This window comes from Rhizobium sp. SG2393, assembly GCF_042610495.1.
Taxonomy (GTDB): domain Bacteria; phylum Pseudomonadota; class Alphaproteobacteria; order Rhizobiales; family Rhizobiaceae; genus RU20A.
The window spans coordinates 1-56,059 of the sequence record NZ_JBHGAP010000005.1 but is presented as its reverse complement, the minus strand read 5'-3'; the positions used below and the strand labels follow the sequence as shown (position 1 = coordinate 56,059).

General features: G+C 65.9%; 52 protein-coding genes, 1 tRNA gene and 1 CRISPR repeat array (1 of these 54 cut by a window edge). Of the genes, 26 read left to right on the top strand and 27 right to left on the bottom strand.

The window, feature by feature from the left end:
- From ACED18_RS12960 to rnhA, 7 genes are all read left to right on the top strand, one after another.
- A protein-coding gene (locus tag ACED18_RS12960) for an SURF1 family protein (protein WP_377292811.1) crosses the window boundary here: on the top strand, positions 1 to 782 show its 3' portion. It extends 10 nt beyond the left edge of the window; the window shows 782 of its 792 coding nt (coding positions 11-792); the start codon falls outside the window, past its left edge; it ends in the stop codon at positions 780 to 782.
- 304 nt (positions 783 to 1,086) lie between these two features.
- Positions 1,087 to 1,452, top strand: a complete 366-nt coding sequence (locus ACED18_RS12955; RefSeq protein ID WP_377292809.1) for a DUF1304 domain-containing protein — start codon at positions 1,087 to 1,089, stop codon at positions 1,450 to 1,452.
- Between the two features lie 20 nt (positions 1,453 to 1,472).
- Entirely contained in the window at positions 1,473 to 2,486 is a 1,014-nt protein-coding gene (gene ispH / locus ACED18_RS12950; RefSeq protein ID WP_377293099.1) for a 4-hydroxy-3-methylbut-2-enyl diphosphate reductase, read from the top strand.
- A gap of 45 nt (positions 2,487 to 2,531) precedes the next feature.
- Positions 2,532 to 2,720 carry a type II toxin-antitoxin system HicA family toxin gene (locus ACED18_RS12945; RefSeq protein WP_377292807.1) on the top strand — a complete coding sequence of 63 codons (189 nt, stop codon included), beginning with the start codon at positions 2,532 to 2,534 and terminating at the stop codon, positions 2,718 to 2,720.
- 3 nt (positions 2,721 to 2,723) lie between these two features.
- Positions 2,724 to 3,134: a type II toxin-antitoxin system HicB family antitoxin gene (locus ACED18_RS12940; RefSeq protein WP_377292805.1), complete on the top strand. Its 411-nt coding sequence runs from the start codon at positions 2,724 to 2,726 to the stop codon at positions 3,132 to 3,134.
- 108 nt (positions 3,135 to 3,242) lie between these two features.
- Positions 3,243 to 4,211, top strand: coding sequence for a homoserine kinase (locus ACED18_RS12935; protein ID WP_377292803.1), 969 nt, complete (start codon positions 3,243 to 3,245; stop codon positions 4,209 to 4,211).
- Between the two features lie 14 nt (positions 4,212 to 4,225).
- The gene (gene rnhA, locus ACED18_RS12930) at positions 4,226 to 4,666 is read left to right on the top strand and encodes a ribonuclease HI (protein WP_377292801.1); all 441 of its coding nucleotides are present in this window, start codon (positions 4,226 to 4,228) and stop codon (positions 4,664 to 4,666) included.
- 229 nt (positions 4,667 to 4,895) lie between these two features.
- Here rnhA and ACED18_RS12925 read toward each other — a convergent pair whose 3' ends face one another.
- The 3 genes from ACED18_RS12925 to ACED18_RS12915 form a co-directional block, all read right to left on the bottom strand.
- Positions 4,896 to 5,474: a hypothetical protein gene (locus ACED18_RS12925; protein ID WP_377292799.1), complete on the bottom strand. Its 579-nt coding sequence runs from the start codon at positions 5,472 to 5,474 to the stop codon at positions 4,896 to 4,898.
- Between the two features lie 157 nt (positions 5,475 to 5,631).
- Positions 5,632 to 6,117, bottom strand: a complete 486-nt coding sequence (locus ACED18_RS12920) for a peroxiredoxin (protein ID WP_377292797.1) — start codon at positions 6,115 to 6,117, stop codon at positions 5,632 to 5,634.
- Between the two features lie 182 nt (positions 6,118 to 6,299).
- A complete protein-coding gene (locus ACED18_RS12915) occupies positions 6,300 to 7,100 on the bottom strand; it encodes a protein-disulfide reductase DsbD domain-containing protein (protein ID WP_377292795.1) in 801 nt (266 codons plus the stop codon).
- 305 nt (positions 7,101 to 7,405) lie between these two features.
- Between ACED18_RS12915 and ACED18_RS12910 the strand changes: the two genes are divergently transcribed.
- From ACED18_RS12910 to ACED18_RS12900, 3 genes are all read left to right on the top strand, one after another.
- Positions 7,406 to 8,011: a YqgE/AlgH family protein gene (locus tag ACED18_RS12910; RefSeq protein ID WP_377292793.1), complete on the top strand. Its 606-nt coding sequence runs from the start codon at positions 7,406 to 7,408 to the stop codon at positions 8,009 to 8,011.
- Positions 8,012 to 8,151: 140 nt separating this feature from the next.
- The gene (locus tag ACED18_RS12905) at positions 8,152 to 8,343 is read left to right on the top strand and encodes a CsbD family protein (protein ID WP_377292791.1); all 192 of its coding nucleotides are present in this window, start codon (positions 8,152 to 8,154) and stop codon (positions 8,341 to 8,343) included.
- Between the two features lie 364 nt (positions 8,344 to 8,707).
- Positions 8,708 to 9,799, top strand: a complete 1,092-nt coding sequence (locus ACED18_RS12900; RefSeq protein WP_377292789.1) for a putative zinc-binding metallopeptidase — start codon at positions 8,708 to 8,710, stop codon at positions 9,797 to 9,799.
- Positions 9,800 to 9,974: 175 nt separating this feature from the next.
- Here ACED18_RS12900 and ACED18_RS12895 read toward each other — a convergent pair whose 3' ends face one another.
- Together ACED18_RS12895 and ACED18_RS12890 are read right to left on the bottom strand one after the other, a co-directional pair.
- A complete protein-coding gene (locus ACED18_RS12895; RefSeq protein ID WP_377292787.1) occupies positions 9,975 to 11,039 on the bottom strand; it encodes a GH25 family lysozyme in 1,065 nt (354 codons plus the stop codon).
- A 181-nt stretch (positions 11,040 to 11,220) separates the two neighbouring features.
- Positions 11,221 to 12,435, bottom strand: a complete 1,215-nt coding sequence (locus ACED18_RS12890) for a polyhydroxyalkanoate depolymerase (protein ID WP_377293097.1) — start codon at positions 12,433 to 12,435, stop codon at positions 11,221 to 11,223.
- Between the two features lie 251 nt (positions 12,436 to 12,686).
- Between ACED18_RS12890 and ACED18_RS12885 the strand changes: the two genes are divergently transcribed.
- Positions 12,687 to 13,472 (top strand): glutathione S-transferase, encoded by a 786-nt coding sequence (locus tag ACED18_RS12885; protein WP_377292785.1) that lies wholly within the window; start codon positions 12,687 to 12,689, stop codon positions 13,470 to 13,472.
- Between the two features lie 106 nt (positions 13,473 to 13,578).
- On the opposite strand, the gene ACED18_RS12880 is transcribed toward ACED18_RS12885, so the two are convergent.
- From ACED18_RS12880 to ACED18_RS12860, 5 genes are all read right to left on the bottom strand, one after another.
- A complete protein-coding gene (locus ACED18_RS12880; RefSeq protein WP_377292783.1) occupies positions 13,579 to 14,328 on the bottom strand; it encodes a pyridoxine 5'-phosphate synthase in 750 nt (249 codons plus the stop codon).
- Between the two features lie 525 nt (positions 14,329 to 14,853).
- Positions 14,854 to 15,600, bottom strand: a complete 747-nt coding sequence (locus ACED18_RS12875) for an ATP-binding cassette domain-containing protein (protein ID WP_377292781.1) — start codon at positions 15,598 to 15,600, stop codon at positions 14,854 to 14,856.
- Positions 15,593 to 16,648 (bottom strand): ribose ABC transporter, encoded by a 1,056-nt coding sequence (locus ACED18_RS12870; RefSeq protein WP_377292779.1) that lies wholly within the window; start codon positions 16,646 to 16,648, stop codon positions 15,593 to 15,595. Before ACED18_RS12870 ends, ACED18_RS12875 begins: the two co-directional genes overlap by 8 nt.
- 272 nt (positions 16,649 to 16,920) lie before the next feature.
- A complete protein-coding gene (locus tag ACED18_RS12865) occupies positions 16,921 to 17,871 on the bottom strand; it encodes an ABC transporter substrate-binding protein (RefSeq protein ID WP_377293095.1) in 951 nt (316 codons plus the stop codon).
- Positions 17,872 to 18,046: 175 nt separating this feature from the next.
- Positions 18,047 to 18,970 (bottom strand): sugar-binding transcriptional regulator, encoded by a 924-nt coding sequence (locus ACED18_RS12860; protein WP_377292777.1) that lies wholly within the window; start codon positions 18,968 to 18,970, stop codon positions 18,047 to 18,049.
- A gap of 303 nt (positions 18,971 to 19,273) precedes the next feature.
- Between ACED18_RS12860 and ACED18_RS12855 the strand changes: the two genes are divergently transcribed.
- Both ACED18_RS12855 and ACED18_RS12850 read left to right on the top strand, forming a co-directional pair.
- Entirely contained in the window at positions 19,274 to 20,188 is a 915-nt protein-coding gene (locus tag ACED18_RS12855; protein ID WP_377293093.1) for a tagatose-bisphosphate aldolase, read from the top strand.
- Between the two features lie 14 nt (positions 20,189 to 20,202).
- A complete protein-coding gene (locus ACED18_RS12850; protein ID WP_377292775.1) occupies positions 20,203 to 21,651 on the top strand; it encodes an ROK family protein in 1,449 nt (482 codons plus the stop codon).
- Positions 21,652 to 21,806: 155 nt separating this feature from the next.
- Here ACED18_RS12850 and ACED18_RS12845 read toward each other — a convergent pair whose 3' ends face one another.
- The 4 genes from ACED18_RS12845 to thrC all read right to left on the bottom strand — a co-directional run bounded on the left by ACED18_RS12845 (position 21,807) and on the right by thrC (position 28,212).
- The gene (locus ACED18_RS12845; RefSeq protein WP_377293091.1) at positions 21,807 to 24,710 is read right to left on the bottom strand and encodes an EAL domain-containing protein; all 2,904 of its coding nucleotides are present in this window, start codon (positions 24,708 to 24,710) and stop codon (positions 21,807 to 21,809) included.
- A gap of 14 nt (positions 24,711 to 24,724) precedes the next feature.
- Entirely contained in the window at positions 24,725 to 25,327 is a 603-nt protein-coding gene (locus tag ACED18_RS12840; protein WP_377292773.1) for a GNAT family N-acetyltransferase, read from the bottom strand.
- A gap of 173 nt (positions 25,328 to 25,500) precedes the next feature.
- Positions 25,501 to 26,796, bottom strand: coding sequence for a M16 family metallopeptidase (locus tag ACED18_RS12835; protein ID WP_377292771.1), 1,296 nt, complete (start codon positions 26,794 to 26,796; stop codon positions 25,501 to 25,503).
- Between the two features lie 15 nt (positions 26,797 to 26,811).
- Positions 26,812 to 28,212, bottom strand: a complete 1,401-nt coding sequence (gene thrC, locus ACED18_RS12830) for a threonine synthase (protein ID WP_377292769.1) — start codon at positions 28,210 to 28,212, stop codon at positions 26,812 to 26,814.
- A 471-nt stretch (positions 28,213 to 28,683) separates the two neighbouring features.
- Here thrC and ACED18_RS12825 point away from each other — a divergent pair, with 471 nt between their 5' ends.
- Entirely contained in the window at positions 28,684 to 29,286 is a 603-nt protein-coding gene (locus ACED18_RS12825) for a hypothetical protein (RefSeq protein ID WP_377292767.1), read from the top strand.
- A gap of 12 nt (positions 29,287 to 29,298) precedes the next feature.
- Here ACED18_RS12825 and ACED18_RS12820 read toward each other — a convergent pair whose 3' ends face one another.
- Together ACED18_RS12820 and ACED18_RS12815 are read right to left on the bottom strand one after the other, a co-directional pair.
- Positions 29,299 to 29,493, bottom strand: a complete 195-nt coding sequence (locus ACED18_RS12820; protein ID WP_377292765.1) for a hypothetical protein — start codon at positions 29,491 to 29,493, stop codon at positions 29,299 to 29,301.
- 153 nt (positions 29,494 to 29,646) lie between these two features.
- Positions 29,647 to 30,342 carry an HAD family hydrolase gene (locus ACED18_RS12815; RefSeq protein WP_377292763.1) on the bottom strand — a complete coding sequence of 232 codons (696 nt, stop codon included), beginning with the start codon at positions 30,340 to 30,342 and terminating at the stop codon, positions 29,647 to 29,649.
- 149 nt (positions 30,343 to 30,491) lie between these two features.
- Between ACED18_RS12815 and ACED18_RS12810 the strand changes: the two genes are divergently transcribed.
- From ACED18_RS12810 to ACED18_RS12800, 3 genes are all read left to right on the top strand, one after another.
- Positions 30,492 to 30,854, top strand: a complete 363-nt coding sequence (locus tag ACED18_RS12810; RefSeq protein ID WP_377292761.1) for an MmcQ/YjbR family DNA-binding protein — start codon at positions 30,492 to 30,494, stop codon at positions 30,852 to 30,854.
- A gap of 71 nt (positions 30,855 to 30,925) precedes the next feature.
- Entirely contained in the window at positions 30,926 to 31,405 is a 480-nt protein-coding gene (locus tag ACED18_RS12805; protein WP_377292759.1) for a DUF1284 domain-containing protein, read from the top strand.
- 166 nt (positions 31,406 to 31,571) lie between these two features.
- Positions 31,572 to 32,702: a site-specific DNA-methyltransferase gene (locus ACED18_RS12800; protein ID WP_377292757.1), complete on the top strand. Its 1,131-nt coding sequence runs from the start codon at positions 31,572 to 31,574 to the stop codon at positions 32,700 to 32,702.
- Between the two features lie 587 nt (positions 32,703 to 33,289).
- On the opposite strand, the gene ACED18_RS12795 is transcribed toward ACED18_RS12800, so the two are convergent.
- The 3 genes from ACED18_RS12795 to mutY form a co-directional block, all read right to left on the bottom strand.
- Positions 33,290 to 33,664 carry a nuclear transport factor 2 family protein gene (locus ACED18_RS12795; protein ID WP_377292755.1) on the bottom strand — a complete coding sequence of 125 codons (375 nt, stop codon included), beginning with the start codon at positions 33,662 to 33,664 and terminating at the stop codon, positions 33,290 to 33,292.
- Positions 33,661 to 34,299: an HAD family hydrolase gene (locus ACED18_RS12790; protein ID WP_377292753.1), complete on the bottom strand. Its 639-nt coding sequence runs from the start codon at positions 34,297 to 34,299 to the stop codon at positions 33,661 to 33,663. Before ACED18_RS12790 ends, ACED18_RS12795 begins: the two co-directional genes overlap by 4 nt.
- 111 nt (positions 34,300 to 34,410) lie before the next feature.
- Positions 34,411 to 35,532 (bottom strand): A/G-specific adenine glycosylase, encoded by a 1,122-nt coding sequence (gene mutY, locus ACED18_RS12785; RefSeq protein ID WP_377292751.1) that lies wholly within the window; start codon positions 35,530 to 35,532, stop codon positions 34,411 to 34,413.
- 312 nt (positions 35,533 to 35,844) lie between these two features.
- Between mutY and ACED18_RS12780 the strand changes: the two genes are divergently transcribed.
- The 7 genes from ACED18_RS12780 to ACED18_RS12750 all read left to right on the top strand — a co-directional run bounded on the left by ACED18_RS12780 (position 35,845) and on the right by ACED18_RS12750 (position 40,675).
- Positions 35,845 to 36,366 (top strand): DUF721 domain-containing protein, encoded by a 522-nt coding sequence (locus ACED18_RS12780; RefSeq protein WP_377292749.1) that lies wholly within the window; start codon positions 35,845 to 35,847, stop codon positions 36,364 to 36,366.
- A gap of 78 nt (positions 36,367 to 36,444) precedes the next feature.
- Positions 36,445 to 36,696: a type II toxin-antitoxin system Phd/YefM family antitoxin gene (locus tag ACED18_RS12775; protein WP_377292747.1), complete on the top strand. Its 252-nt coding sequence runs from the start codon at positions 36,445 to 36,447 to the stop codon at positions 36,694 to 36,696.
- Entirely contained in the window at positions 36,693 to 37,163 is a 471-nt protein-coding gene (locus ACED18_RS12770; RefSeq protein ID WP_377292745.1) for a type II toxin-antitoxin system VapC family toxin, read from the top strand. The genes ACED18_RS12775 and ACED18_RS12770 overlap by 4 nt, the downstream gene beginning before the upstream one ends.
- A gap of 121 nt (positions 37,164 to 37,284) precedes the next feature.
- Entirely contained in the window at positions 37,285 to 38,025 is a 741-nt protein-coding gene (locus tag ACED18_RS12765) for a DsbA family protein (protein ID WP_377292743.1), read from the top strand.
- Between the two features lie 233 nt (positions 38,026 to 38,258).
- Positions 38,259 to 38,555 (top strand): cupin, encoded by a 297-nt coding sequence (locus tag ACED18_RS12760; protein WP_377292741.1) that lies wholly within the window; start codon positions 38,259 to 38,261, stop codon positions 38,553 to 38,555.
- Positions 38,552 to 39,478, top strand: a complete 927-nt coding sequence (locus tag ACED18_RS12755; protein ID WP_377292739.1) for an MBL fold metallo-hydrolase — start codon at positions 38,552 to 38,554, stop codon at positions 39,476 to 39,478. Before ACED18_RS12760 ends, ACED18_RS12755 begins: the two co-directional genes overlap by 4 nt.
- A gap of 300 nt (positions 39,479 to 39,778) precedes the next feature.
- Positions 39,779 to 40,675, top strand: a complete 897-nt coding sequence (locus ACED18_RS12750) for a LysR substrate-binding domain-containing protein (RefSeq protein ID WP_377292737.1) — start codon at positions 39,779 to 39,781, stop codon at positions 40,673 to 40,675.
- Positions 40,676 to 40,737: 62 nt separating this feature from the next.
- Here the strand turns inward: ACED18_RS12750 and ACED18_RS12745 are convergent, their stop codons facing one another.
- The gene (locus ACED18_RS12745) at positions 40,738 to 41,670 is read right to left on the bottom strand and encodes a DUF1499 domain-containing protein (RefSeq protein ID WP_377292735.1); all 933 of its coding nucleotides are present in this window, start codon (positions 41,668 to 41,670) and stop codon (positions 40,738 to 40,740) included.
- 439 nt (positions 41,671 to 42,109) lie between these two features.
- Between ACED18_RS12745 and ACED18_RS12740 the strand changes: the two genes are divergently transcribed.
- The gene (locus ACED18_RS12740) at positions 42,110 to 42,556 is read left to right on the top strand and encodes a hypothetical protein (RefSeq protein ID WP_377292733.1); all 447 of its coding nucleotides are present in this window, start codon (positions 42,110 to 42,112) and stop codon (positions 42,554 to 42,556) included.
- Positions 42,557 to 42,619: 63 nt separating this feature from the next.
- On the opposite strand, the gene ppdK is transcribed toward ACED18_RS12740, so the two are convergent.
- From ppdK to ACED18_RS12720, 4 genes are all read right to left on the bottom strand, one after another.
- The gene (gene ppdK, locus ACED18_RS12735) at positions 42,620 to 45,298 is read right to left on the bottom strand and encodes a pyruvate, phosphate dikinase (protein WP_377292731.1); all 2,679 of its coding nucleotides are present in this window, start codon (positions 45,296 to 45,298) and stop codon (positions 42,620 to 42,622) included.
- A 261-nt stretch (positions 45,299 to 45,559) separates the two neighbouring features.
- Complete coding sequence (locus ACED18_RS12730; protein ID WP_377292729.1) at positions 45,560 to 45,706, bottom strand: hypothetical protein; 147 nt, start codon at positions 45,704 to 45,706, stop codon at positions 45,560 to 45,562.
- A 146-nt stretch (positions 45,707 to 45,852) separates the two neighbouring features.
- The gene (locus ACED18_RS12725; RefSeq protein ID WP_377292727.1) at positions 45,853 to 49,317 is read right to left on the bottom strand and encodes a chromosome segregation SMC family protein; all 3,465 of its coding nucleotides are present in this window, start codon (positions 49,315 to 49,317) and stop codon (positions 45,853 to 45,855) included.
- A gap of 199 nt (positions 49,318 to 49,516) precedes the next feature.
- Positions 49,517 to 50,077 (bottom strand): type 1 glutamine amidotransferase domain-containing protein, encoded by a 561-nt coding sequence (locus ACED18_RS12720; protein ID WP_377292725.1) that lies wholly within the window; start codon positions 50,075 to 50,077, stop codon positions 49,517 to 49,519.
- 275 nt (positions 50,078 to 50,352) lie between these two features.
- On the opposite strand from ACED18_RS12720, the gene ACED18_RS12715 reads away from it, so the two are divergent.
- Positions 50,353 to 50,427 (top strand) — tRNA-Gln (locus tag ACED18_RS12715).
- Positions 50,428 to 50,640: 213 nt separating this feature from the next.
- Here ACED18_RS12715 and ACED18_RS12710 read toward each other — a convergent pair.
- The 3 genes from ACED18_RS12710 to cas1 form a co-directional block, all read right to left on the bottom strand.
- Entirely contained in the window at positions 50,641 to 51,579 is a 939-nt protein-coding gene (locus ACED18_RS12710) for a hypothetical protein (RefSeq protein ID WP_377292723.1), read from the bottom strand.
- A gap of 1,527 nt (positions 51,580 to 53,106) precedes the next feature.
- Complete coding sequence (gene cas2 / locus ACED18_RS12705; protein WP_377292721.1) at positions 53,107 to 53,394, bottom strand: CRISPR-associated endonuclease Cas2; 288 nt, start codon at positions 53,392 to 53,394, stop codon at positions 53,107 to 53,109.
- Between the two features lie 57 nt (positions 53,395 to 53,451).
- A complete protein-coding gene (cas1, locus tag ACED18_RS12700) occupies positions 53,452 to 55,521 on the bottom strand; it encodes a CRISPR-associated endonuclease Cas1 (protein ID WP_377292719.1) in 2,070 nt (689 codons plus the stop codon).
- A gap of 157 nt (positions 55,522 to 55,678) precedes the next feature.
- A CRISPR array of direct repeats spans positions 55,679 to 56,059; the repeat unit is 29 nt; unit sequence CTGCATGCAGACCCCAGCCACTGGCTGGG.

Below are 56,059 nucleotides of genomic sequence, written 5' to 3'. Positions count from 1 at the left end.
CACGCCCCGCCGAAGGGCAGGCCGCCACGGCCGGGGCGTCCACCGCCCGGCCGCGCCGCCGCCTGCCGCTCGCCGTCACCGTCGCCCTGCTTCTCGCCGCCTTCGCCATCCTGCTGTCGCTCGGCACCTGGCAGGTGGAGCGGCTGCACTGGAAGGAAGCACTGATCGCCACCATCGCCGAGCGCCGCGCGGCGCCGCCCGTTCCGCTGGCCGAAATCGAGGCGGCGCAGTCGCGCGGCGAGGACATCGACTACCGCACCGTCACCGTCGATGGTACCTTCGATCACGCCCGCGAACGGCATTTCCTGGCGACCTATGATGGCGAAAGCGGCTTCTACGTCTTCACGCCGCTGATGCTTCCGGATGGCCGCAGCCTCTTCGTCAACCGTGGCTTCGTGCCCTATGACCGCAAGGACGCCGCCAAACGGCCGGAAGGCCAGATCGCAGGGCAGGTGACCATCACCGGCCTCGCCCGCCCGCCGCTCGCCGCCAAGCCCTCCATGCTCGTGCCGGACAATGACACGGCCAAGAACGTCTTCTACTGGAAAGACCTGGCCGCCATGACCACCTCGGCCGGCCTCGACCCGGCCCGCGTCCTGCCGCTCTTCGTGGATGCCGATGCGACTGCAAACCCCGGCGGCCTCCCCATCGGCGGCGTCACCCAGGTGGATCTTCCCAACAACCACCTGCAATATGCCGTCACCTGGTACGGCCTCGCGCTGGCGCTCGCAGGCGTCGTTCTCGCCGCATGGCTGCGGCGGCGGTCCGCGCCGCCGACGTGAGGGGCGGATGGCGGGGAAGCAGGAACGGTTGGGCGCCAGCCCCCTCCCTGTCCTGCCGGGCATCTTCCTCAAAAGGGGGCGATCAGCAGAAGGCGGGCTGACAGGGCCCTTTGACGTCCCGGTTGAGGACACGTGTCTGTAAGCGGGAAGCCGGCCCGCCCAGCCGATCGCCCCCCTTGTGGGCGAGATGCGCGGCAACGCAGAGGCGGGGGTGATAGCCCCACAGCCTCTCCCCCATCCCACGATGGCGCCCGCCGCCAAAACATGCCAAGCATGCGGCCAGAACCACCCCCGGAGAAACCCGATGCAGACAGCCGCCAGCCTACTCACCGCCCTGACGGCGCTCCTCCATGTCGGCTTCCTCGTCCTCGAAATGTTTCTCTGGACGAAGCCGGTGGGCCGCAAGGTCTTCCGCAATTCCCCGGAAAAGGCGGAAATCACCCGCGTGCTCGCCGCCAATCAGGGCCTCTACAACGGCTTCCTCGCCGCCGGCCTCTGCTGGTCGCTCGTCCACCCCGACCCCGCCTTTGCGCTTCAGTTGAAGGTCTTCTTCCTTGTGTGCGTGGTGGCGGCGGCTATATATGGCGCATGGACGGTCAGCCCGCGCATTCTTTTGGTGCAGGGTGGCCCGGCGCTTCTGGCGCTCCTCTTCGTCTTCCTCGGCATGTGAGACCGGCACCCTTGCTCGATATGGCTTCCTCCGCTTCCACCGCCCCGCGCACTGCACTGACCATCCGCCTGTGCGGCCCGCGCGGCTTCTGTGCCGGCGTCGACCGCGCCATCCAGATCGTCGTGCTCGCGCTGAAGAAATACGGCGCGCCCGTCTATGTCCGCCACGAGATCGTGCACAATCGCTACGTGGTGGAAGGGCTGGAGGCCAAGGGCGCGATCTTCGTCGAGGAACTGGACGAAATCCCCGCCGAACACCGCGACCAGCCCGTGGTCTTCTCAGCCCATGGCGTGCCGAAATCCGTGCCGGCGGATGCGGAGGCGCGCAACCTCTTCTATCTCGATGCCACCTGTCCGCTGGTCTCGAAGGTGCACAAGCAGGCCATGCGCCACCAGCGCATGGGGCGTCACGTGGTGCTCATCGGCCATGCCGGCCACCCGGAGGTCATCGGCACCATGGGGCAGTTGCCTGAGGGCTCCGTTTCGCTTGTCGAGACCGTAGAAGATGCCGCGCACTACCAGCCGGCCGACCCCGACAATCTCGGCTATGTCACGCAGACGACGCTGTCGGTCGATGACACCGCCGGTGTCATCCGCAAGCTGCACGAGCGTTTCCCGAACCTCACGGCCCCTGCCGCCGACTCGATCTGCTACGCCACGACCAACCGCCAAGAAGCCGTGAAGCAGGCCGCCCCCGGCTGCGACCTCTTCCTCATCGTCGGGGCGCCCAATTCCTCCAATTCCAAGCGCCTGGTGGAAGTCGCGCTGCGCGCCGGCGCCCGCCAGTCGCTGCTCGTCCAGCGCGCCAGCGAGATCGACTGGAACACCGTCGGTGACTTGAAGACCGTCGGTCTCTCCGCCGGCGCCTCCGCGCCCGAAGTCATCGTCAACGAGATCATCGAAGCCTTCAAGGCCCGCTACGACACCACCGTCGAACTCGCCGACACGGTGGAGGAAAACGAACACTTCCTCGTCAATCGCGAACTGCGCGAAGTGGAACTCACCCACGCGGACATGGCCTGGGTGAATGGCTGAAGCGGTCATCTTGAGTCGATACACACGCGTGTGTATACTGGCGGCATGCGAAGCGATGCCATTCTGAGCGCATTGAAGGCAGATGGCTGGATCGAGGTGGCCCGGCGTGGCAGCCATGTTCAGTTGAAACATCCCGAAAAACCGGGCCGCGTGACCGTGCCACACCCCAAGCGGGATATTCCGGTGGGAACGTTGAAAAGCATCGAGCGGCAGGCCGGTCTGAAGCTGAGGTGAGCCATGAGCCAGCATTATATCGGCCTGATCCGCAAACAGCCTGACAGCGACTACGGCGTCTCCTTCCCCGATTTTTCCGGCGTCATCACCGCCGGCATCGATCTCGACGATGCGCGCCGCATGGCGCAAGAGGCGCTGGCGCTGCATGTCGAAGGCATGATCGAGGATGGAGACCCGCTTCCGGTGCCCTCGACCCTGGAGTCCGTCATGGCCGATGGCGAAAATGCCGACGCCGTGGCCTTCCTCGTGCCCGTCCCGACGCCATCCCGACGCTCCGTCCGCCTCAACATCACCCTGCCGGAAAACGTGGTGAAGGATATCGACCGCTACGCCGGCAGCCGCGGCATGACCCGCTCCGCCTTTCTGCTCAAGGCGTCGGTGCAGGCGATGGCCGAGGGTGGCGAGACGGTGTGACATTCACTCCGCACCCATTTCCTGTGCCCATGCCGCAAACGGGCTGGCATGGGGCCGATCCGCGCGCTATGGCTCGTCTCACCCTTCAGCCAGCATGGATCCGCGCCCGTGGCCGTCTATACCGACATCACCGAGGATGAACTCGCAGCCTTCCTGTCCGACTATGACGTCGGCACGCTGACGGCCTACAAGGGCATAGCGGAGGGGGTGGAGAATTCCAATTTCCTGCTGCACACCACGGTCGCGCGCTACATCCTGACGCTTTACGAAAAGCGCGTCGATCCCGCCGATCTGCCCTTCTTCCTCGGCCTGATGCAGCACCTGGCCGATCGCGGGCTGTCCTGCCCGCTGCCGATCGCGCGGCGCGATGGGGGGCATCTCGGCGTGTTGTCCGGCCGGCCGGCGGCGCTGATCTCCTTCCTGGAAGGCGTCTGGCTGCGCAAGCCGGAGGCCGAGCATTGCCGGCAGGTGGGCGCCGCGCTCGCGGCCATGCATCTGGCCGGCGAGGGCTTCGCGCTGAAGCGGGCGAACGCGCTCTCGGTTTCCGGCTGGCGGCCGCTCTGGAACAATTCCGCCGCCCGCGCCGACGAGGTGCAGGCGGGCCTGAAGGATGAGATTGCCGCCGAGCTGGACGCGCTGGAAAGGAACTGGCCGGTCGGCCTGCCGGAAGGCGTGTGCCATGCCGATCTCTTCCCCGACAATGTCTTCTTCCTCGGGGATACCCTGTCCGGCCTCATCGACTTCTATTTCGCCTGCAACGACATTCTGGCCTATGACGTCTCCGTCTGCCTGAACGCCTGGTGCTTCGAAAAGGACGGCGCCTTCAACCTGACCAAGGGCCGGGCGCTTCTCGCCGGCTACACGGCGGTGCGGCCGCTCTCGGCCGGGGAGGCGCAAGCCTTGCCGCTGCTCGCCCGCGGCTCTGCCCTGCGCTTCTTCCTCACGCGCCTCTACGACTGGCTGATGACGCCGGCCGGCGCTCTCGTGGTCAAGAAGGATCCTCTCGAATATCTGCGCAAGCTGCGCTTCCACCGGGCCGTCAGCAATGCCGCCGAATACGGCCTGGAAACCGCCTGAAAGAGATGCCCAGCATGAAACACGTCGATATCTACACGGACGGCGCCTGCTCCGGAAATCCCGGTCCGGGTGGCTGGGGTGCGGTGCTGCGCTATGGCGAGGTCGAGAAGGAACTGTGCGGCGGCGAAGCCGACACTACCAACAACCGCATGGAACTGACGGCGGCCGTGACCGCGCTGACAGCCCTCAAGGCCGCCTGCGACATCGACCTCTACACCGACTCGAAATACGTCATGGACGGCATCGAGAAGTGGATCCACGGCTGGAAGAAGAACGGCTGGAAGACCGCCGACAAGAAGCCGGTGAAGAACGGCGAGCTGTGGCAGGCGCTGGATGCCGCCCGCGGCCGCCACACCGTGCGCTGGCACTGGGTCAAGGGCCATGCCGGCCATCCCGAAAACGAACGCGCCGACGAACTCGCCCGCCGCGGCATGGAGCCCTTCAAGCGTCGCTGAGGGAAAGGGAAGGGGCCAATTGTCCCGATAGCCTTCGCCACCCGCATCGGTAAAGGGCGGTCCCCCGTGCTCAGGGTGACGGACCTGCGGCTCGGCGGCTAGGGACACGGCCAGCCCGCACCTGAATCAGCGCATGAAGGACATGAATCAGTCTGTGAAGACCCTCAAGCGCCGGATTCACACGCGGCTGCAACCACCGGGAATGACTCGCGCTTCGCCGTCTGGCCGCTCAGGCGGCCGCGCGTCCCGTTGCGGCGCTGCGCACCATCACCGCGGTCTCGCCTTCGATCGTCAGGGCAAAGTGTCCGTCCGGCGAGACGATCGCCATGCGCGCCCAGGCAAGCGGCGGACCGCCGGCCTTGAGCGCGGCCACAGCATGGGCGAGGCTCGCGCCGCTGGCGGTGACGACGCCGTAGTGGCAGTCGGCTTCCGAGACCAGATGGCAGGGATGGGCGACCAGCGCATCGAGCCACAGATGCGCCGGCGTTTCGCTGAGAAGCGGGCCGGCGAGTGACAGGAGGGCTGCCGCGACGGCGTCCTGCCCCTCCGCGAGCGGCAGGCGCCTGCTTTCACGCAGGGCGTTGGCGTCGCGGGCGAGGCTGGCAAGATGCGTGGACGGCAGCGTCGCCGCGCCGCCGATCTCGCTGAGGCGCCAGTCCGGGCCATGCTGTTCGATGGCGCAGACGGCCGGATGGAGATCGCGCAGGCGACGTTCGGCGATCAGCGTCAGGGCTGTCTCCCGAAGCCTCTGTTGAAGCGGTGTCAATGCTGCCGCTTCGCCCGCCATACGCCCGATCATTTCCGTCATCTCCCCAGTCGTTTCCTGTTGACTGGGATCAGATACTCTCACGGCGGAAGTATGGCTGTCACCGTGGGAACCGATCACGGCCGGTCACAAAAAAGAAAAGGCCTGCGCGGGCGTTAACCGGCGCAGGCCAGATTTTGCTTGAACCCGTCAGCGCCGCTCAGAGCGCTTCGAGAATGGCGGCAGCGGCCGAAACAGTGGCCTGGCCCGGATTGTCCTCGATGCCGATATGGGTGACGACGCCATTGTCGGCGATCAGCGCATAGCGCTTGGAGCGCACGCCGAGCGTACCGGCGGAAAGGTCGATGTCGAGGCCGAGCGCCTTGGTGAAGGCGGCGTTCCAATCGGCGATGAAGCGAAGCTTGCCTTCGCCGCCCGTGGACTTCGCCCAGGCGCCCATCACATGGTGGTCGTTGACCGAAACGACGAAGATGTCCGAGATGCCCTTGGAGAGGATGGCGTCGCGGTTTTCGATGAAGCCCGGCACGTGATTGATCGAGCAGGTCGGGGTAAAGGCGCCCGGAACGGCAAAGAGAACGACGCGGCGGCCGAGGAACATGGCATCGGTATCGATGTCGGCCGGCCAGTCCGGCGTCCGTTCCTTGAGGGTGAGGCTCGGCAGCTTGTCTCCGACGGCAATGGTCATGGGTTCTGGTCCTTTTTGAAGCGGAACGACGAAACGGATGGCGCAGGCCGGGCCCACGCGCACCCGCACAAACGGGACGCGCCGGGCCACCTGCGGCCATCATCCTTATCGCGCTCCTGTGCCAAGGTCGAGGATGAGATGGGATCTTTCCAGCATCGAGGCAGCCCGCAAACCGGCCGGGCTCAGTTCAGCGGGAGACGGGTCTCAAGCGTTGCATCGCCGTGCCGGATGGCGAGGATCGCCCCTTCGGCAAGCCGTCTCTCGCCGTCCTTGCCGAGCCGGAGCGGCACGGTCACCTGAAAGCGCCCGTCACCCTGCGCCGTCACCACCGGCGGGCCGAAGCCGATGCCGGACGGGCCGGCCAGGAAGACCTCCGGCAATGTCTCCGGCGCTTCACCGCTCGTCAGGGTGAAGCGCAGGCTGTCCCTCGACGGCGCGATCACGGCAGGCGTAACCGACAGCCCCTCGGAGGTTGCCGGCGGCAGCGCGGCGCGGGCCGTGTCGATCAGGGCCGCATCCAGCGGCTCGAAACTGCCGGCCGGCGGCAGGGGCAGCGACAGCCGGCCCGAGACGGGAATGCAGATCTCCTTGCAGATGCCGATGAAGAGATCGGCGTCGAGCTGCGCCGGGGCGGTGCCCCCCTTCAGCGACAGCGTCAGCGGAAACTGGGCCCGCTCCGCATAGCCGGCCATGGAGACATCCCCTTCCAGAAAACGCTGGGGCACGGGAAAGTCGATCGCTTTCAGCTCCACGCCGGGATCGGCGATGGTGAGCGTCGGAGGAATGCCGCCGGCCCCCGGCTCGCGCCAGTAGGTGTGCCAGCCGGGCTGCAGGCGGATATCGAGAAGAGCAGGGATGCGCCCGTCGCTTTCGGGCGCCAGCGCCACCAGCCGCACGCGCCCGCCCTGAACCGTGAGCCAGGGGCTGGAGGCCGCGTGGCCGGCAGACGGGAACGGCAGCGCGGAAATCACGCCGAGCACCACGCCCGCAAGCCAACCCTTCCGCCCGCGGCCCGGCTGCGGGCCGGGAGATTGGACGGCAGACCTTGCCCTGCCGCCCCGCCGGCCCAGATAACGATGAAGTGATGCGATCCTGGCCATGCCTCTCGTGTCCGGAACGTGGGGGCTCTCCTGGCCCGAAACTATCGATGTGCGCCATGTTTCGCCAGTCTGATCAAACCAGTCTGGCCAGCCCGGCTCTCGTCATCTTGAACCCGCTTATTGCGGCAAAATCACCGGCGGCCGATGGAAGGACTTTTCATTTGGCCGCGAATTGATAGGCTGGACCCATGGCAATCACGATGACGCACGGCAAGCGGGAACGGGGTGTGCTGGACGGTCAGTTCCTGATCGCCATGCCGCAGCTTGCCGACACGAATTTTGCCCGGACCGTCGTCTATATCTGCGCCCATTCCGGCGATGGCGCCATGGGCTTCGTGCTGAACAAGCCGCAGACGCTGACCTTCCCGGAAGTGCTGCTGCATCTGGATATCATCCAGCCGGACCAGGCGATCAAGCTGCCGGATTCAGCCCGCAATTTCCGCGTCCAGACGGGCGGCCCGGTCGAAACGGGCCGCGGCTTCGTGCTGCATTCGGATGATTACATGAGCGATTCCAGCATCCCCGTCAGCGATGACATCTGCCTGACGGCAACGCTCGATATCGTGCGCGCCATCTCGCGCGGCCATGGGCCGTCGCGCGCCATGCTCATGCTCGGCTATGCCAGCTGGGCGCCGGGCCAGCTCGAGGGCGAGATTGCCCAGAACAGCTGGCTGAACTGCCCGGCCCGCGACGACCTCATCTTCGACAGCGGCCTTGGCGACAAATATGACCGCGTGTTGCATCACATGGGTGTGACGCCTGCCATGCTCTCCATGGATGCCGGTCACGCCTGAGCGCGGGCTCAGGCGGATGCGCGTTAAAAACCTTTCCCGAAATTAACGATACATGCCGGAACCAAAGCCTGTTTGGCCCGTTTTCTGGTCGCAAGGCGCAACGAAACGTCAAGCGCCGCAACGAACAGAGGAGCCATTCAATGGGTAGTCTTTCCGACAAGGTTTCCGGCACCGCCAATGAAGTTGCCGGCAAGGTAAAGCAGGCCGCTGGCAAGGCCACCGGCAACCGCCAGATGGAAGCCGAAGGCAAGGGCCAGGAAGTCAAGGGCAAGACCCAGAAGGCTGCCGGCAAGGCCAAGGATGCCGTCAAGGGCGTCGTCGATCGCATGTGATCGAACGGGCCCGCGACGCGCCGATCCTTGAAACGGGATCGTGGCCGTGAGGCCAGTGGCGCGCAAGCGGGCAGGGCCTCTCGCTCTCCCTCGGCGGAGGCCCCACCATTCCCGCCGACCCGCTTGCGGGTAGGCAGGGAGGAGCGCTGAGCGCGTCTGGACGGGTTCACCGGACAGCGCTCGCGCCAGGCCCGCCGCGCGCGCAAGCGCCGGCGGGCTTTCCGTCGGAATGGCTGTGGCGCAGGCGGGCCGCGCCGCGTGTCTCGCGCCGCAAGGGCTCGGCAAGGGTCCAGGGCGCAGCTCCGGCATGACGTGAACCCGACCAACCTTCGTGGCCGCCCGGCCACCACTTCAGGGGGCATCGATGCGCATCTTCAACTGTGATACCTGCGGAAATCCCGTATACTTCGACAGCACGCTTTGCGTGTCCTGCGGCTCGCGCCTCGGCTTCGTGCCGAAGGATATGAAGGTCCATGCCGTGACCGAAGGCGACGACGGCTTGTGGACGACGCCCGGCCTTGCCGGCACCGGCCTGCGCTTTTGCGCCAACGCCGTCGATGACGTCTGCAACTGGATGATCGATGCCGGCGAGACGGACGAAACCTTCTGCATCACCTGCCGTCACAACCGCATCGTCCCGGTGACGGACAATCCCGTCGGCCTTGAGCGCTTCCGCAAGATCAGCCAGGCCCAGCGGCACCTCTTCTATTCCATCCTGCGCTGGAACCTGCCACGCCAGACCCGCGAGGAGTTGCCGGATGGCGGGCTCGTCTTCGACTTCCTCGCCGACGAGGTGGACGAGAACGGCAAGATCACGCCAGCCATGACCGGCCATGAGGATGGACTGATCAGCCTGCGTGCGGCGGAAGCCGAGGATGCGACGCGCGAAAGCATCCGCGTCGCCATGAACGAACCCTACCGTACCCTGCTCGGTCACTTCCGCCACGAGATCGGCCATTACTACTGGTCGCGCCTCGTCACGGATCCCGCCGTGCTGGACCGCGCCCGTGCCCTCTTCGGCGACGAGCGGGAGGATTATGCGGCTGCCCTCAAGAAGAACTACGAGGAAGGCCCGCCGGCCGACTGGCAGAACAATTTCATTTCCACCTATGCCAGCTGCCACCCGGCCGAGGACTTCGCCGAATGCTGGGCGCATTATTTCCACATCGTCGATACGCTGGAAACCGCCCGCGCCTTTGGCCTCTCCACCGCCCCGCAGCGCCATGCCGACATGGCGGCAGAAGTGGACTTCAACCCCTATCAGGCGCCGGACGCCAAGACGCTCATCGAAGCCTGGGTGCCGATCTCGGTCGCGCTCAACGCCATGCAGCGCTCCATGGGCCAGCCCGATGCCTACCCCTTCGTGCTGAACGTGCCGGTCATGGAAAAGCTGGAGTTCATCAACGATCTCGTCCAGGGCAAGCCCGTGGCCGTGGAAAGCGCCGTGGCGGCGTGACTGGCCTTTGGCGGGTGAGGGACCCCCTCATCCGCCTGCCGGCACCTTCTCCCCGTCGGGGAGAAGGCCGAATACGGTCAAGTCCGGCTCCCTCTCCCTTCTCCCCTCGGGGAGAAGGTGCCCGAAAGGGCGGATGAGGGGGCTTGCTGAGCACCTCATGTGCGTCAGCCTATGCTCAGCTTCCCCGCTGCCCCGACCATTCGTACCACTCTGCCTCTGACCCGTGCCAGACATTGAGGTCGATCTTGCCGGAGACGCCGTGGGAAAGGCCGGAGCCGGAATACTGCCAGAAATGCCACTTGCGGCCCGGATAGACCTTGGACGGATGCTGGGCGACGGCGCGCAGCCAGAATTTCTCGTTCTTCAGCTCGCCCGACAGATTGTCCTCGTAGAAATCAGGCGCGGTGTAGATGATCGGCCGCTGCCCGTAATGGGCTTCGACCATGTCCATGAACACCCGCATCTTTTCCAGCACCTGCGCGCGGGTCGGCTGGCGGCGGCACTTGGATTCGCCGTTCCATTCCACGTCGATGACTGGCGGCAGCGCTTCCGGGTCGCGCGGCACGTTGCGGATGAACCAGGCGGCCTGTTCGCTTGCCGTCCGGCACCAGTAGAAGAAATGATAGGCGCCGCGCTTCAGGCCGGCCGCATGGGCCTTGCGCCAGTTGGTCTTGAACATCGGGTCCAGATGGTCGCCGCCGTCGGTGGCCTTGATGTAGGCGAAGTTGGCGCCCTGCGAGCGCAGCTTCACCCAGTCGATATCGCCCTGCCAGCGCGAGACATCGACGCCATGCACGGCGTAGTGGCGCGGCTGGCGCTTGCCGAAATTCATCGGCTTGGCATCGCGGAAGCGCTGCGAATAGACGCGCGAGCGCTTGCCCGGCCGCGCTTCGCTCTCGTCGGAGAGTGCCGGTCGCAGCGCGTCACCCGGACGGTTCAGCGGAATGGCCATCGCCATTTCCTGGTTCGCGGCCGCCAGCGCAGCGCTCGGCGCTGGGCCGTTGGAGAAGGCGAGCGCATTGGCATCCTGCGCCGCAGGCTGGGACGGGATCTGCGACACGTCCGCCATGCGCGATTGCACCGAGCTGACGGCCGAAGGCGGGGTCGCCGCCGGCACCACGGAACTCGTCACCTCGCTGGAGGGGATCGGCGCCAGCGCCACCTCGGGCGTGGAACTGGAAGCACAGCCTGCCAGAAGAAGGCAGACGAGCGACATGGCTGGCACGGCCGGAAAACGCATGAAAACCCCTACGCAGTACAGGAACAGGCGGCGCAAACGGGCCGCCGGGTCTCACCCCATTGCAATTTGCTAACGGAAGATTACCGGAAAAGGATGAATGCGAAGTTTACGAGAGACCTGTGGCCGATCCGCATCGCATCACGCTTTCGTCAGGCGGGCGTGACGCCGACCTCATTCCACCTCATTCCATCGACAGGATGAGGTTGCGCACCACGGGATAGATCTCGTTGTCCCAGCGCCGACCGTTGAAGACTCCGTAATGGCCGACATTGGCCTGCAGGTGGTGGCGCCTGAGATGCGGGCGCAGCGTGTGACAGAGGTCATGCGCAGCCGATGTCTGCCCCAGCCCGCAAATGTCGTCGCGCCCGCCTTCCACCGTCAGAAGTGCGGTGTTGCGGATCGCGCTGCAATCGACCTTGCGGCCGTGATGGGTGAAGTCGCCGGTCGCCAGCTCCGCCTTCTGGAACACCCGGTCGATCGTCTCGATGTAGAATTCGCGGGTGAGGTCCAGCACGGCGAAATACTCGTCGTAGAAGGTCTTGATCTTCTCCGCCTCCGCCGTCTCGCCGTTGACGAGGTGCCGGTAGAGCTTGCGGTGCTGCTCCACATGCCGCTCCATGTTCATGGACATGAAGGCGGTCAGCTGCAGGAAGCCGGGATAGACCTGCCGTCCGCCGCCGCGAAAGCGGAATGGAACCGTGCTGATCAGCTGGCTTTCGAACCAGGAGAGCGGCTTGGAAAGTGCAAGCTCATTCACCGCCGTCGGGCTCTCGCGCGGATCGACCGGCCCGGCCATCAGCGTCAGCGTGCGCGGCGTTGCCGGATGGTGATCCTCCGACATCAGCGCCACGGCGGCCAGCGCCTGCACGCAGGGCTGGCACACCGCCAGCAAGTGTCCGCCCGGCCCGATCTCCTCCTGGAAGCGGATGACGTAGTCCACATATTCATCCACGCCGAAGCGTCCGGCATTGAGCGGCACGTCGCGCGCATTCACCCAATCTGTAATGTAGACATCGTGGTCACGCAGAAGCGTGCGCACCGTGCCGGCCAGAAGCGTGGCGAAATGGCCGGAAAGCGGCGCCACGACCAGCACGCGCGGGCGCGGCGTATCGATATCGGCGACGAAATGCAGGAGCTGTCCGAAGGGAAGGTCGAGCACGACTTCGGTCTCGATTGGCACGTCGCGATTGCCGATCGGCACGGTGGTGATGTGAAAATCGGGCCGCGCATGGGTGAATTCGAAGCGCGAAAGCATTTCCAGCCCCGCCTCGGCTTCGCGGGCGAGATCGCCGAGAAGGCCGCCGAACAGCGCCGTCGGCCAGCCCTTCGACCAGCGCGCCCAGTCGCGCCAGGGCGCCACCACGTCGTCCTCGAACTGATAGAGCTGGTAGAGCATTGCCATCACCTCGTTTCGATTCGAAGGGGCATCTTTGCCGCAGTGCAAAAATGCTAGTGCAAAATCTCTTGCGATGCGAGAAGATTGTTCTCATCCTGCTCGCCTGCATGGACCGGACTGCGCATGGCCCATGATCGCCTGGAAACAGGCTGGACGCAGACGGGACACGGACTGGGTAGGACGGGGCATTGCCGGGCGATCGGACGTGAGGAACGTTGCTGGCACTGCCGGGCAGGAAAAGGACGGGTGAGATGGCACGCATGAAGACCACGACGACGCAGGAGGCGGTGGCCGCAGAAGGTGTCGCCCCGAAAAAGGTCACGGGCGGGGTCCGGGCGCTGGCCGCCAGGCGGAAGGCCTCCACCGGGCCGGCCGCCACGGCAAAGCTCGCCGCGGCGCTGACGCTGTCGTCGAAGAACTATTCCTCCTGGTCTCTGCGCGGCTGGCTGCTCTGCCGCATGGCCGGCCTCGACTTTACCGAGGTGATGATCGAGATCGACGACACGGCCCGGCAGGAGCTTCTGCTGCTCTCGCCCTCCGTGCTCGTGCCGCGCCTGACCCATGGCGATGTCGTGGTCTGGGATACGCTGGCAATCGCCGAATATTTGAACGAGACGTTCCCGGATGCCGGCCTCTGGCCCGCCGATGCCGCCCACCGCGCGCTGTGCCGCGCCGTTTCCGGCGAAATGCATTCCGGCTTCCACAATCTGCGCTCGGCCCTGCCCATGAACATCAAGGCCCGGCATGAGCGCTTCAAGATCTTCTCCGGCGCCCGCCCCGACGTGGAGCGTGTAAAGACGATCTGGACCGAATGCCTGGAGGCGAGCGGCGGCCCCTGGCTCTTCGGCGCCCGGCCGACCGTCGCCGACGCCATGTATGCGCCGGTCTGCTCGCGCTTCCACACCTATGCGGTCGAGCTTCCCGCAGCGCTCGAACGCTACGCCGCCCATGTGCTGGACTGGCCGTTGATGCAGGAATGGACGAAGGGCGCGCTCGCCGAGCCCGACGAGATCGTCGAGCTCGAAGTGGAGTTCTGAGCAACATCCGGCCGGCCCGAAACCGGGATCGGCAAGATTATGCTTCAAGGACAAGAGCTTGCAGTGCCGGGCTGATTCAATCCGGCAACGGCGTGCAGAACCTGCCTCAGACGGTCTGGCCGCAGGCCCGGCGGAAGCGTCGCACGGTCTCGGCCATGCCGTGGATCAGCGCATCGGCCGTCAGGTCATGGCCGATCGAGACCTCCGCGAGTTTCGGGATGCGCCCGATCAGGGCCGGCAGGTTGGCGACCGTCAGGTCATGGCCGGCATTGACATCGATGCCGCGGGCCAGCGCCGCATCCGCCGTGCGGCCGAGCAGATCGAGCTGCTTCTGCGCGCCGGCCGGATCGGCGTAACGGCCGCCATAGGGGCCGGTGTAAAGCTCGATACGGTCGGTGCCGACCGCCTGCGCCACATCCATCGCCGCCTCGCTGCCATCGCCATCGGCAAAGCAGGAGACGCGAATGCCGTGGCTCTTCAGTTCCTTGATGGTCTCGGTGAGGAAGTCCTTGTTGGCGGCAAAGTCCCAGCCATGGTCGGAGGTCGCCTGCGATGGATCATCCGGCACCAGCGTCACCTGATCGGCGCGCCCGGCAATGCACAGATCCAGAAACTGCCGCGTCGGGTAGCCCTCGATGTTGAATTCGGCCTCGGCAAACGTGTCGATCAGGTCGCGCAGCACCGGCACGTCGGAAAAGCGCACATGCCGCTGGTCGGGGCGCGGATGCACTGTCAGCCCCTGCGCCCCCGCCTCCAGCGCAATCTTCCCGATCCCCTCGACACTCGGCCAGGGCAGGTCGCGGCGGTTGCGCAGATAGGCGATGGCGTTGACATTGACGGAAAGGGCAGTGGTCATCGGCATGTCCAGATGTTGTGGCAGATCGGATGTCGCGCGCCACCTCCCGTGTGGCCGCACGCCGACCATATCGGGGCGCCGCCGCCGGTGAAAGGGGCGGCGGAAGGTTTTGGCGTCATGGTGACAAGTGGGGGATAACCCCGAGGAATGCGTCCATTACCGTGGTGTACAAGACCAGAGGGGGCGTCTGGTTGACATGACAGCGACCTTCAAGTCAGCCTGCCTGAAGAGATGATCTCCGGGGAATGCGTCGGAAATCGGGCGTGGTGCAATGGCTCCGTCTTCAGCGGGCCACACCCTGTCGCCGGTCACCCTCGGGCTTGATGAGCCGTCATCCTCGCCCTTCGCGCCAAACATCCACGCCGCGAGCGGCGCTTCCGCCGGTCATCCTCGGGCTTGACCCGAGGATCCATCCCGCGAGCGCATCGGGTGCCGCGTGGATGCCCGGGTCAAGCCCGAGCATGACGGAGGTCGGGTTGAGGGCCTGCACGAAGGCGCAAGCCGCCGAAGCAAGTCGCGCCCCCATCACCCCCCGATCATCAGCTTCACCACCTCGTCATGCGTCGTCTCGGCGATGTTGCGTTCGCCGGCCACCACGCCGCGGCGCAGCACCACGATGCGGTCGGAAACGGCGAAAATGTCCTGCAGGTTGTGCGAGATGAAGATCACGCCTTTCCCTTGCGTTTTCAGCGACTTGATGAGCGAGATCACCTTGCGCTGTTCCGGCACGCCAAGGGCTGCCGTCGGCTCGTCCATGATGAGGATCTTGGCGTTCCAGTAGACGGCGCGGCCGATGGCGACGGCCTGGCGCTGGCCGCCGGAGAAGTTGCTGACGGGCGCATCCAGACGTTTGACGTGGAAGTCGAGCTTGGCCATCGTGTCGCGGGCGGCATCCGCCATCTTCTTGCGGTCGATGGCCGGCAGGAAGCCGAAGCGCTTCTTCATCGGCTCGCGGCCGAGGAAGATGTTCGCGCCGATCGTCAGGTTGTCGGCGAGCGCCAGATCCTGGTAGATCGTCTCGATGCCGAGCGCGCGGGCCTCCTGCGGCGAGCCGAAGCTGACCGGCCTGCCTTCGATCAGGATCTCGCCCGATGTCGGCGGATAGACGCCCGACAGCGCCTTGATCATCGTGGTCTTGCCCGCGCCGTTGTCGCCGGCCAGCGCCACCACTTCGCCCGGGCGCACCACCATCGAGCAGTCCTGCAGCGCCTTCACCGCGCCGAAGTGGCGGGAGAGATTGCGGATTTCCAGGAGGGGTGTCTGACTATTCATCCTGTTTGCCTCCGCTGAAGCGACGCTGTGCCTGGTCGATGAGGACCGAGATGATGATGACGATGCCGACGGCGATGAACTGCCAGAAGGGTTCGACGTTGAGGAAGACGAGGCCGTACTGGATGACGGCGATGACGAGCGCGCCGGCCACCGTGCCGATGATCGAGCCCGAGCCGCCGAAGAGCGAGGCGCCCCCGATGACGACGGCCGCGACGCTGTCGAGCAGCAGCGGCTCGCCGGCTTGCGCGGCACCGGCCGTGAAGCGGGCGGCGTAGAGCGCGCCGCCGAGGCCCGCGCACATGGCCGAGAGAATGTAGAGCTTCAGGATATGGGCGCGGATGTCGATGCCGGCGCGGCGGGCGGCCTGCATGTTGGCGCCGATCGCGTAATTGTGCTGGCCGAAGCGCGTCTGGCTCAGAATGTAGTGCATGACCAGCACGAAGACGGCGGTGACGATGACGAGATAGGGAATGCCGAAGATGCGGCCGTTGCCGAGCATGGCGAACCAGCTGTTGTTGACCGGAACGGTGGTGCCGCCGGCCAGAAGGAAGGCCGCGCCGCGCGCCACGCCGAACATGCCGAGCGTGCCGATGAAGGGCGGGATCTTCAGCCGCGAGATGAGCAGGCCATTGATGATGCCGGGCACGGCGGCGGCCGCGACGGCGGCGATGATGCCGACGAGCATGGCGACCGGCAGCGGCATGGCGAGACCGGCGAGATTGACGATGTGCGCCGCCACGACGGCGGCGAGCCCCATGATGAAGCCGGTGGACAGGTCGATGCCGCCGGAGATGATCACATAGGTCTGGCCGACCGCGATCATCAGCGGCGCCACGGCGAAGATCGCCACGGACTGCCAGTTGAAGGGCGAGAAGATGAAGGTGCCGCCGAAGGACAGGCGCGCCCAGATCTCGAAGGTGATGATCAAGGCGCCGAGGAACAGCCACGCCCTGAGCTGGGCGATGCGCTGCATCAGCGTCTTGCCGGTGTCGGCATGGTCGGCCTGCGGGGCGACATGCTTGGCGACTTCGGTGGTCATGGTTGACATATCCGTCCTGTTTTCAGCGGGGCCCTGTTGCGGGCGGGCCCTGTTTCAAGCGGGGGTGGCGGTGTCCCGGCGCCACGGCCGGAGCGATATCCGACCGGAGTGAAACGGGCACCGACAGGCGTGTGCTGCAAGGAAAAGAGCCTGGAGGCACCGAGCTGATATCCGTCAGGTCGAGCCGCGCTCCAGGGGCGCGTGGCGACGGCAGCGCCCTTGCCTGACGCGTCAGGCGCTGCCGTACACCCTCGGGAGGTTCCTGGATGAAGCCTTGCGGCTTATTCGGAGTAGATGAACTTGGCGACGTTCGGGTCGGCCACGTTCTTCTTGTCGATGACGGTGAAGCCGGTGCCGATCGCGGTCGGAACGGAGTTGCCCGTCAGGTGCGCATAGGCGGCCATCACGCCGAAGTAGCCGATTTCGGCCGGATGCTGGGCGATCGCCACGTCGACAAGGCCGCTGTTGATGTTGTCCACGATGCTGCCCGGAGCGTCGAAGGCGACGACCTTGACGTTGCCCGTCTGGCCGGCCTGCTGCACGCCGTTGGCGGCACCGAGCGCGGAGAACAGGTTCGCGCCGAAGACGCCGGCCAGATCCGAGTTGCGGGCGTAAACGGCCTGCAGCTGAGAGGCAGCCTTGTTGGCGTCATTGTCGTTGAACTGGGTTTCGAGAACCGTGATGCCCGGATGCTTGGCCATCTCGTCCTTGAAGCCCTGCTCGCGCTGGTCGGTGGTGGAAATGCCGGGCTTGACGTTGGAAACGTAGACCTTGCCCTTTTCGCCGATCGCAGACGCCAGCGCGCGGGCCGCCATGGCGCCGCCGAGCACGTTGTCGGAGGCGACGTAGGAGATCGGGAAGTCGGCATCGCCGGCACCCGTCTGGTACTGGCCGGTGCCGATGAAGGTATCGACCGTGATGACCGGGATGCCGGCGTCAGCAGCCTTCTTCAGCGGCTGTACGAGCTGGGTCTTGTCGGTCGGCGCGATCAGGATGGCGTCCGGCTTCTTGGCGATGACGGCATCGAGAACCGGCACCTGCGTGACCGGGTTGAAGTCCGGCGCGCCCTGGAAGACGAGTTCGGCGCCGACGGCCTTGGCGGCGGCTTCCGCGCCCTTGCGCATGGTGATGTAGAAGGCGTCCGTCGTCAGGCCCGGAATGAGCGCGATGGTGAACTTCTTGCTGTCCTGGGCGCTGGCGCTACCGGCCGAAAGCGCGATCGCGCCTGCCATAGCCAGAACACCGGCTGCCTTGAAAAGTGAACGACGCTGCATGGTCTCCTCCTCGAGATGAGCGTTTTTTTGAAGCACGGCGCCACTCCTCCGGTCGTCCGTGCATGGCCCATCATCACGCCGGAAGTTGCCGCGCGTCAAGTGCAATTCTTTCCTGAAAGATATTTCTTATGGATTACCGACCGCTGCCGGCGGCATTGCCGGCCAGCCGTCCGAGGATCGCCTGGGCCGATACCGTGTCCGTCACCAGCGCGTTGATCATGCCGGATCGCACCGCGCCGATCATCGCCGCCGCCTTTTCCGCCCCGGCCGCAACGCCGACCGACAGCGGCGCCTGGCGCAGTTGTGCCGCCGAGGCCGCGATCATGCGGGCCTCGCCTTCCCAGTCCAGCAGGCTGCCGTCCTCGGTCATGTAATGGCGGATCACGTCGCCGGCCGCCTCCACCAGTGCCTTCTCGCCCGCCGTCGCCGCGCTGGTCTCGGAGGGCTGCGGGGCGTGCGTCAGGCCGATGCCGACGATGGCGCAGTCCAGCCGGTTCCACAGCGCCACCGTCTGGCTGACGGAGGGATCGGCGAGAACCGCCTCGCGCAGTTCGGGCGAAGAGAGGTAGGGCACGTGCAGGAAATGCGGGGCGCCGCCGATCTGCTCGGCGGCAAGGCGCACGAATTCGTTGATCTGGAAATGCGCCGCCGCCTGCTGCATGCCGCCCGTCAGCGGCACGATGCTGGCGCGCCCGAGTGTCGGCAGTCCAGCCAGCACCACCTCGCGCACCGCACGCCCCCAGCCGATGCCGATCACCGCGCCGTCGCCGAGCCCCGCCGCCTTCAGAAGCGTGCCGAGCGGTTGCGCCAGCGCGCCGAGCACGCCCGTCTGCGGCGTATCGATCACCGCCGCCGTCTTCAGCCCGAGCGCCGCGATCAGTTCCGCGGTGATGTCTTCCGGCGAGACGAGGTCCAGCACCTCGATGCGCACGATGCCGACGGCGCGGGCCTTCTGCAGCATGCGCGAGACGGTGGCCGTGGACACGGAGAGTTTGCGCGCGATGTCGATCTGCGACATCTCGGACTCATAGTGCAGCTTGGCCACCATGTGCAGCATGGCGCGCGTTGCCGGCGTCTCGGATGTGGGTTGGGGAGGCAGCTTGCAATTCCTTTCAGAAACGTGTTACATCACCCTTACTGGAGTTATCGCCGAAAACCAGCGCCTGCGCAACGGAGACTGCACCACCTCGACCCCCTGACTTTGGTGGGGTTGCGGGTCTTGCGGCCGGAGCCGTGCTGCGTGGCGCTCGGCCGGTGCGCCGGTCCGGCAAGGGGCGGCGAAGAGATGCGGCGGGCGAAGGCCCGCCCGGAAGCGGGCCACCATCGTGCCCGCAAGGGAGGAAGACCGATGACTGCCCCGATGAACGCAATGACCACGGCCGAACTGCGCGGCTACCAGCAGATCTGCGGCCATGACGGTGCCATGATGGTGATCGCCTGCGACCAGCGCGGCGGCATGCGCCAGGTGCTGGCCGAAACGCCGGAGGAGCAGGCGAAGATTTCCAACGCCGTGCTCGGCGACACCAAGGCCGACATTGCCCGCTACCTCGCCGTCGAGGCCGGCGGCGTGCTGGTCGATCCCGTCTGCGCCGTGCCGCAGATCGTCGACAGCTGGACCCTGCCGCGCAACACCGGCCTGCTCATCGGTCTCGATGCCTCCGGCTTCGACGTGACGCCCGAGGGCTACCGCCTGTCGAAGCTGGTGGACGGCATCACGGCGCGCCGCGTGCGCGAACTGGGCGGCACCGGTGGCAAGATCATGGTCTACCTGCGCGCCGACAAGCCGGAGGCCAACACCCACAATATCGCGATCCTCAAGAGCTGCATCGAGGATTTCGCCCGCGAGGATCTCTTCCTCGTCGTCGAATTCCTCACCTACCGCCTCGAGGGCGAAAGCAAGGAAGCCTATGAGGCGGCCTTCCCCGGCCTCATCGTGGAGGGCAGCCGTCTGTGCCTCGAACTCGGCTCCAAGGTGCTGAAGATCCCCTATCCGGGCTCGGACGAGACCTGCGCAGCGGTCACCACGCTCTGCGCCGGCGTGCCGTGGGCGGTGCTTTCGGCCGGTGTCGATCATTCCACCTTCCTCGGCCAGGTCGAAAGCGCCATGAAGAACGGCGCCTCCGGCGTGATTGCCGGCCGCTCGCTGTGGAAGGACTGCATCTCGCTCGACCGCGCTGTCACGAAACAGCGTCTGCAGGAGATCGCCATTCCGCGCCTGCGCGAGATCCAGGCGATCATCGGCAAGTATTTCGCCACCCAGCGCGCCGCGGCCTGAGCGGGAAACCTCCCGTGGACAGCCCGTCGCAACAGGCCATCGGCCTCGACATCGGCGGCACGCGCATGCGTGTCGCCCGTGTCGATCGGGCCGGCACCATCCTTGAGAAGAAGATCATCGACGGCTGCCAGGAGCCCGAGCGGGCGCTGGCGATGATGATCGACCTGATTGCCGAATTCGATCGCCCCGAGGTGACCGCCATCGGCATCGGCATTCCCGGCCGCGTCGATGCCCGCACCGCGCGCGTGCTCTCCGGCGGCTTTCTCGATCTCTCCGGCATCGACGTGAAGAGCCGCATCGAGGCGCGCTTTTCGCGGCCCGTCAGGCTGGAAAACGACTGCTCCATGGCCCTCATCGCCGAAGCCCGCATCGGCGCGGCCAAGGGGCTCGACAATGTCGTGATGCTGACGATCGGCACCGGCATCGGCGGCGGCGCCATGCTGGATGGCCGCATCGTCTACGGGCGGCAGGCGGCTGGCCAGCTCGGCCACATCGTCGTCAATGAAAACGGCCCGACCTGCGTCTGCGGCCAGCAGGGCTGCGTCGAACTCTATTCCTCCGGCACCGCCTTCGGACGCCTGAAGACGGCCGCCGGCTTTGCCGCCGACCTGCGCTGCGAGGAGGCGATTACCCGCGCAGCGGCCGGCGACGGGCCTTGCGCCGCGCTTCTGTCCGACTGGGCCCGCCCGCTGCGCGCCGCCCTCAACACGCTCTCCGCAAGCTTCGATCCCGACATCCTGCTGCTCGGCGGGGGGCTGGGCGACAGCGCGCTGAAGGCGCTCGCCTACGCCCCCGATGCCGGCCGCTGGTATCGCACGCCCGTGGCCGCCGCAAAGCTTGGCGACGATGCCGGCATGATCGGCTCCGCACTCGCCGCGCTGGAAGCGCTGGGGGAGGGGGCGTCCGCCGCGACTGTCCGGCCCGGACAGCCTGCAAAGCGCCTCATCCTCGTCAACGGCGTACCCGCCTCCGGCAAGAGCAGCATCGCGCGGCGCATCGCGGCGCGGACCGGCGCGACGCTGATGGCGCTCGATACGATCAAGAACCCCTTCCTCGCCCGCATCGACAACGTCGACCGCCCCTTCAACCGCACGCTCGGAAAGGCAAGCTACCAGGCGATCTTCGATGTCATCGCCGCCTCTGCCCCCGGCACCTCGTTCGTTGTCGATGCCTGGTTCGGCTTCCAGCCGCTCGAAGACCTCGACCGCTACCTCGCCGCGTCAGGCGTGACCGCGATCGCCGAAATCTGGTGCAGCGCGCCGCCCGAGGTGATTGGCGAGCGCTACCGCGCCCGCCTTACCGACCGCCTGCCCGGCCATCCCGGCGAAAGCTACGTCCCCGAACTCATCGCACTTGCCAGCCGCGCCACTCCCACCGGCCGCGCACCGCTCTTCACCGTGGATACGACCGTGCCCTTCGACGAGGAGGCGGCCCTGCGGTTTCTGTCTGAGGTGATGGGGTAGGGCTAAGGCCCAAAGCGCACGAGCGTCAGCGGCTCTGCACGCTCACGTCTTATCTCGTCGCTGCCGAAATCGAGAGGCCGAGCGCCAGCGCCGTGACCGTCCCCGAAAGCGCGGCAAGGGCACGACACCAGAGCCGTGCCCCTTCATTCACAGCCTCACGCCCGCTTCATCAGCGGAAAGCGCTCCTTGAGAAGCCGCCCGATCGATTCCGCGCCGATCGGCGGACCGAAGAGGTAGCTCTGGCCATAGTCGCAGCCCATCTGGGCGAGTTGCTGGGCGTCCTCTTCCGTCTCGATACCCTCGGCCACCACCTGCATGTCCAGTTCGCGGGCCATGCTGACGACGTTGCGCAGCAGCACGGCGCGCTTGTCGGAGGGATCCTTCACCAGCGCCTTGTCGATCTTGATCGTGTCGAAGGGGAAGCGGGTGAGGTAGGAGAGCGAGGAATAGCCGGTGCCGAAATCGTCGAGCGCCAGCGTCAGCCCGGCTTCCTTGAGCTTGGTCAGCACCAGGCGGGCCTGTTCCGGGTTCTCCATCACCACCGATTCCGTCAGCTCCATCTTGATCCGCGAGGGATCGCAGCGGTTCTTGGCGATGATGGCGCGCAGGTCGTCATAGAGCTCGTTGGAGAGCAGCTGCGCGGAGGAGAGGTTGACGGAGACAAAGATCGGCAGCGCCCCGGTCGAAAGCTGCCATTCGGCGAGATCCGTGGTCGCCTGTTCCAGCGCGAAGAGACCGAGCTGGTTGATGAGTTCGGAATTCTCCGCGATCGGAATGAATTCGCTGGGCGAGATCGTCCCGCGCTTGGGGTGATCCCAGCGCATCAGCGCCTCGAAGCCGGCAATCTCGGCATCGGCCAGCCGCACGATCGGCTGGTAGGCCATCGACAGCTCCTTGCGCTCGATGGCGCGGCGAAGCTCGGCTTCGAGCTGCAGGCGATCCGTGCCCGAGGTGCGGAAGGCGGGGCGGAAGGGCTCGACGCGGTTGCCGCCCTGCTTCTTGGCGCGGAACATGGCGAGTTCCGCGTCGTTCAAAAGCCCGGCCGCATTTTCCTGCTGGTCCACCCAGGAGACGAGACCAATCGAGGCCGTCAGGTTGATTTCCTTGGCACCGAAGGAGAGCGGCACCATGATCGCCTTCGACACCGCATCGGCGAAATCCGCCACCTTGCCGGGCTCGCGCTCCGACATGAGGATGAGGCCGAACTGGTCTCCACCAAGCCGCGCCAGCGTGTCCTGCGGGCGCAACAGACGGCGCAGGCGCCGCGTCAGTGCGATGAGGATATTGTCGCCGGCGGCGATGCCGAGCTGGTCGTTCACCGCCTTGTAGCGGTCGATATCGATGACGAGCACCGTCGGGCGGATCGTGTTGGAGGTCGGCGCCAGCGCCAGGATGGCCTGCAGGCGATCGAGGAACACCTGCCGGTTCGGCAGTCCCGTCAGATTGTCGGTCACGGCATTGTTCAGCAGCCGCTCCACCGAATTGCGCTGCTCGGTGATGTCGGCGATCGTGCCGACGCAGCGGATGATCTCGCCGGTGGCCGCCAGCACCGGCCGGGCGCGGATTGCCAGCCAGTGATAGTGGCCATCTTCGGCGCGGATGCGGAATTCGTGGTTCAGCCGCCCGCGGCGATGCTCGAGCAGCACGTCGAGCGTGGCGCGGAAACGGTCGCGATCATCCGGGTGCAGGCGCGGCAGCCAGTTGCGGGCGGGGCCATGCATGGTGCCGGGCGCGAGCCCGAGCTGGGCCGAAACGTCAGGCATGGTCACGATGCGGTCGCGCGCCACGTCCCAGTCCCAGACCGTATCGCCCGACCCCGTCAGCGCCAGTGACTGGCGCTCCATGTCGGAAAACAAGCCGAGCTGGTAGGCGCCGCCGGCAAAGGCATGCTGCATCACCGTAAAGCCGATCAGGAGAACGATGAGCACGAGGCCACCGCCGAGCGCCGGCTGCACGATGTCGTTGGCAAGCTGCCCCGTCACCGTCAGCCAGGCCCCGAACAGCCAGACGAGGATCAGCGCCCAGGCCGGCACCAGCAGGATGGCGCGGTCATAGCGCGAAAAGCCGAGATAGATGATGAGGATGAGGCCGACCGTGCCGGTCAGCGCAAACGAAAGCCGCGCAATGCCGGCCGCAATCGCGGGATCGTAGACCGCCACGCCGAACAGCAGGCCAAGACCCAGAACCCAGGCAAGCGTCGCATAGGACAGGTGCTGGTGCCAGCGGTTGAGATTGAGATAGGTGAAGAGGAAGACCACAAGGCCGGCGGCGAGAAACACCTCCGTTCCCGCCCGCCAGATGCGTTCGTCATCCGCCGTCACGCTGATCAGCTTGGAGATAAAGCCGAAATCCACGCAGATATAGGCGAGCACCGCCCAGGCGAGTGCGGCCGTCGCCGGCAGCATGGACGTGCCCTTGACGACGAAGAGAATAGTGAGGAACACCGCCAGCAGGCCGGCAATGCCGAGCACGATTCCGCGATAGAGCGTGAAGGCGTTGACCGTGTCCTTGTAGGCGTCCGGCTCCCAGAGGTAGATCTGCGGCAGGTCGGGCGAGGCGAGTTCGGCCACGAAGGTGATGACGGAGCCCGGGTTCAGCGTGATGCGGAACACGTCCGCTTCCTCGCTCGGCTGCCGGTCCAGCGCAAAGCCTTCCGACGGCGTGATCCCGAGGATGCGCTGCGAGCCGAGATCGGGCCAGAACAGCTTGGAATTCACCAGACGGAAGTGGGGCGCGACGATGACACGCTCCAGCTGCTCTTCCGAGACATTGGCGAGCGCAAAGACGGCCCAGTCGCCGCGATGCTGCTCGGAGGAGGAGCGCACCTCGATGCGCCGCACGATGCCATCCGTGCCGGGTGCCGTGGAAACCTGGAAGGCTTCGCCGCGACCCGTGTAGATTTCCGTGGTTTTGGTGAGGTCGAGCGCCGTGTCCTCGCGCGAGATCTTCACCGGCTCCAGCGCAGCCGCCGGCCCGGCGCCAAGAAGCGCAAACAGGACCAGCGCGGTGAGGAGTTGGCCGAGCGCAGCAAGGGGGCTCGCGGCGGCGCGGCGTTTCAAAGCGTTCAACACGATTACACTTCCGTTGGACCGTCCGGGGGCGCAATCCGCGAAAACAGGATGTGATCGCGCCACTGGCCGTTGATTTTCAGGTATTTTCGAAGGTAGCCTTCCTGCTCAAAACCGGCCTTTTCAAGGAGCCTCACGCTTCTTTCGTTTTCCGGAATACAGGCCGCTTCGATCCGGTGCAACTGAAGGACCGAAAAGATGTAGGGGACGACGAGGCCGACGGCCGCGCTCATGTGCCCCTTGCCGGCGTAACGTTCGCCCATCCAGTAGCCGATCATGCAGGAGAGCGCCGCGCCGCGCCGGATATGGCCAATCGTAATGCCGCCGAGCAGCGCATTGTCATGGCGGGAAAAGAGCAGCAGCGGTACGGCCTGTCCGGCAGAAAATTCCTGTTCGCTGCGCGCCACCCGGTCGCGAAAGGCGCTCTCGGTCAGGTCTTCGGCGCGCCACACAGGCTCCCACGGTTCGAGGAAAGCGCGGCTTTCGGCCCTGAGCCGCGTCCAGGCGCGAAAATCGCCCTGCACGGGCAGCCGCAGCAGATGATCGGCATCGGCAATCGTCACGGTCTCCGGCGGACGCGACAGAAACCGGAACATTGACCTCGCCATGCGCTTCATTGCTCCCCTGCCGCCCCGACAGACCATTTCCCACCGACTGCCGACGCAGCCGAAAAGCCCATCAAATCAGACGCGAAACGCGGTTTCAAGCGGACAGAAAAGGCGGCGCGGGAGGGGTGCCACCATCGTCAGGCCCGATGCGCTCCGGCGCAGTCCTGTCCGGCTCAGCTCGCCGCCCGCACCGGGGCAGGGCTCGAGAGGCTGGCGGAAAACTCGGAGGTCGGCGCCAGAAGCTCCAGCGGCCCGATGGCCGAAAGCGTCGGCGCCGTATCGAAGAACAGCCGCCCGGCAAGATCCGTCAACCGCTCGACCGTGATGCTGGAGAGCCGCTCCATCAGTTCCTGGTTCGGAATGGTCCGGCCATAGAGCATCATCTGCCGGGCGATCTGGCCGGCGCGCGCCGCCGGGCTTTCCTGGCCCATCAGAAGCTGCGCGCGGATCTGCGCCCGGGCTCGCTCGATTTCCTGCTGCTCGATCCGGTCCGAGGACTTGCGCAACTCGTCGATGATGACAGGCATCAGCTCCGGCAGGTTCTCGCCGCCGGTTGCGGCATGCACGCCGAAGATCCCGGTGTCGGAAAAGCCCCAGTGGAAGGCATAGACGGAGTAGCAGAGACCCCGATGCTCGCGCACTTCCTGGAAGAGACGGGACGACATGCCGCCGCCGAGGATATTGGCGAGAATCTGCGAACAGTAGAAGTCGCGCGCATGATAGGCCTTGCCCTCGAAGCCGAGCAGCACCTGCGCGTCCATCAGGTCGCGCTCTTCGCGCGTGTCGCCGCCGGTATAGATCGCGGTCTCGAAGATCGGCGGTGCCGTCGGCGCGGTGGGGATGGAGGCGAAGCGCTCCTCGACCTGCTTGACGAAGCTGTCGTGATCCACGGCACCGGCCGCCACCACGAACAGGCGGTCCGTCGTGTAGTTGCGGCCGAGATAGCCGCGGATCTGGTCGGGCGTGAAGGAGTTCACCGTATCCGGCGTTCCGAGGATCGGCCGGCCGATCGTCTGGCCGCGGAAGGCGGTCTCGGCGAAGCGGTCGAACACCACGTCGTCGGGCACGTCGTTGGCCGCGCCGATTTCCTGCAGGATGACGCTCTTCTCGCGCCGCAGTTCTTCTTCGTCGAAGCTCGACTCGGTCAGGATGTCGGCGAGGATATCGACCGCGAGCGGAACGTGGTCCTTGAGAACGCGGGCGTAATAGGAGGTGGTCTCGGTCGAGGTGGCGGCGTTGACTTCGCCACCGACATTCTCGATTTCCTCGGCGATCTGCCGGGCCGTGCGCCGGGCCGTGCCCTTGAAGGCCATATGCTCCAGGAGATGCGCGATGCCGTGCTCTTCAACCGTTTCGTTGCGCGAGCCGGACTTGATCCACACGCCGAGTGCGACACTTTCCAGATGCGGCATGGTTTCCGTGACGACCGTCAGGCCGGACTTCAGCCGCGTGCACTCAACTTTCATCATCCGTCTTTCTACGCTCTACTTCCGGATGCGGGCACGTTCGTCGACGTAAGCCTCGACGATCTTCAGCTCGGGATCCAGGATATCGAAACGTTCCTCCCTGTCCATCAGATCAGCAAGCCACGTCGGAAGCGCCGGGTCAATACCGGATGCGGATTTTACCGCCGCCGGGAACTTCGCCGGATGCGCGGTTGCAAGCGTCACCATGGGGGAGGCGGGCCGGGTGTGCTTCTCCGCCACATGCACGCCGATGGCGGTGTGCGGGTCAAGCAGGTAGCCCGTCTCGGAGAGCGTCTTCGCGATGGTCCTGGCGACGGCCTTCTCGCTGGCGCGACCGGCGCGGAACTCCCGGCGGATCGCCTTCAGCGCCTTTTCCTCGATCTCGAAGGCGCCGGATTGCTTCAGCCCGTCCATGGCGCGGCGCACCTTGGCGGGGTCGCGGTCATAGGCCTCGAACAGCAGCCGCTCGAAATTCGAGGAGACGCCGATGTCCATGGACGGCGAGGTCGTCGCCTTCACCGCGCGCATCTCGTAGCGGCCGGTCTTCAGCGTACGGGCGAGGATGTCGTTCTCGTTGGTGGCGACAACGAGGCGGTCGATCGGCAGGCCCATCCTCTTGGCGACGTAACCGGCGAAGATGTCGCCGAAATTGCCTGTCGGCACCGTGAAGGAGATCTTCCGGTCGGGACCGCCGAGCGCGATCGCCGTTGTAAAGTAATAGACCACCTGCGCCATGATGCGCGCCCAGTTGATCGAATTGACGCCCGAAAGCGCCACCCCGTCGCGGAAGGCCACGTCGCCGAACATGGCTTTCACGAGGTTCTGGCAGTCGTCGAAATTGCCGTTGATGGCAACGGCGTGGACGTTCGAAGCGGTCGAGGTCGTCATCTGGCGCTGCTGCACCGGCGAGACCTTGCCATGCGGGAAGAGGATGAAGATGTCGGTGCGCTCGCGCCCTGCAAAGGCGTCGATGGCCGCCCCGCCCGTATCGCCGGAGGTGGCGCCGACAATGGTGGCGCGCGCGCCGCGCTCCGTCAGCACATGGTCCATCAGGCGGCCGAGCATCTGCATCGCCACGTCCTTGAAGGCGAGCGTCGTGCCGTGGAAGAGTTCCATGACGAAGCTGTTCGGACCCGTCTGCACCAGCGGCACCACGGCCGGATGGCGGAAGGTCGCATAGGCTTCGTTGATCATGGCGCGCAGCGTGTCGCCCTTGATTTCGTCGCCGGTAAAGCGCGAGATCACCGTAAACGCGATCTCCTGGTAGGACTGGCCGCGCATGGCCCGGATGTCCTTCTTCTTGAAGGTCGGCCACTCCTTGGGGACGTAAAGCCCGCCATCGCTGGCAAGACCGGCCAGCAGCGCATCCGAAAACCCGAGCGACGGGGCTTCGCCCCGCGTGGAAACATAGGTCACCATCGTCCTGTCCTTCATCCTGCGGTCCGGTCGTCCCGTTCCGTCAGTCCCGCACGTCCACCTCGTCCTAGTCGCTTCCGGGCGAAAAGGGCCGTCTCTTTGCGTCAGGTGCTGGCAAAGCCGTGCGATCCGGGCGCTGGATCGGGCCTGTATCGTCTCGGAAACCGGCCGCCGTGCCTAACGCAACGCTTGGCAAAAGAAAACCTCTTTCCCGTGCCGCCGCGCACGCACATCTTCGGTCGGTCCAGGCGATTGTTGCGCAAAGCCCCGTTCCGGTTTTTAAAAGAATGCAGTAGGGTGCCGCCGCCGCTGACCGGAAGGGAATGCCATCAAGGCGTTGCCGGGTCGGCGCTGACGGAAGTTTCAAGGGCGCGCTTGCCGCAAAGGCCGGCTCGCGTGTCCGCATTGACGGCCATGAAGGCCGGAGAAAGAACGATTCCCGGGCAAGCCGGGCGAGTGGGGAGTGTCAGTCGCGTGTCTTCAAAGCTTTTCGGTCATCTCATTGCCGCCTCCCTCCTTGTGGCGCTTGCAGGCTGCAGCAAGACGGATACGGCCGACGTCGTGGCGGTGGAACCCCAGCAGGCCGCAACGCCGGCAGCCGGCGCGCAGGCAACGCTTGCCACCGGCGTGGGCGGCGAGCCCGCCGCCGTCATCCAGGGCGCCTGCCCGCAGGTCTTCCTGACCGATGAAACGGCTGTCCACCGCGCCTATGCCAAGGGCGGCACGGATGATCCGATGAAGATCCTCTATCAGGCCTCCTTCGGCGACCAGACCCGCCAGTGCACCCAGAGCGCCACCAGCCTGACCGTCAACATCGTGGCCCAGGGCCGCGTCGTGCTCGGCCCCGTCGGCACGCCCGGCACGGTGACGTTGCCGATCCGCGTCACGGCACGCGATGAAGACCAGGTTCTCTACGATCAGGTGCGCCCGATCACGGTCGAAATCCCCGCCACCGGCACCACCCAGTTCGTCTTCACCGACAGCAACGTCACCATCCCCGCCGGCGCCGGCGCAGACGCAAAGGTCTATATCGGCTTCGACAAGGGCGGGAAGACGGACAAGAAGAAGCGGAACTAAGGGGTTCTGACCCTAACCCGCGAGGTGCACCAGGGCCGAGATGATCGTCGCGCCGCCAATCGGCGCGAGCAGCATCATCAGCAGGTTGAAGCCGATCAGCGCAAAGAGAACCTTTTGCTGTCGCGGCGTCAGTTCGGGATATTTCGGCTTGCGCGGCGGCTCTTCGCCCCAGTAGTAGGGCTTGTGGTTATCGGTGTTGAGAAACATCGCTCTTCATGTCCGGTCGTGGCGGCAAGCGCCCATCTTGCCGTGACATGCAGGGAATGGCCAGAGCCGAATGGCCGCACCCGGGTGCACCATCAGGGCCGCTGCCTGCCGGGCTGCAACGGCGCCCCAGGCAGGTGCCGAGCCATCACATCCTCACGCCACCGCGTCTTCCGACCACTCGGCGAGCGCTGCAATCACGCCCGGCAGCATCGACATGCGCGAGATCACTGTCTCTGCGCCCGCATCCGTCAGCCTGTCGGCATGGGAGGGGTAGGTGTGCGAACCGCCGGTGAAGCCGACGACGCGCATGCCGGCGGCCCGCGCCGCTTCCACGCCGTGCACGCTGTCTTCCACCACCAGCGCACGGGCGGGCTTCGCGCCCATCTGCTTGGCGCCGTGCAGGAAGATATCCGGCTTCGGCTTCACGCGGTCTTCGCCGAGGTCGCGCGCCGAGTAGATATGCCCCTTGAAGAGCGGCTTCAGCTTCACGGCCGAGAGCATCATGTCGAGCCGGTGGCTGGTGGAGTTGGAGCACACGCAGAAGGGAAGCGTCAGCTTTTCCAGCACGGCCTGCACGCCCTCGATCGCCTCGATCTCCTTCGGCAGCCGCGCATCGAGGATTTTCTCCACCTTGTCGATCAGCGAGGCGGAGAAGGGGATGTCGGCTTCCTTCTCGACGGTCAGCAGCGTGTTCCGCCAGGTCATGCCGGCAAAGCGTTCGGAATGTTCCTCCGCGCTGATGGGGTAGCCGGCCTCCGTCAGAAGCTCGGATTCGACGCGCGAGCAGATGATTTCGGAATCGACGAGCACCCCGTCGCAATCGAAGATGATGAGGTCGAAACCGGCCATGAAGCGTTCCTTGAAGTCGGGAGATAGACACGTTCGGAAGATGCGCGCCGTTTATACGATGCGGGCGCCAAGGACAACCGAGCCCGCCAGGAGAGGGCGGGGATGACCATCACGCATCTTTCTGTCAGGATCGGGGCGAAAGGACCGCCATGCTCACGCTCGATGACCTGCGCGCCATGATCCTCGTTCTGCCCGAGACGGTGGAGACATCCGCCTTCGGCAATCCCTGCTTCAAGGTGGGCGACAAGGCCATCTGCTTCTGGAATGTCGGTCACGACTGCCCGGTCTTCAAGGTTTCCTTCGACGAACGCGACCTGCTGATCGAGGCGGAGCCGGAGACCTTCTTCACCACGCCGCACCACCGCCCGTCGCCGCTGGTGCTCGCCCGCCCTCAAACTGTCGATCCCGAATGGGCACGCGTGACCGTGGAGCGCACCTGGCGCCGGCTTGCCCGCCGGGCGATGGTGAAGCGATACGATGCCGGGCGGGGCGAGGGGGAAGAATCCGCCTGAAGCCGCCGTTGCGCCAAGACCCCGTTTGAGACCCCGTTTGCGCCCGGGCGCGGCTCGGCTATGAAGGCGCCATGACCGCTCCATCCGCCCCCGCAGCCACCGCATGCCCCGAAGTCCCGGAAGGCACCGTGCGCCTGCGCCCCCACCATCTGCTCTGCATGCTGACCTTCATCGGCGAGGGCTACAGCCCCGCCTTCGTCGCCGAGTATCGCCGCATCGTGGCCCGGCTCGGGGCCGGTGCCGAGATCGCGATCGTCGCCGGTCCCGATGATATCTGCGCGCCGATCTGCCATGCCGCCGGGGAACACTGTCACAACGCGAGCGTGATGGATCGCGACCGGGAGGCAGCCGAGAGCGTCACGGCGCTGCTGGATCTTGAGATCGCCCCAGGCGCGCGCTTCCGTCTTGACGCCGACCGTCTGGCGCGCCTGCGCGATGCCTTTGCCGCCGGCACGATCCGTCGCGCCTGCGCCGATTGCGAATGGGCGCCGCTCTGCGACGGCATCGCCGCCTCCGGCTTCGAAGGCGTGCTGCTCACCTGCCGCGCCTGACGGGAGAGCCGCGTCCCGATCTTAACCATGCCGCGCCCGTCAAAATGCGCCCTGATCAAAAAAACCGTGCCGCCTTCAGCCTTTGGTAACCATCCTCGGTAACCATAAGACATCAAAGAAGTTCTGCGTCCCTGTTTCCTGAGTTCAGTGTAAAAGCGAGTTTGTGATGGCACCTGTGGTTTCGCTTGCCGACGTCTCCCGCGCTCCGGGCCGTGTCGGCTGGATCGACACGATCATCAAGGGCGACTGCGTCGCAGCGCTTGAAGCGCTCCCCGACAAGTCGGTCGACGTCGTCTTCGCCGATCCGCCGTACAACCTCCAGCTCGGCGGCGCGCTCACCCGTCCCGACCAGTCGCTGGTCGATGCCGTCGATGACGAATGGGACCAGTTCTCCTCCTTCGAGGCCTATGATGCCTTCACCCGCGCCTGGCTGCTGGCCGTGCGCCGCGTGCTGAAGCCGACCGGCACCCTCTGGGTCATCGGCTCCTACCACAACATCTTCCGCGTCGGCGCCACGCTCCAGGATCTCAACTTCTGGATCCTCAACGACATCATCTGGCGCAAGACCAACCCCATGCCGAACTTCAAGGGCCGCCGGTTCCAGAACGCCCATGAGACCCTGATCTGGGCGAGCCCCAGCGCCAAGGGCAAGGGCTATACCTTCAACTACGATGCCATGAAGGCGGCGAACGACGACGTGCAGATGCGCTCCGACTGGCTCTTCCCGATCTGCTCGGGCGGCGAGCGCCTGAAGGACGAAAACGGCGACAAGGTGCATCCGACCCAGAAGCCGGAAGCCCTGCTCGCCCGCATCCTGATGGCCTCGACGAAGCCGGGCGACATCGTGCTCGATCCCTTCTTCGGCTCCGGCACCACGGGTGCCGTCGCCAAGCGCCTCGGCCGCCACTTCGTCGGCATCGAGCGCGAGCAGAGCTATATCGATGCGGCCTCTGCCCGCATCGAAGCCGTCGAGCCGCTCGGCAAGGCGACCCTTTCCGTGATGACCGGCAAGAAGGCCGAACCCCGCGTCGCCTTCAACACGCTGGTCGAGAGCGGCCTCATCCGCCCCGGCACCGTATTGACGGATGCGCGCCGCCGCTACAGCGCGATTGTCCGCGCCGACGGCACGCTGGCCTCGGGCGGCGAGGCCGGATCGATTCATCGCCTTGGCGCGCGCGTCCAGGGCCTTGATGCCTGCAATGGATGGACTTTCTGGCACTACGACGACGGCCAATCCCTGCGGCCGATCGACGATCTCCGGACGGTCATTCGAAACGGCCTGGCGAAACTGAACTGATCAACCAGTTCCCCGCTCAGGCCCGACGGCCGAACCGGTTTTCGTACCTTCAGTCCCGGAACGGCCGAAAGCGCCCGGAGAGCGATCTCCGGGCGCTTTTTAAGTTTTGCTGCAGTGAGAGGGAGCGGGAGCGAAACGTACCGCTCGGCGTCCATCATAGACGGGGCGGAATGCCTTGACGCGATATGCTCCCCTCTCCGTCATGCCGGTCCTCGATCCGGCATCCAGCAGCCGCGCGTCTGCGCGGCGGGAAAGTTCTTTCAGACCGAAGACTTGGTCTGGCTGGATCCCGGATTGAGTCCAGGACGGCGGGCAAATTTTTACTGTCGCGACAAGGAAACGAACTCGGCACAACATGCCCCTCCGCACCCGTCGCCATGGATCCTCGGCTCGGGGGCCGAGGATGACGGAGATCACGGGTCCGTCGCCACTCTCATCGCGACTGTCGGCGATGGTCGGATGTCGCCGATAGGCGAGAGGTTTATCCACCTGCCGTCATCCTCGGGCTTGACCCGAGGATCCATTCCGCACGTGAAAAAAGAGGGTTGAGGAATTCGAGCCGAAGGCCCGAGAGCGTCGAGGCGTCCCTACCGGTCCGCCACGATCACCCTGACGATCAACCCATCCTCATCAAAAAACACCGCCTCTTCGCCCGCCCGCTCGATGCGTTCGCCCGTCGAGCGTTTCGTCGCCGTCAGCCGCCAGTCGGCGTGGGCGGCGAGGGGGGCGACGCGCTCCACCCTGTCGTCCACGGCCGTCTGGTCGGGATGTTCGGCGAAATAGGCGCGGAAACTGTCGATGACCGCGTCTCGTCCCGTCACCGTTCCCACGCCCGGCGATTCATAGGCGATGTCAGGATGGAACATCGCCGCAGTGGTCGCAAAATCCTGGGCCTCCACGGCGGCGTGATAGGCGATCAGCGCCGCCTTGGGATCGAAGGAAAAGACGCGGGTGTCGGTCATGCCTGCGGCATCTCCTCTGCCTTCAGAAGGCCGTAGGTGGCGAGATCGACGCGCAGCGCGGCCGGGTCGGTGAAGAGGACGGCATGCCAGCCGGCGGCTTTCGCGCCTTCCACATTGGCCGGCGCATCGTCGATGAAGAGCGTGTGGGCGGGGTCGAGGCCGAAGCTTTTGACATGGGTCTCGTAGATCTCGCGCTGCGGCTTGATGAGGCCGATGTCGCCGGAGACGGTGACGCCGCGCGGGACTTTAAGGAAGGGGAAGATCTCCTGCGCCTGGCGGAACGTGTCGGAGGCGAAGTTGGTCAGCATCGTCACGTCGCGGCCTTCCGCGATGAAGCCGAGCATCAGCGCGACGCTCTCCTCATAGGCATGCGGCACCATTTCGTGCCAGTGGCGGCGGAAGGCGCGGATCTGTTCCGCCCGCTCCGGATGGTCGGCGATCAGCAGCGCCTCGGCTTCCTCCCAGGTCCGGCCGCGGTCCTGCTCGATGTTCCAGTCATGGGTGCAGACATGGGCGAAGAACCATGCGCGCTCCTCCGGATCGGGAATGATGCGCGAGAAGGGCAGGTTCGGATCATAATGGATCAGCACCTTGCCGATGTCGAAAACGATGTGGCGGATCTCGGCCTCAGCCATGGGCAGTCCTTTCTTCAGAAGACGAACCGTCTGCGGTGCGTCGGGAAAGTTGTGGCGTCGCCGGTGCCGGCAGGCGTGGCGAATCGCCTCCGCCGCGTGTGCCTTCAGATATCACCGGCCCCGCCGGGGCGGAAAGGCGGTCGGTATAGCCGCGGCAATTGCCTTCTTCATGACAGTCGGCAGCGCCTCGCCGGAAAGGTTTTCCACGGGCTCCCACCAGCCCTCCACCCCTGCCGGATGCACATCGATCCGCACCCGGTAGACGGAGAGCCGAAGCTCGAAATGGGTGAAGACATGCACGATGCCGCCGGCCGGCTCCCAATCTGCGGGGAATGGGGCCGCAGGGAAGGGGGCATCAACGAGGACATCGTCCCGCGCGCCATCGTCCGGCGCCTCCGCCTCCACGACGCGCCAGTCCGTGCCGGGCACTTCCGTCATGCCGCCCAGAAGCCCGCGGTCCGGCCGCTTGCGCAAGAGCACGGCGCCGTCCCCGTCCACCGCCACGAAGGCGGCCCCGATGCGCACCGGCTTGGCGCTCTTGCGCGCCTTGACGGGAAAGCGTTCCGGATCGTCCCCGGCACGTGCGAGGCAGGCGTCGGAGAGCGGACAGAGCGCGCAGGCCGGCCGCTTCGGCGTGCAGATCGTGGCGCCCAAATCCATCATGGCCTGCGCGAAATCGCCGGGCCGGTCGGCCGGCGTGATCTCGGCGACGGCCGCCCGCATCACGGTCTTGGCGCCCGGCAGCGGTTGATCGATCAGGCGCAGGCGCGAAATGACGCGCTCGACATTGCCATCCAGCACCGCTGCCTGCCGGTTGAAGGCAATGGCCGCGATGGCGGCGGCCGTATAGTCGCCGATCCCCGGCAGCGCCTTCAGCCCCTCCACCGTATCGGGAAACCGCCCGCCATGGTCTGCGGCCACCACCTCGGCGCATTTCTTCAGGTTGCGGGCGCGCGCGTAATAGCCGAGCCCCGCCCAGGCCTTCATCACGCTCTCCGTCTCCGCCGCCGCCAGATCCTCCACGCGCGGCCAGCGCGTCAGAAAGGCGTCGAAATAGGGCTTCACCGCCTGCACCGTCGTCTGCTGCAGCATCACCTCCGACAACCAGACGCGGTAGGGATCGGCCCTGACGCCCGCCGCCTGCTCGGCCGGCGAGACCCGCCAGGGCAGGCTGCGGTGGTGGCGGTCGTACCAGGCGAGAAGGGCGGTCGCGATGGCGGGGGATGGGGGCATGGGAACCTGTGATGCTGATGTTGCCGGGCGGCGGCGTACCCCCCTCTGCCCTGCCGGGCATCTCCCCCGCAAGGGGGGAGATCGGGTGTGGCCATGTCTCGCCCCTTACGCGTGCTCAAGGCAAGCGGTTTTCTCCGCCTTCCGAGTTCCGGTGAGCGGCGCCCCCAGCCAATCTCCCCCCTTGCGGGGGAGATGCCCGGCAGGGCAGAGGGGGGTATGCCGCGATCTCTGCCGTCCCGCACAAATCCCCCACACCCCGCCCCAAACTGCGCTATAATCCCCGCCAGCATTGAAAACACGGAAACGACACGCGTGAGTGAAACAAGGACCAAGGGACGCGGCTGGACCCCGCGGGGCGCGGCGCAGATCAGCGAGATCGCCAATCGCCTGGTCGATCCCGTGCTCGCCCGCCGTGCCGGCATTTCCACGGAACTCATCGGCGTCTGGGACGAGATTGCCGGCGAAAGTTTTGCCGATTGCACGCGGCCGGAAAAGATCGCCTGGCCGCGCCGCATCTCCGAGGGCGAGCCGGATGGCGGCTATGAGCCGGGCGTGCTGACGGTCGCCTGCGAGGGCGCCCGTGCGCTTTTCCTCACCCACCGCCAGGGCGAACTTATCCAGCGCATCAACGGCTTCTTCGGCTTCCCCGCCATCTCCCGCCTGCGCATCGTCCAGAAACCCGTCTCCACCGCCACCCGCCGCCCGCGCATCCGCCCGCTGACCGGCGAAAAGGCAGCGCGCCTGAAGGACATGACCGACGGCATCGAAAACGAGGCCCTGAAGGCGGCACTGACACGGCTCGGCACGGGAGTGATGCAGAAGCGGGGACGGTGAGGGGGCAAGGGCGGTTCAACTTGCCAAATCCGGTACGGCGTCCGATATTTCGCAGAGACAGGCAGCGAGGTTGCAGCGATGGCAAATGTCAGCTTGAAAGCGGCCAAGGCCAGCTTCTCCGAATTGGTCGATGAGGCTGCGGCAGGCGAGTTCGTGACCATTACCCGTGACGGAATGCCGGCCGCCGTTCTCGTGAGCGTCCAGGCTGCGGAAGAGGCGAAGCGTGCCATGGCAAGGCCGAGGAAGAGCTTTGCCGATTTGCTGCTGGCCTTCCCCGGCGGCATCGAGTTCGAGCGCGATCAGACCCCCATCCGGGATATCGATTTTTGAACGGCTTTCTGCTGGATACCAACGTTCTGTCGTGCCTTGCGCCGGATAAGCCAGCGATTTCCGCTCCCGCCCGTAAATGGTTTACAGACGAGGCAAATGCCGGGCGTCTCTTTCTCTCGGCCATGACCTTTCTTGAAATCGAGCAGGGGCTACGCTCGCTGGCCCGTCGCGGCGCCGTTGTCCGGTATCAGGCATTGCTCGACTGGCTGGAAGCCGTTGACGAAGGCTATCGCGAACGCGTCCTGCCGATGAATGCCACGGTCGCCCGCCTTGCGGGCGCGATGAGCGAGGCGGCAAAAGCCGAAGGCGTTCATCCCGGACTTCCCGATATTATTATTGCGGCGACTGCACGCGCCCATGGCCTGACAGTTGTGACCCTCAACCGAAAGCATTTTCATCGACTGGGCTTTACTGAGGATCTGCCGCCCGCGCTGCGATCCCTGCGTGATAGCGTGGACGAGCATTGATCTCCGCCCTCACAAGGTCACATTTCTTTGAACTTTTTCCCCGGGGGGTGCCTTGCTGGTGAAACAATGCCGTATTATCGCAAGAAGACCCTTACAATGACCCTTGCAGGAACACCGCTCCATGTCCGATCTTCTTCTGACCAAACGCCGCCTTCTGGGTGGGATTGCTCTTGTCGCCGCCGGTGGCGCGCTGGCGGCCTGCAGTGAAAAGAAGGATGCCGCCGATGCCTCCGGCGGCAAGACGGGCATCGATGGCGCCGATATCGATCCGGTGCAGACGGCGGCGACGCCCGAAGCCGTGCCGCAGCCGGAAGGCGACGTGGACATGGCCAAGCTGCTGGAGCCCGGCGCCCTGCCGGAAGAATCGATCGGCAAGGCGGATGCGCCAATCACCGTCGTCGAATACATGTCGATGACCTGCCCGCATTGCGCCCGCTTCCACAACAATACGTTCGAGCCGATCAAGGAAAAGTACATCGATACGGGCAAGGTGCGGTTCGTGATCCGCGAATTCCCCTTCGATCCGCGCGCGGCTGCCGCCTTCATGCTGGCGCGCTGCGCCCCGGAAGGCCAGTATTTCCCGATGGTTTCCATGCTCTTCAAGCAGCAGGAACAGTGGGCAACGGCTGAAAACGGCCGCGAAGCGCTGCTGCAGATGTCGAAGCTTGCCGGCTTCAGCCAGCAGACCTTCGAGGCCTGCCTGACGAACCAGAAGCTGCTCGACGACGTCAACGCCGTCATGCAGCGCGGCAACAAGGATTTCGGCGTCAACGCCACGCCGACCTTCTTCATCAACGGCAAGAAATATTCCGGCGAAATGTCCGTCGAGGCCATGTCCGGCATCTTCGACGCGCTGCTGTAAGCCAACCCCCGCACGGCCGGCTCACTGTGTGCTGCCGGCCGTCGCCCGTGCGTCCTCCTCGCGGTTGGCCTGCCGAAACGGCGATTGCCTGTCGGGAATCAGCCGACAGGGCAGGCCGCGTGGCTCCGGCGTGTCCACCGGCATCCGCCCGCTTTCCATGCTCGCATGTTTTTGCTTTACGCCCCGCCGCGGGCGCGGGATATGTCGGCAAGCGACCAGAGAGGATCCGTGCCATGTCCACCTTCCGGGCCCGTCCGCCAGCCGTGCCGACCATCCTGCTTGACGATGCCGTGACGCGGGTCACGCGATGGGATTTCGTTCCCGGTGCCGATACGGGGCACCATGTGCATGGTCTCGGCTATATCGTCGTTCCCATGACGGATTGTCATTTCCTCATTGAGGACAAGGACGGCACCCGCGAGGTAAAGGTCAGGGCAGGCGAGGTCTACCGCCGCGAGGCCGGCGTCGAACACAATGTCGTCAATGGCGGAACGGCCTTCATGAGCTTCATCGAGATCGAGACCAAGTGAGCGAAGAGACGGCCAGTTTCGACCTTAGCTTCGAGCCGCGCCATGGCGAAGCCGTTCCCGTCGCCCCGGGTGTCGAGCGCGTCACGGCCGGCAATGCCGGTCCCTTCACCTTTCACGGCACCAACACCTATATCGTCGGCGACTGTTCCGTCGCCGTCATCGATCCCGGTCCGGAGGACGAGGCCCATTTCCAGGCGCTGCTCACGGCGCTTTCCGGGCGCGAGGTAACGCACATCGCGGTCTCCCACACCCATCGCGATCATGCGCCATTGGCCCGCCGGCTGCAGGCCGTCACGGGCGGGGTGATCGTGGCGGAGGGCCCGCATCGTCCCGCCCGGCCGCTCTTTGCCGGTGAGGTCAATCCCTTTGCCGAAAGTTCGGACATGGATTTCGTTCCGGACCTTGCCCTTGCGGATGGCGAGACGGTGGCGGGCGAGGGCTGGGCGCTCACGGCGCTCGCAACACCGGGGCATACGGCCAACCATCTCTCCTTCGCCCTTTCCGAGGGTGCGGTGGAGACGGGCATCGTCTTCTCGGCAGACCACATCATGGCCTGGGCAACGACCATCGTCGCGCCGCCGGATGGCGCCATGGCCGACTATATGGCCTCGCTCGAAAAGATGCTGGCGCGCGACGACAGGCTGCTGCTGCCCGGCCATGGCGGCCCGGTAACGCAGCCGGCCCCCTTCCTGCGCGGGTTGCGGGCGCACCGGCGCATGCGCGAGCGCGCGGTGCTGGAGCGCGTGCGGGCCGGTGACGAGACCATCGCCGACATGGTGAAGGTGATCTATGCCTCCACCGATCCGCGCCTGCATGGGGCGGCAGCCCTTTCCGTGCTGGCCCATCTGGAAGATCTGGTATCGCGCGGCGCGGTGGTCACGGAAGGGCCGCCGGCACTGTCTGGCCGATACGCCATCGGCTGATCCGCATCCTGTTCGACCGCGATGCGCCGGCACCCCGCCTCGGGAGTTTCACGCAGGTGGCCGTCAGGAAAGGCGGTCGGGCGCGGCGCAAAGACAAGCAGGCGCATGACGTCCATGAGGACGCTCGCAAGGCTGGGCATGGGTTTCTCCGCAAGGGCTGTGGCCATGGGGCCGTGGAGCCTGATGACCGGCGCAGGGGGCGGCGTCGGCGGCGTCTCGATGGCCCCATCAGACACGGCTTGCGCATCCAATACAAACGAGCTTATCGTTGCCCTCCCATGACTTGAGGTTATCCGAACGATGAAACGCGGACGACTGCCGCTGACCGCGCTCAGAAGTTTCGAGGCGGCCGCACGGCGGCTTTCCTTCACGCTTGCCGCCGAGGATCTCTTCGTCTCGCAGGCGGCCATCAGCCGGCAGGTGCGCGAACTGGAAATGCTGGTGGGGCAGCCGCTGTTCGAGCGCGGACATCGCGCCATCGCCCTGACCGATGCAGGCGCGCGACTGATGGCCGTGGTCGGGCCTGCTTTCCATGCCATGGATGACGCGCTGGAAGCGCTGATGGGCGGTCCGGTCGTGCTGTCCGTCAGTGCGGATCCCACCTTTGCCGCCTGCTGGCTGGTGCCGCATCTCGCTGCCTTCTGCGAGCGGCATCCCGGCATCGAGGTCATGATCGATGCAGATCCGCGCCTCGTAACCTTCCGGCGCGGCGAGCCGGAGCTTGCCGTTCGCTTTAGCGAAAGGCGGACCGAGTGGCCGGGGACGGAGACGAGGCTGCTGCACCGCGAGGCGCTGACGCCTCTGGTACCCCATTGCCTGCTGGCCGACTGCGCCACGCCGCTGGCCCTGTCACGCCAGACGCTGCTGCATGCCGACAACCGTACCGACTGGTCGCGCTGGTTTGCGGCCGTCGATGAGCACGACGCGGGGGAGGCGGTAACCGCGCCGCTTTCCCGTGGGCCCGTCTATGCGGATTCCTCCCTGGCATTGCAGGCGGCGGGGCTTGGCCAGGGCATCGCGCTCGCAGACCGGCTGCTGGCCGGCGATGCCATCGGCGAGGGCAAGGTCGCCAGTCCCTTTTCGACCAGCGTGCCGGGCGGGCGGTATTTTCTGGTGGCGCGGCGCTTCGACGAACTGTCGCCGGCAGCCGTTGCCTTTGCGGACTGGATCACGGCGCAATTCGCGCCACCCGCCTGAAAGGGCGCTTGCCTGCAAATACTCGGAGAATTTCCGGTGAACGGGTTTTCACCGCAAGCACCCTAGCTACCGGCAATCCCCAGAAGCTCGGCGTCCAGCGCCCGCAGGAAGCGATCGGCATAGTCGGCGCCGAGCCCGAGATCGTGGCTGCCATAGCGCGACTGAATACGCAGGTCCACGAAGGTTGTCTCCGCCTCCTCGCGCAGGCGGATCGCGACATCGAAGCGGAATCCGGCAATCGGAGTCTTCCACGTGCCCTGCAACAGGATATCGCCGGGACGGCCGGCGAGCGCGGCGGCCGCCAGATCGATCGGCGCGGCGGGCTCGGGCCGGGCGATCGGCACGGGGATGTCGTCCGGCACGGCATCGGCCGGATTTTTCGCGGGATCGGCGGCGCTGTCATCGTCCGATAGCGGCGGCGTGTCGGGCTCCAGCGCTTCGAGGCCGCGATCGGCCGTCAGTGTCAGGCCCTCGGCTGTCGCAACCGTTTTCACGCCTTCCAGCACACGGTCCAGCGCCCCGTCATAGCGCCTGCCGGTCAGGGCAGGGTAGGCCGCGATCTGGGCCTCGCGGTCGAGCGGGCTGACGCTCTGCGGACGGCTCAGCCAGAGCTGGTCGGCCTGCGGTGCCACGATGAAGGCCGGCGGATCAAGGGTGTCGGTGGTGACGTCATGCAGCGCCGGCTGCGTGAAATAGAGCGACAGCGCCAGGCCGATGGCGCCAAGCGGTATGGCAGCAAAGACGATCGCCCCCATCGAGGCGAGCCCGCCGACCGCAGCGACGCGCCAGAGGCTGACCAGTCCGGCCATGGCCAGCACGACGGCAACCAGCGACAGCAGGCCCGACAAAAGTGCCAGCGCCACGAAATGCGGTGTCGCCAACGGCCCGAAGCGATGGGCGGCAAGCGACATCAGGAAGAGGACCGCCGCCAGTTGCGCCAGCCGGAGCGACAGCCGGGCGGCATGCGAGACGGGGCGTTCGTAACGGATCATCATCGGGGGGCGCGTCACCTATCCTGATTGGGTTTTGACCCTAAAGCATAAACCGGCCGGAGTGAAACGGGATCGGCAAGATTATGCTTCAAACAGAAGAGCTTGGAGCGCTGCGCTGAATCTGTTTGATCAGACCGCGCGCTGCAACATGGCCCGATGGGCGTGAAACGCGGGGCGACGAGATTATGCTTCAAACAGAAGAGCTTGCAGCGCCGAGATGAATCTCTTTGATCGAAGCGCAAACCGAATCGGCAACCGGGAAACTCACGGTGTCCGGGCAAGCAGTCCGTACAAGGTCTTGCGCCATGGCGGGCCCTCAGGGGCGACGCCGCAAAAACGCCATGCTCGTTAACGATCGTTCAGTTGTCGGGGGAACAACAGGGTCATGGCGGGCGCGCGGCGAAGGCGGCGGGACGCGTGACCGTCCGTGATGGAGCACCAGATGGCCACCACCGCCTCCGCATCAAGCGCATCGACCCCCGCTGCCAGTGCCGTAACGCCGGCCGTCGGGCTTCTGACGCCGCAGCGTGCCGCAGCCCAGCCTGTCCGCATGCCCGTGGCGGCGGAACCGCAGCTGAAGATGGACCACATCGCCTTCGAACTGGCGCTGGACGGGTTCCACGGCGGCGGAGCCGAGGCCTTCGTGCAGCATGTGCGCAAGGCGGTGCCGATCGGCAGTGCCTTTCTCTTCGACCTCCCGGCCTCGGGACTGCTGCCCGATTGCGAGCGGATCGCGGTCGTCAGGCTTGCCGGCACCGGCGAGGCCGAGACGGTCTTTGCCTGCCTGGAGACCGACGGGCTGACCATCCGCACGCAGTCGCCGGGGCCGGAAACGGCCGGGCTGGCGCGCTTTGCGGATGCGTTTCTCGATGTCATCGGTCGCATCTGACAAAGCCAGCCAAGGGCCTCCCGGCCATTAGGCCGGAAGACCTGTGGCTTTCCGGACAGTCGCTTAATCCGCGTCCTTCTGCCGGCCGTTGATGGCGGCCTGCGCCGCAGCGAGGCGGGCAATCGGCACGCGGAAGGGCGAGCAGGAGACGTAGTCGAGCCCCGTTTCCTCGCAGAAGCGGATGGAGGTCGGGTCGCCGCCATGTTCGCCGCAGATGCCGAGCTTCAGGTCGCCCTTGGTGCGACGGCCGCGCTCGGCGGCGATCTTGATCATCTCGCCCACACCGTCGAAATCGATGGAGACGAAGGGGTCGTTCTTGATGATGCCCTTGGCGATGTAGGTCGCGAGAAACTGCGGGGCATCGTCGCGCGAAATGCCAAAGACCGTCTGGGTCAGGTCGTTCGTGCCGAATGAGAAGAAATCGGCGACCTCGGCGATGGAATGGGCGCGCAGCGCGGCGCGCGGCAGTTCGATCATCGTTCCCACGAGGTAGTCGATCGCAATGCCGCTTTCGCCGATGACCTTTTCGGCGACCTCCGCGATGCGCGACTTCACGTAATCCAGCTCTGCACGCAGCCCGACAAGCGGCACCATGATCTCCGGCACCACGGCCGCACCCGTCTTGCGGGCCGCCTCGACGGCAGCCTCGAAGATGGCGCGGGCCTGCATCTCGACGATCTCCGGATGCGAGATGGCGAGGCGGCAGCCGCGATGGCCGAGCATGGGGTTGAACTCGTGCAGCGCATCCACCCGCTGACGCAGGTCGCTGGCGGACAGGCCAAGCCGCGCGGACACATCCTCGATCTCCGCATCCGTCTTCGGCAGGAATTCGTGCAGCGGTGGATCGAGCAGGCGGATCGTTACCGGCAGGCCGTGCATGATCGTGAAGAGTTCGAGGAAATCCGAGCGCTGCATGGGCAGCAGCTTGTCGAGCGCGGCGCGCCGGCCCGCCTCGTCGGCGGCCAGAATCATCTCGCGCATGACGTTGATCCGGTCGCCCTCGAAGAACATGTGCTCGGTGCGGCACAGGCCAATGCCTTCGGCGCCGAAGGAGCGGGCCGCACGCGCATCGTTCGGCGTCTCGCAATTGGTGCGCACCGTCATGCGGCGATTAGCATCCGCCCATTCCATGATCTTGCCGAAATCGCCCGAAAGCTCCGGCTGCTGCATCGGGATCTCGCCCTTCAGTACCTGGCCGGAAGAGCCGTCGATGGTGATGGTCTCGCCCTTCGACAGGACGACGCCCGCGCCGATCAGCTTTTCATTGCGCAGGTCGACGCGCAGATTGCCCGCGCCGGAGACGCAAGGGATGCCCATGCCGCGGGCGACCACCGCCGCGTGGCTGGTCATGCCGCCGCGCGAGGTGAGGATGCCTTCGGCGGCATGCATGCCGTGAATGTCTTCCGGGCTCGTCTCCACGCGCACGAGGATGACCTTGCGGCCCTCCTTTTTGGCGATCACCGCCTCGTCGGAGGTAAAGACGATCTCGCCGGTCGCCGCGCCGGGCGAGGCGGGCAGGCCGGAGCCGATGATGTCGCGCCGGGCGCGCGGATCGATGGTCGGATGCAGGAGCTGGTCGAGCGCAGACGGATCGATCCGTGTCACGGCCTCCTCGCAGGTGATCAGCCCGCTTTCGGCCATGTCGACGGCAATCCGCATGGCCGCGCGCGCGGTGCGCTTGCCCGAGCGTGTCTGGAGCATCCAGAGCTTGCCGCGCTCGATGGTAAACTCCATGTCCTGCATGTCGCGGTAATGCCGCTCGAGGCGCGCGCAGATATCGCGAAACTCCGCAAAGGCCTCAGGCATCAGCTTTTCGAGCGACGGCTTGTCGGAGCCCGACGCGATACGGGCGGCCTCGGTAATGTCCTGCGGCGTTCGGATGCCGGCCACGACATCCTCCCCCTGGGCATTGACGAGAAACTCGCCGTAAAGCTCGTTGGCGCCGGTCGAGGGATTGCGGGTGAAGGCAACGCCGGTGGCAGAGGAATTGCCGAGATTGCCGAACACCATGGCCTGCACATTGACGGCCGTGCCCCAGTCGGCGGGAATACGGTGCAACTGGCGATAGGTGACGGCGCGCGCATTCGTCCAGCTCGCAAAGACGGCGCCGATCGCGCCCCAGAGCTGCGTTTCGGGATCCTGCGGGAAGGGCTGGCCGAGTTCCTCTTCGATGGTGGCCTTGTAGCGCTCGACCATGTGCTGCCATTGGGCGGCGGAAAGCTCGGTATCGTGCTCGTAGCCGAGGCGGCCCTTCTCGTCCTCCAGCAGCTCCTCGAAGACCTCGTGATCGAGGCCCATGACGACGTCGGCATACATCTGGATGAAGCGGCGATAGCTGTCCCAGGCAAAGCGCGCGTCGCCGGCATCCTGGCCGAGGCCCTGCACGGAGAGATCGTTGAGGCCGAGATTGAGGACCGTGTCCATCATGCCGGGCATGGAAGCGCGGGCGCCGGAGCGCACGGAAAGCAGAAGGGGCTTGCGCGCGTCGCCGAAGCGCCGGCCGGTGATCTCCTCCATGGCGCGCAGTCCGTCGCGCACCTGGTCCTTCAGGCCCTCGGTCAGCGTCCGTCCGGCGGCGAAATAGGCGGCACAGGCATCCGTGATGATGGTCAGCCCCGGCGGCACCGGCAGGCCGAGCATCGACATTTCCGCAAGATTGGCGCCCTTGCCTCCCAGCCGCGCCACATCATGCTGGTTCCCCTCGGCTTTCCCGTCGCCAAAGGTGTAAACCCACTTCTCCATTGCTTCACTCTCCACCCGGAAGCATGTCTCCCGCGGGCAGAATTACAGCATCCCCCCACGGAAGAAAATCCTTGCACGCGAATTTCTTGCTGCATTGCGTCATTTCTCGGACAGTTTACGTTGCAATGCAGCAGTGACCTTAGGTGGCGGCGGATGAATGCGGGGTGAATGGGCAAAACAACAAAACGCCGCAGCCCTTTCAGGCTACGGCGAGGGAGGCTGGCGCTGCGGAAGGCCGCTCGTCCGGGTCGATTACGCCGGTCAGTTGCCCTGCACGGACACCCCGTCTTGGCCGATCTTGATCTCGACGCCATCGGGCTGCTTTTCCTTCTCATAGGCATAATAGGAGAAGCCGGCGACGACGACGATCAGGGCGCCGATAATGAGGTAGAGGGCATTCTTGTTCATGAAACGGGTCCTTGGGTTCTTCCTTTCCGCCACCCGGCGTGCCGGGCAGCAGGTGCCCGAAACAATGCGGCAGCGCGGCAGAAGTTCCCGCACCGCGACATTTCTTTTTTAGAAGCCTTTGACGTTGAGTATGGGCAACCGCCCCCTCACACCACCTCGCGCAGGCGCTCCGCCGTCTGGAGATCGACGCTGACGAGCTGGCTGACGCCCTGTTCGGCCATGGTGACGCCGTAGAGACGGTTCATGCGGGCCATGGTGATGGGGTTGTGGGTGATGATGACGAAGCGGGTCTCTGTGGAGGCCGCCATTTCGTCCATCAGGTTGCAGTAGCGCTCCACATTGTGGTCGTCCAGCGGCGCGTCCACCTCGTCCAGCACGCAGATCGGCGCGGGATTGGTGAGGAAGACGGCGAAGATCAGCGCCATGGCGGTCAGCGCCTGTTCGCCGCCCGACAGAAGCGTCATGGTCTGCGGCTTCTTGCCCGGCGGCCGCGCCAGGATTTCGAGGCCGGCTTCCAGCGGGTCCTCGCTCTCGATCAGTTGAAGCTCCGCCGTGCCGCCATTGAAGAGATGGGTGAAAAGGCGCTGGAACTGCGCATTCACCACATCGAAGGCGGCGAGCAGGCGCTCTCGTCCCTCGCGGTTCAGGTTCTGGATGGCCGCGCGCAGCTTGCGGATCGCCTCGATGATGTCTTCGCGCTCGGTGTTGAGCGCGGCCAGCCGGTCCGAGAGTTCCTTCTGCTCCTCTTCGGCGCGCAGGTTGACGGGGCCCAGGCGCTCGCGCTCCATCTTCAGGCGGTCCACCTCGCGCTCGATGTTTCTGAGGTCCGGCAGCGGCGCCTCCGGTGTCAGGCCCGTGAGACGGATGATCTCGTGGGGCGCGCATTGCACGGTGTCGCGGATACGCGCCTCGGCCTCGATGCGCTTTTCCCGGTTTGACAGCAGGCGCTCCTCGGCGCGGCCGCGGCGCTCGCGCACCTCGGCCAGTTCCGACAGCGCCAGCGTTGCGAGACGATCGGCCTCGCGCACGCCGGTCTCGGCCTCGGCCAGCCGGTCTGCGGCCTGACGGCGGGCGGCTTCGGCCTTCGACAGTTCCGCCATCAGGGCATGGCGCTGCTCCTCGAAGGCGTCCGGGGCGTCCAGAAGCTCTTCCAGCTCCTCGCGCGCCTCTGCCTCGCGCGCGCGCAGCGTCTCCACCTGCTCGGCCGCACTGGCCGCGCGGGCCTTCCAGGTCTCGCGCTCGATGGCGATGGCGGCGATGCGGCGGCGGCGGGCCTCGTTTTCGCGCGCCAGACCGTCGTAGGCGGCGCGCGCCTCGGCGACCGCCGCACGGTCGGTGGCAACCTCGGCGGTGAGCACGCGAAGCTGCATGTCGAGGTCGGAGAGATCGGGCGCATCAGCAAGCGCGGCGGCGGCGTCTTCGGCCTCGGCCGCCAGCTCCTCGGCCTGCGTCTCGGTGCGTGACAGGGCTTCGGCCGCGACCGCATGGCGGCGCATCAGGTCGCCCGCGGCGCGCTCGGCGGCGGCCAGGGCCTCGCGCGCGTCCGTCAACCGGCGCTGCAACAGGCGCATCTCGTCGCGGCAGGCGCGCAGGCGCTCGTCCTCGCGGCGCACCCGCGCGCCGGCCTCCGCCAGCGCGCGCTCCCCCGTCTCGACGCGGGCGCGGGCTTCCTCGATCTCCGCTTCCAGTTCCTTCAGGCGGTTCTTCTGGCCGAGGCGAAGCGCCGCCGCGCTCGGCGCATCCGCGCCGGCCACATGGCCATCCCAGCGGAAGACGGCGCCCCGGCGGGTAACGAGCACCTGTCCGGCGGCAAGTGCTGGCTGAAGGCGGGCGGCCTCGGCCTCATCCGCGACGACGCCGATCTGGGCCAGCACGCGGGCAAGCTCGGCAGGGCCGCGCACATGGGCGGCAAGCGGCGTGACGCCGTCAGGCAGCGGGGCATCGGCTGCGGCATCGCCCGGCATGCGCCAGTGGGCCGGGGCCGCTTCATCCAGCGGCGCTTCCAGACCATCGCCGAGCGCCGCACCCAAGGCTGTTTCAAGGCCGCGATCGACGACGATCGCATCGACCACCGGCGTGGCGGAGCCGCTGCCGGAGACGGCCTCCAGCATGCGGCTGATGGTGCGCGCCTCGGTCTCCAGCGCATTCATCTCGGCGCGGACGCGATCGACCGGCGGGCGGGCGGCGGCCTCTTCAGCCCTCGCGGCCGAAAGCGCGTCCTCGATGGCGGCAAGGGTTTCCTCCGCGGTCTCGATGGCGCCCTCGGCCGCCTCGACAGCCTCGCGGCGCTCCTCGGGATCAGGCATATCGGCGCGCTTCTCGTCCAGCGCCTCGAGCTCCGCGCGCTCGGTGGCAAGCTGGCGATCGAGCCGGGCGCGGCGGTCGGAGAGGTCGCGCATGCGCCGCTCCATCTGGTTGCGCAGGGCCTGCGCCTCGGCGCGCGCGGCGGTGGCGGTGGCGAGGCGGCGTTCGCTGTCGATCAGCGTCTCGCTCGCCGCGCCCAGCCGCTCCTGCGCCTCGATGGCGGCACCGCCGGCATCTGCGAGAAGATCGGCAAGCTCGGTCTCCTCCCGCTCCAGCCGCTCGAGACTGCCGATATTGTCGGCGGCAAAGCGCTCCTCGCGACGGATGTCTTCGCCAAGCTGGGCAAGGCGACGCTGCAACTCGTCGCGGCGCTTCAGGATGCGTCCGGCATCCTCCTCCAGTTGCCGGCCGGCAATCTGCAGGCGTTGCAGCGCGGCGGCGGCCTTCGCCTCCTCCTCGCGCAGCTCCGGCAGGCGCAGGGCCGCCACCGCCTGGTTCTTGGCAGCATGCATCTGGGCCTGCGCCTTTTCGGCGGTCAGCGAGGTGATCTGGTTCAACTGGCTGTCGGCCTCGGCTTCGGCCTCCTTCGCCTGCATCCAGCGGATATGCAGCAGGATCGCCTCGTTGCGGCGGATATCGGCCGACAGCGCCTTGAAGCGATTGGCCTGGCGCGACTGTCGCTTCAGGCTCTCGATCTGGCTTTCGAGCTGGCTGGTCACATCCTCCAGCCGCTCCAGATTGGTCTCGGCACCGCGCAGGCGCAGCTCCGCCTCGTGACGGCGCGAGTGCAGGCCGGAAATGCCGGCGGCCTCTTCCAGCAACTGCCGGCGGGCCTGGGGCTTGGCGGCGATCAGCTCGCCGATGCGCCCCTGTCCCACCATGGAGGGCGACCGCGCGCCGGTGGAAGCGTCGGCAAACAGCAGCTGCACATCCTTGGCGCGGGCTTCCTTGCCATTGATGCGGTAGACCGAGCCCTGCTCGCGCTCGATGCGGCGCGTCACCTGGATCTCGTCGGCATCGTTGAAGGCAGCAGGCGCGGTGCGATCGGAATTGTCGAGGAAAAGGCCGACTTCGGCCGTGTTGCGGGCCGGCCGATTGCCGGAGCCGGAGAAGATCACGTCGTCCATGCCCGACGCGCGCATGTTCTTGTAGGAGTTTTCCCCCATCACCCAGCGCAGGGCTTCCACCAGGTTCGACTTGCCGCAGCCATTCGGTCCGACAACGCCGGTCAGGCCCCGCTCGATGATGAATTCGGCGGGCTCGACGAAGGATTTGAAGCCGAGGAGGCGCAGCTTGGTGAACTTCATGGGCCACACCTAGCAAGCCTTGTCGCCGAAGGCAAAAGGCCGATGCAGCCGCAGGCCACAGGTGATGGCGAGCCCGGCCCGGCAGGCCGGAATGGCGCGCCAGCGAGAGCAGGCATACAGCAAGCCGCCCATGACAAGACCGCCCCGCCTGCACGCGGGACGGTCTTTCGATCATGCCTGTGATCGGATGGCCGAAGCCTCAGGCAGCCTGTCGATCGTGACGGCCTTCTTCGACCTCTTCGACGATCTTCGCCACGAAGGCGTTCAGGTCCTCCGGCGAGCGCGAGGTGATGATGCCCTTGTCGGTCACCACCTCTTCGTCGCGCCAGTCTGCACCGGCATTCTTGAGGTCGGTCTTGATGGAGGCAAAGGAGGTGGCCTTGCGGCCCTTCAGCGCGTCGGCTTCCACCAGCAGCCAGGGGCCGTGGCAGATGGCGGCGACGACCTTGCCGGCCGAAAGGAAGTTGCGCACCACATCCACCGCGGCCTTTTCCTTGCGCAGGATATCCGGATTGATCTGGCCGCCCGGCAGCACCAGCGCGTCATAATCGGCAACATCCACCTCGCCGACGGTCAGGTCCACATCCACCGTGTCGCCCCAGTTCTTGTCGTCCCAGCTCTTGATCGGCTCCATCTTGAGCGAAGCGATGGACACCGTGGCGCCCTTGCCCTTCAGTTGCTCCAGCGGCACGCGCAGCTCCGAGCGCTCATAGCCATCGGTGGCGAGAATCAGAATGCGTGCGGAAGAAATCGACGTCATCGGTCTGTCCTTTGATGTTGGCCCGCCTGTGCGGGCTGTGCGGATGAGGAGGCGGGGTCTCCCGAAGAGACCGGTCCGCCCCCTCAACCCCCGTCACCTGCCGATTGTTCCGAGGAGATCCTGCGCGGGCATCGCAAACACCCGCCCGCAATCCGGTTTTTTCCACCAAAACCGATTGCCGCCCCTCGCCACCTTTGCTAATCACACCCGCGCCGGACAACCGAACCGTCCACCCGCACCCGCCGCCGAAAGGCGCCGGCCTGCGCGAAATCAGTTGGGGCGTCGCCAAGCGGTAAGGCAGCGGTTTTTGGTACCGCCATTCCCAGGTTCGAATCCTGGCGCCCCAGCCACTTCCTGTAAATTGTTATTTTTCAATGATTTAGACGGAGTGTGTCGTGCGCTGCCGGAACAGTTCAGCGGCTGCTCATTCCGGGACTGCACACGGTTGCGCCACAACGCCTAAGCCGCAATCGAACATACGTGGCTGGGTATGTGCTCGGCCGCAAAAGGCAGCGATTGGCGACAGGAGCGTTCGTTCCCGCGGGCGCAGTCGAAGTTTGATGTCAGACCGCCGCCTCGGTCTCAGTCGCGGCGTCACGCCAGTGCAGGCGGTATCGTCCAAGGCCGATGCTGGCACCCCTGCCGATATGGACACGTTCGCCGATCATCAGCGCGAGGCGCATGGCGGGCGACAAACCTGTCAGGCGCAGGTGCATGGGTGGGGCAAGGCGATTGGCGAAATGATGGCCGCCGACTGGCGCCGTTTCGACACTGCTGATTTCCACAAGCGTGATATTGGCAGCTTCGGCCTCGTGCAGACACGCGGCGTAGCAGGCATCGGGCGCAAGTCCGAACCATGGCGAGAGGAGAGCAAGACGCCGGCAGAGGCGGGCGAGCAAAAGTCCGGGATCGCGCGTCGGGTCTCCCCGGTCGGCATCGATGGGGGAGACGAAGATCATGTCAGCCGCGGATGACGTGCGGCGAAGGTCGAAGGGGGCATCGTTGCGGCGCGCCGACACCTTTTCGATCGTTACCGGGCTCGGGAGACCGAGGGCGATGTCGCGGGAAAGAGATGACCAGTCCACCTTGCCGATCGCTGATATCAGCGCGTCGAACACCGCCTCGGCCCGCTCGCAGGCGCTGCCGAAAACGCGTAGCGTGATGGAAAGCGCGCCGCTGCGCTCCGCCCGGCCGAAAAGAACGAAGGGGCGGGCGATCGACTGGGTCTCGCCGGCGAGCGTCACCTGTGTCCCGGGGCCGAAAAACAGATCGGCCGTCGAGTGTCGCGGCCAGGGGCAGGGTTGCCTGGCCCGGACCGCAGGCGAAGCGCTCTGCAGCAGCACCTCGCCAAGGCTGCCGCGCAGCTTGGGGCCAAGACTGATGGCGTTGGCAAGGCCTGCAAGACCCGGCAGCCACAGCGTGACCTCGGCCTCGCCAAAGGCCGCCGCCAGCCGCGCCGGCATCCCCGCATGCCCCGCCTCTGCCTCTGCCGCTCCCGTCATCCCCGTCACCCCACCGTTTCCCAGCCCGAGAATGGCAGTCCTGAAGCGCCCGTCAAAGCACTATGCGGCTTCTGAAAGACGTTTTGCCTTGGATAATTCATAAAACTCTGAAAAATATGAAATATTGGTGGAATGATGCATGTTCTTTCCCTTTTTTGTCTGTCGGCAAAGCAGGCGCAGAGCCTTGCATTGGAAAGACATTCCATTTGCATTCGCTCGTCAGAATGTTGTAAGAGGGGCTGTGCCGAAAGACCCCAGCCGTCGGCTGGGATAGAAACCAAACGCCAGCGCCTGGGGAAATCCGCCCACGTGCCGAAAGACCCCAGCCGTCGGCTGGGATAGAAACTTCTCGCCATCTACGACGCGGACGAGGGAGGGTGCCGAAAGGCCCCAGCCGTCGGCTGGGATAGAAACCAATATGGCCAAGGCCATAAACGAGAAGTGCGGTGCCGAAAGGCCCCAGCCGTCGGCTGGGATAGAAACTAGGTGCCGCCGATGAGAATGCTGGCGGCGGTGATGGGCCGAAAGGCCCCAGCCGGCGGCTGGGATAGAAACTAGGTGTCGCCGATGAGAATGCTGGCGGCGGTGATGGGCCGAAAGGCCCCAGCCGGCGGCTGGGATAGAAACTAGGTGTCGCCGATGAGAATGCTGGCGGCGGTGATGGGCCGAAAGGCCCCAGCCGGCGGCTGGGATAGAAACTAGGTGTCGCCGATGAGAATGCTGGCGGCGGTGATGGGCCGAAAGGCCCCAGCCGGCGGCTGGGATAGAAACTTCCTGCTCCACACCTTTGGGGGAACTTCTTCCTGTGCCGAAAGGCCCCAGCCGTCGGCTGGGATAGAAACTAACCGAGAGTAGCGGCCGCTGCGATGATGCGTGCCGAAAGGCCCCAGCCATCGGCTGGGATAGAAACACGCTACGCTGAATGGTTTTCGATTGCCGCATGTGCCGAAAGGCCCCAGCCATCGGCTGGGATAGAAACCTGGAGCCGAGAACCGTCACATAGCCCAACTGTGCCGAAAGGCCCCAGCCGTCGGCTGGGATAGAAACTGGGGTTTTGTTTCAGAACTGTTCGGACACAATGTGCCGAAAGGCCCCAGCTGTCGGCTGGGATAGAAACCGTCGTCGATGGCCTGGGCCGTCATGTCAGCGCGGTGCCGAAAGGCCCCAGCCGTCGGCTGGGATAGAAACGCGAAAACGAGATTCTCGTTGATTGCGTTGCCGGTGCCGAAAGGCCCCAGCCATCGGCTGGGATAGAAACCTTTCTGCAGGGCCTGCCAGTTCTTGTTTTTCAAGTGCCGAAAGGCCCCAGCCATCGGCTGGGATAGAAACCTGGAAGAACGAAGTCTTGTGAGCCTTGCGGGCCAGGTGCCGAAAGGCTCCAGCCATCGGCTGGGATAGAAACCGCGTCAGCAGCCTGGCCGCCTTGGGCTACGGGTGCAGAAAGGCTCCAGCCATCGGCTGGGATAGGAAACCCATGCGGATACTTGAAGGCGTACAGCATCGCTGCCGACCGCCCTCCGGACACGCTCAGAACAGATAGAAACTGCTCTCTTCCGGCAGCGGCGCGCCGCCATGGGCCAGTGATTTTGAAAGCCCGTCGCGGTCGAGCACATAGAGGCGCAGGCCGTCGCCGGGGTCGAGGCGGGTGACGGTGGCGGCAAAGAGCGTTCGGGCGGCGGTCGGCGTCATGCGCCCTTCGAACACCGATTGCTGCACGCGCACCAGCCTGTCTTCCAGGAACGCTGCGACGCGCCGTCGCGTGGCAGCGCGGGAAATGTCGTAGCATAGCACGATGGCGTGTTCGGTTTCGGCCATGCGGATCTGCGTCCCCGGTTGCGGCCGACCCCTTCGCGTCGAGGGGCCTGCCGTGTTTCAGTAGTCGATCTCGAAGGGGCGATAGGATTCGCCGCTTTCATGGTGGCGGGCAAGCGCCTGAGCCTGGGAGACAAGAAGCCGCCGCAGGTTTTGGCGCGGCGCCTTGGGCGGCCAGGAAACGGTGGCGCCGATGCGTGTCTCGTAGGCCCGGATCAGCGCCTGTGTTCCGGCCGGCAGCATGCGGGTCGCCCCGCCGTCGGTGTCGAACATCTCGGCGCGCAGGATGCGGCGGTTGGTGACATAGACGAACAGGCCTTCCACTAGATGGGCACGGAACTCCTCCATCAGGTCGTAGACGCAGCCGTCATGCCGGTCGTCCACCCCGTGCAGGGCGCCGAAGCCGGGATGCAGTCCGGCAGCCGTGACCGCGGCCATCACGTCGCGATGCAGCAGGAAGGCGAGCATGTTGATCGCGATGTTGGCGCCATCGGGATGGTCCTTCCTCTGCCGTCGCTGGAAGCGGAAATCGGCGGCGGACAGCGCCGAGACCGCCTTCCAGTAGACCGCGCTGCCGGCGCCCTCATAGCCGAGCGCCTCGGCAATGCCGGCCGCATGCCGGATACGGCTTGTGTCGCCGCGGCCGATGAGGCGCGTCAGTTCGGCAATGGCCTTTGTGACGGCGGGCGGGGCCGCATCGCGCTCGCGGCACAGCTTGCGCAGCAGCGCCCGCTGGTTGCGCAGCCGCCCCTCCACTATGATCCGCGCCAGCGCCAGCCGCCGCCCGGCATCGAGCACGGTGGCCGCCTGGGCAAGGTGACGCCGGGCCCGCGGCGCCAGCGCGGGCGAAAGCGTTCCCCGCGTCGTGCCGTGCCCGTCGGTGAAGCAGACGAGCGTGCCTGTTGCCAGCGCATGGTCCAGCGCCGCAGGCGTCGCGAGCGCCTCCGGCCCGAGGTCGATGCGATCGACCTTGCGGTGCGGGATGGCGGCAATCTCGCGCCAGCGCTCGGCCACGCCGGTCAGGGGATCGGCCGGGCTTTGCAGTTCCTCGATGCTGAAGGCCTGGTTGCGCAGGGAGAGCCGCCGGCCCGGTTCCGTCATGTACAGCGTTTTCAGCCCTGCGGCATGACCTGCCGCTTCCTGAGCCGCCTTGGCGGCGGCATCGTCCTCCTTGGCCTCCACCGTCGCGGCATCGAGACGCGCCACCTCCGCTACCAGCCGGTCGATATCGTGACGATCCACCTCTTCCGGCGCGGCCTTGAGCGCCATGGAGCGGATGAAGAGGTGGCCGAGAAAGCGAAACCCCTGCTCGAAAGTCGTCACCGTCGTCTTGTCGCGGTTGAGCACCAGCCCGGCTTCGGCCAGAAGCCGCTCCACCTGCGCCATCGCCGCCTCGGCCGTGCGGGCCGTTTCGGTCAGCACCACGAAGTCATCGGCAAACCGCACGATGCGCGCGCCCCGCGCGGCGAAGGCCTCGTCCAGCCGGTCGAGATAGAGATTGGCAAGCAGCGGCGAGAGCGGCGAGCCCTGTGCCAGACCGCGCCCGGCCGGCGCCGCATGGGACAGCCACAGGCAGATCAGCTGCGTCAGCGGCCCGTCTTCCAGGCTTTCCGAAAGTCGCTCTAGCAGGCCGTCATGGGGGATCGCGTCGAAATAGCCCTTGATGTCGGCATCGACCACGAAGCGCAAGCCATCGCGCTGCAGGGCCTGGATGCGCGCCACCGCCTGCGCCACCGAGCGGCCGGGGCGGTAGGCATAGCTCGTCTCCTCGAATTCCGCCTCCAGATAGGGCGACAGCAGCATGGCCGCCGCCGTCTGCACCACCCGGTCGCCGACGGCGGGGATGGACAGTCGGCGTGTCCCGCCGGACGGCTTGGGAATATCCACATGCCGCAGGGGCGAGGGCCGGTAGTGCCCTTCGGCCAGCGCCGTGGAAAGCCGCCCCACCTGCATCGCCGCCGCGCGCTGAAACTGCTCGACGGTCACCCCGTCGCCACCCGCCGCGCCCTGATTGCGCCACACCTTCTCCCACGCCTCCAGCAACACCGCCCGGCGGCACAGCTGCGCGAAAAGGGAAGCATCCGGAATGAGCGTCGCGCGGGGCCCCGGCGACCGGTGTCTGTTGACCATTTGCCTTGGATTTCTCCCAAGTCCATGATGTTGATGCGATAAATGCAGACGAAATTGCCAGGGTACGCAAGAATGCCATATCTTTATCGCATCCAGAAGTCTGCCTTGGAAAAGAAGTCCTCTTGCCGAACGGTCTCTGCGTGTTACAAGAGTGGGTCTGCATGCAGACCCCAGCCACTGGCTGGGATAGAAACTTGCCATTGTTGTCGTTGAATGGGAAGACGATCTGCATGCAGACCCCAGCCACTGGCTGGGATAGAAACTCGAGGGTGATCAAGTGAAATTTGACTTGATCATCTGCATGCAGACCCCAGCCACTGGCTGGGATAGAAACAAGACGTACTCCGACGTGACGGGCGGGATGCCATCTGCATGCAGACCCCAGCCACTGGCTGGGATAGAAACTCCAGCCTCACCGGCCAGTTCGGTCTTGAAGACTGCATGCAGACCCCAGCCACTGGCTGGGATAGAAACTTCGGACTTCTCGGTAATAGTCCATCGTATCGTCGCTGCATGCAGACCCCAGCCACTGGCTGGG

Coding starts and splice junctions, on each gene's coding strand:
- thrC (WP_377292769.1), bottom strand. CDS start 28,212: ATGGTGACCTATGTTTCCACGCGGGGCGAAGCCCCGTCGCTCGGGTTT.
- ACED18_RS12710 (WP_377292723.1), bottom strand. CDS start 51,579: ATGACGGGAGCGGCAGAGGCAGAGGCGGGGCATGCGGGGATGCCGGCG.
- ACED18_RS12740 (WP_377292733.1), top strand. CDS start 42,110: ATGGCCACCACCGCCTCCGCATCAAGCGCATCGACCCCCGCTGCCAGT.
- ACED18_RS12890 (WP_377293097.1), bottom strand. CDS start 12,435: ATGCTCTACCAGCTCTATCAGTTCGAGGACGACGTGGTGGCGCCCTGG.
- ispH (WP_377293099.1), top strand. CDS start 1,473: ATGGCTTCCTCCGCTTCCACCGCCCCGCGCACTGCACTGACCATCCGC.
- ACED18_RS12910 (WP_377292793.1), top strand. CDS start 7,406: ATGGCAATCACGATGACGCACGGCAAGCGGGAACGGGGTGTGCTGGAC.
- ACED18_RS12720 (WP_377292725.1), bottom strand. CDS start 50,077: ATGACGTCGATTTCTTCCGCACGCATTCTGATTCTCGCCACCGATGGC.
- ACED18_RS12810 (WP_377292761.1), top strand. CDS start 30,492: ATGCTCACGCTCGATGACCTGCGCGCCATGATCCTCGTTCTGCCCGAG.
- ACED18_RS12840 (WP_377292773.1), bottom strand. CDS start 25,327: ATGGCGAGGTCAATGTTCCGGTTTCTGTCGCGTCCGCCGGAGACCGTG.
- ACED18_RS12920 (WP_377292797.1), bottom strand. CDS start 6,117: ATGACCATTGCCGTCGGAGACAAGCTGCCGAGCCTCACCCTCAAGGAA.
- ACED18_RS12750 (WP_377292737.1), top strand. CDS start 39,779: ATGAAACGCGGACGACTGCCGCTGACCGCGCTCAGAAGTTTCGAGGCG.
- ACED18_RS12900 (WP_377292789.1), top strand. CDS start 8,708: ATGCGCATCTTCAACTGTGATACCTGCGGAAATCCCGTATACTTCGAC.
- ACED18_RS12925 (WP_377292799.1), bottom strand. CDS start 5,474: ATGACGGAAATGATCGGGCGTATGGCGGGCGAAGCGGCAGCATTGACA.
- ACED18_RS12955 (WP_377292809.1), top strand. CDS start 1,087: ATGCAGACAGCCGCCAGCCTACTCACCGCCCTGACGGCGCTCCTCCAT.
- ACED18_RS12775 (WP_377292747.1), top strand. CDS start 36,445: ATGGCAAATGTCAGCTTGAAAGCGGCCAAGGCCAGCTTCTCCGAATTG.
- ACED18_RS12885 (WP_377292785.1), top strand. CDS start 12,687: ATGGCACGCATGAAGACCACGACGACGCAGGAGGCGGTGGCCGCAGAA.
- cas2 (WP_377292721.1), bottom strand. CDS start 53,394: ATGGCCGAAACCGAACACGCCATCGTGCTATGCTACGACATTTCCCGC.
- ACED18_RS12765 (WP_377292743.1), top strand. CDS start 37,285: ATGTCCGATCTTCTTCTGACCAAACGCCGCCTTCTGGGTGGGATTGCT.
- ACED18_RS12940 (WP_377292805.1), top strand. CDS start 2,724: ATGAGCCAGCATTATATCGGCCTGATCCGCAAACAGCCTGACAGCGAC.
- ACED18_RS12815 (WP_377292763.1), bottom strand. CDS start 30,342: ATGGCCGGTTTCGACCTCATCATCTTCGATTGCGACGGGGTGCTCGTC.
- mutY (WP_377292751.1), bottom strand. CDS start 35,532: ATGCCCCCATCCCCCGCCATCGCGACCGCCCTTCTCGCCTGGTACGAC.
- ACED18_RS12860 (WP_377292777.1), bottom strand. CDS start 18,970: ATGCTGCACATGGTGGCCAAGCTGCACTATGAGTCCGAGATGTCGCAG.
- ACED18_RS12730 (WP_377292729.1), bottom strand. CDS start 45,706: ATGAACAAGAATGCCCTCTACCTCATTATCGGCGCCCTGATCGTCGTC.
- ACED18_RS12805 (WP_377292759.1), top strand. CDS start 30,926: ATGACCGCTCCATCCGCCCCCGCAGCCACCGCATGCCCCGAAGTCCCG.
- ACED18_RS12865 (WP_377293095.1), bottom strand. CDS start 17,871: ATGGCAGGCGCGATCGCGCTTTCGGCCGGTAGCGCCAGCGCCCAGGAC.
- rnhA (WP_377292801.1), top strand. CDS start 4,226: ATGAAACACGTCGATATCTACACGGACGGCGCCTGCTCCGGAAATCCC.
- ACED18_RS12800 (WP_377292757.1), top strand. CDS start 31,572: ATGGCACCTGTGGTTTCGCTTGCCGACGTCTCCCGCGCTCCGGGCCGT.
- ACED18_RS12795 (WP_377292755.1), bottom strand. CDS start 33,664: ATGACCGACACCCGCGTCTTTTCCTTCGATCCCAAGGCGGCGCTGATC.
- ACED18_RS12820 (WP_377292765.1), bottom strand. CDS start 29,493: ATGTTTCTCAACACCGATAACCACAAGCCCTACTACTGGGGCGAAGAG.
- ACED18_RS12905 (WP_377292791.1), top strand. CDS start 8,152: ATGGGTAGTCTTTCCGACAAGGTTTCCGGCACCGCCAATGAAGTTGCC.
- ACED18_RS12880 (WP_377292783.1), bottom strand. CDS start 14,328: ATGACCACTGCCCTTTCCGTCAATGTCAACGCCATCGCCTATCTGCGC.
- cas1 (WP_377292719.1), bottom strand. CDS start 55,521: ATGGTCAACAGACACCGGTCGCCGGGGCCCCGCGCGACGCTCATTCCG.
- ACED18_RS12945 (WP_377292807.1), top strand. CDS start 2,532: ATGCGAAGCGATGCCATTCTGAGCGCATTGAAGGCAGATGGCTGGATC.
- ppdK (WP_377292731.1), bottom strand. CDS start 45,298: ATGGAGAAGTGGGTTTACACCTTTGGCGACGGGAAAGCCGAGGGGAAC.
- ACED18_RS12895 (WP_377292787.1), bottom strand. CDS start 11,039: ATGCGTTTTCCGGCCGTGCCAGCCATGTCGCTCGTCTGCCTTCTTCTG.
- ACED18_RS12835 (WP_377292771.1), bottom strand. CDS start 26,796: ATGATGAAAGTTGAGTGCACGCGGCTGAAGTCCGGCCTGACGGTCGTC.
- ACED18_RS12725 (WP_377292727.1), bottom strand. CDS start 49,317: ATGAAGTTCACCAAGCTGCGCCTCCTCGGCTTCAAATCCTTCGTCGAG.
- ACED18_RS12875 (WP_377292781.1), bottom strand. CDS start 15,600: ATGAATAGTCAGACACCCCTCCTGGAAATCCGCAATCTCTCCCGCCAC.
- ACED18_RS12760 (WP_377292741.1), top strand. CDS start 38,259: ATGTCCACCTTCCGGGCCCGTCCGCCAGCCGTGCCGACCATCCTGCTT.
- ACED18_RS12870 (WP_377292779.1), bottom strand. CDS start 16,648: ATGTCAACCATGACCACCGAAGTCGCCAAGCATGTCGCCCCGCAGGCC.
- ACED18_RS12855 (WP_377293093.1), top strand. CDS start 19,274: ATGAACGCAATGACCACGGCCGAACTGCGCGGCTACCAGCAGATCTGC.
- ACED18_RS12745 (WP_377292735.1), bottom strand. CDS start 41,670: ATGATGATCCGTTACGAACGCCCCGTCTCGCATGCCGCCCGGCTGTCG.
- ACED18_RS12790 (WP_377292753.1), bottom strand. CDS start 34,299: ATGGCTGAGGCCGAGATCCGCCACATCGTTTTCGACATCGGCAAGGTG.